Genomic DNA, 55,609 nt, shown 5'->3' on the forward strand with positions numbered 1-55,609 from the left:
ACTCCTGGTCCTCGTGCTCGATGTTGACCGCCATCTCCGGGTCGACGGCGTGCAGCGCGCGCAGGAACGGCACCCAGAAGTCCGCGACGCCGTGCCCGCGGCCGACCGCCACGAACTCCCAGGCCGGCCGGTCCGGCCACTGGTTCAGCGTGTTCCGGCCGCCCAGCCCGACCGGGTTCCGGTCGGCCGGCGTGCGGGTGAACCGGTCGTCCAGCACGCCGACCAGCCGGACGTTGTCCGGGTTGATCCGGGTGTCCTTGGCGGCGGCGTGGAACACCAGGTCGCCCAGGTGCTCGACGCAGGCCACCGGGTCCATGCCCTGCCAGAACAGGTGGCTGGGGTCCAGTTCGGCGCCGACGTGGGTGGCGTTCGTCTGCTCCACCAGGCGCTGCAGCGTGGGCGGGTTGAACACCAGGTTCTGCGGGTGCATCTCGATGCACACCTTGACGTCGGCGTCGGCCGCGCGGGCGGCGATGTCCCGCCAGAACGGGACCGCGATGTCGTGCCACTGGTGGTCCAGGATGTCCAGGTACTGGCTGTCCCACGGGTTCACCACCCAGTTCGCCACGGTGCCGCCCGGCTGGGCGGCGGGCAGGCCGGACATGGTGACCACCCGCCGTACCCCGAGCAGTGCGGCGACCTCGATCGCCCGCCGCAGGTCGGCGGCGTGCCGGGGGCCCACCTCGGGATCCGGGTTGAGCGGGTTGCCGTTGACGTTCAGGCCGGTCAGCGTGATCCCGGCCTGCGCGAACCGGCCCAGGTAGTCCTCCCGGGCGCCGGCGCTGGCCAGCAGGTCGCCGACCGGCAGGTGCGGGGCCGGGACGAACCCGCCGGCGTTGATCTCGGCGCCGGTCAGGCCCAGCTCGCCGAGGATCTTGAGGGTCTCGTCCAGGGAACGGTCGTGCAGGCAGGCGGTGTACGCGCCGAGTTTCATCGGGGGGCCTTTCTAGACGGAGTCAGAAATTTGCATGGGTTTTCCGCCGCGGGTGGGCTCAGGCTTGTCGGTGGCGGCCACGACCGCTTCGAGGACCTTGAGGTTGTGCAGGCCGTGCGCCATGTCCGGGCACGGCGGCAGCCGGTCCAGGCCGGCGATCTGGTCCAGGAACGCGCGGGCCTGGAAGACGAAGAGGTCGTTCTGCCCGTGGCCCACGGTGGGGAAGTCCATCGGCAGGCCACCGCCGAGGTACGGGTGCCACGGCCCGAGCGGCACCGTGCGGACGCCGTTGACCGGCTGGGCCGGGCCGCCGTCGACGATGCTGAACTCGGCCGGCCGGGTGAGGTCGAACGAGGCGGTGCCGTTCTCGCAGAACAGGTCCAGCTTCAGCGTGTTGGCGTGCCCGTACGCCACCCGGGACAGGGCGAACGTGCCCACCGCGCCGCCCGGGTAGCTCGCGGTGAAGGTGCAGATGTCCTCGTTCTCCACCGGCACCCGGTCGGCGCTGACCCGGACCCCGCCGGCGTGGCCGACCGCGACGCCGAGCGGCCGGGGCCGGTCGGTGACCAGCGTCGCCATCGTGGTGCCCTGCACCCCGGCGGTCGCGCCGCAGAAGAACTCGGCCAGGTCGGTCAGGTGGCTGCCGATGTCGGCGAGCACGCCGGAGCCCGGGCCGCCCCGGTAGCGCCAGCTCATCGGGCGGTCCGGGTCGACGCCGTAGTCGCACCAGTAGTTGCCGACCAGGTGCCGGACCGGCCCCAGCCCGCCCTCGGTGACCTGCTGCCGGATCGCGCTGATCGCGGGGGAGCGGCGGAACGTGAAGCCGACCGCGTTCACCACGCCCGGGGCGGACTCGGCGGCGTCCACCATGGCCTGGGCGTCCGCCACGCTGGGCGCGAGCGGCTTCTCGCAGAGCACGTGCTTGCCGGCGGCGAGCGCGGCCTCGGTGATCTCCCGGTGCAGGCCGTTGGCGACGGCCACGCTGACCGCGTCCACGTCCGGCGCATCGATCACCGCCCGCCAGTCCGTCTCGGCGCGGGCGAAGCCGTACCGCCGGGCGGCGTCGGTGGCGAACGGCGCGTGCACGTCCGCGACGGCGACCAGGCGGGCCGCCGGCGCGTCGAGGTCGTAGACGGTGGCGGCGTTGCGGTAGGCGGCGGCGTGGGCGCGGCCGACCATGCCCGCGCCGATCACGGCCACGCCGACGGGTGCAGATGCCATGGGGGTCCTCCGGGCTGCTGCGAACGCGCGTTTAAAGCGCTTTAATAGCGAGTACTATCCGAGGTGACTTCGATGGATGTCAAGGTTTCGCGGGGGGTCGATCGGTGGATCAACGTCCACGGCTGGAGGACGTCGCGGCGCGCGTGGGCGTCTCCACCGCGTCGGTGTCGCTGGTGCTGCGCGGCGCGCCCGGCCCCAGCGAGGCCACCCGGCGGCGGGTGCTGGAGGCGGCCGCCGCCCTCGGCTACCGGGCCGACCGCTCGGCCAGCATGCTCGCCCGGCGGCGCCGGCACCTGCTCGGCGTGATGCTCGACGTGCGCAGCCCGTTCCACGCCGAGCTGGCCGAGGAGATCCAGGTCGAGGCGGACCGGATCGGGTACGAGGTGGTGCTGTCCACGCTGACCCGCAGCCACGACGAGCAGCGCGCGCTGTCCACCCTGCTGGACTTCCGGTGCGAGGCGTTGCTGCTGCTCGGCCCGGAGTCACCGGACGTGGCGCTGGGCAAGCTGGCCGCCCAGGTGCCGGTGGTGTCGATCGGCCGGCGGGCCCGGGACCCCGGCGTCGACGTGGTGCGCACCGCCGACGACGCGGGCGTCGCCGCGGCGCTCGAGCACCTGATCGGTCTCGGACACCGGCGCATCGCGTTCGTGGACGGCGGTCGCGGCGCGATCGCCGCCGTCCGCCGGCGCGGCTACCGCACCGCGATGCGGCGGGCCTCGCTCGACCCGCTGGTCGTGCCCGGCGACCACACCGAGGAGGGCGGCATCCTGGCCGGCCGGCTGCTGGCCGCGGCACCGGACCGGCCGACCGCCGTGGTCGCCTCCAACGACCGCTGCGCGGTGGGCCTGCTGGACGTGTTCGGCCGGGCCGGCATCGGCGTGCCGGCGCAGGTCTCCGTCGTCGGGTACGACGACAGCACGCTCGCCCGCCTCGTCCACGTCGACCTGACCACGGTCAACCAGGACGCGCCCGCGCAGGCGCGGCGGGCCGTGGCCGCCGCGGTGTCCCGGCTCGACGAGGGGCGTACCGAACGGGTCGAGGTGGTCCTGCGCCCCCGGCTCGTGGTCCGCGGCAGCACCGGGCCCGCCTGAGCCGTCCGGTGCGGCGGGTCAGCGGCCGGGTGCGCGCAGCCCGTGGAACGCGATCGCGGTGACCGCGTCGGCCATCGCCGCGCCGTTGCCCCGGTGCGGCTGGTACCACTCGGCGAGCGAGTTGACCATGCCGAACAGCAGCCGGGCGGTGGTCGAGGGATCGATGTCCGGCCGCAGATCGCCCTCGGTCTGCGCCTGCTTCACCACCTCGGTGACCCGGGCGTCGAACTCCCGGCGCCGCAGCAGGGCCCGCTGCTCGACCTCGGTGTTGCCGCGCACCCGCAGCAGCAGCGTGACGAACTCCAGCCGCTCGGCCAGCACCAGCACGCTGCGGCGCAGCAGCACCTCCAGGCGGTGCACGGCCGGGGCGTCCAGCGCGTCCACCTCGTCGGCGGCCTCGAACAGCCCGTCCAGCGCGTGGTCGGTCGCCATCCGCAGCAGTTCCTGCTTGCCGGTCACGTGGTGGTAGATGCTGGACTTGGTGATCCCCAGGCGTTCGGCCAGGTCACCCATGCTGGTGGCCTCGTAACCGCGCTCGTTGAACAGCCGTACCGCGGCGGTCAGCACCGCATCCTGGTTGTGACCCGGGCGGCCCCGGCGCCGCGCCGCCGGACCCCCGCTCTCCTGTCGTGCCATATCCCACGTGACCCTTGATTTACCGAACGAACGGACGGTAGATATTGAGGTACAGCCAACCGCACAGGAGCGCGAATGACAACCCCGACGCAGTGGTACGAAACTCATCGCGACCTGCTCGACCGGGCCGTCCAGGCAGCCGCCGCGCGGGACTACTGGTCCGCCTACCCGGAGTCGCCCAGCCGCTCGGTCTACGGCGAGGACGCCGCCGCGGCGGGCGAGCGGGCGTTCCGGGCGCTGCTGGACACCGACTTCCCGCTGACCCTGCCGGGCACCACCGGCACGGTGGCCACCGAGCACTCGCCGTACGGTCTCGAGCTGCACGTGCGGTATCCGCGGGCGGACCCGTCCGCGCTGATCGCCGCCGCCCGCGCCGCCGTCCCGGCCTGGCGCGCGGTGGGTCCGCACGGGCGGGCCGGCGTCGCCGCCGAGATCCTGCGGCGGATCAACGCCCGGTCCTTCGAGATGGCGCACGCGGTGCAGCACACCACCGGGCAGGCGTTCGTGATGGCGTTCCAGGCCGGCGGCCCGCACGCGCAGGACCGCGGCCTCGAGGCGGTGGCCGGTGCGCTGGCCGCGTCCACCCGGCTGCCGGCCGCCGCGACCTGGACCAAACCGCAGCGCGGCGGCGACCCGCTGCGGATGGCCACCAGCACCACCGTGGTGGGCCGGGGTGTGGCGCTGGTGATCGGCTGCAACACGTTCCCCACCTGGAACAGCTATCCCGGCCTGTTCGCCAGCCTGGTCACCGGCAACGCGGTGATCGTCAAACCGCACCCGCGCGCCGTGCTGCCCCTGGCCCTGACCGTGCGGATCGCCCGCGAGGTGCTCGCCGAGGCGGGCCAGGACCCCGAGCTGGTGACGCTCGCGGCCGAGGAGCCGGGCGACGGCGTGGCCGCCACTCTCGCCACCCACCCCGACGTGCGCATCGTCGACTTCACCGGCTCCAGCGAGTTCGGCAACTGGCTCGAGGCCAACGCCCGCCAGGCCGTGGTCTACACCGAGAAGGCCGGGCTCAACACGGTCGTGCTGGACTCCACCGACGACTACCGCGGCCTGCTGCGCAACCTGGCGTTCTCGCTCTCGCTGTACAGCGGCCAGATGTGCACCACCCCGCAGAACCTGCTGGTCCCGGCGGACGGCATCGACACCGGCGCCGGGCGGCGCAGCCCGGACGAGTTCGCCGCCGACCTGTCCGAGGCGCTGGACAAGCTGCTCGGCGACCCGAAGCGCGCGGCCGGCACGCTCGGCGCCATCGTCAACGACGGGGTGCTGGCCCGGATCGCCGAGGCCGGGACCGCGCCGCACGTGGTGCACCCGTCCGCCGCGGTCACCGACCCGCAGTGGCCGGACGCCACCGTCCGTACCCCCGTGGTGGTCCGGCTGGACGCCGCCGACGAGAAGTTCTACACCCGGGAGTGGTTCGGCCCGGTCTCGTTCGTGATCGCCACCGAGTCCACCGGGCACAGCCTGCGGCTGTTCACCGAGACGGTCCGGCACCACGGCGCGCTCACCGCCGCGGTCCACTCCACCTCGCCGGAGGTGCTCGCGGCCGCCCGGGAAGCGGCGCTGGACGCCGGCGTGCACCTCTCCGAGAACCTCACCGGCGGCGTGTTCGTCAACCAGACCGCGGCGTTCAGCGACCTGCACGGCACCGCGGCGAACCCGGCCGCCACCGCCTCGCTGACCGACGACCACTTCGTCACCGGCCGGTTCTTCCTCCTGCAGTCCCGGCACCATGCCTGAGTCCGGCGCCGGGGGACCGGTGGTCCTGGTCGAGGAGGCGGCCGACCGGACGGTGGTGACACTGCACCGGCCCGACGTCCGCAACGCGATCAACGAGGCCATGGTCCGGGAGCTGCACGACGTCTGCGCCCGGCTGGAGGACCGGCCCAGGCTGCTGCTGCTCACCGGCGCCGGTGGCACGTTCGCGGCCGGAGCGGACATCGGCGAGCTGCGCGAGCGCGGGCGGGACCAGGCGTTGCAGGGCATCAACAGCCGGCTGTTCGACCGGATCGCCCGGCTGCCGCTGCCCACCGTGGCGGCGGTGGACGGATACGCCCTGGGCGGCGGCGCGGAACTCGCGTACGCCTGCGACGTCCGGCTGGCCTCGCCGTCCGCCCGGTTCGGCAATCCGGAACCGGGGCTGGGCATCCTGGCCGCCGCGGGCGCCTGCTGGCGGCTGCGGGACCTGGTCGGCGCGTCGGTGGCCAAGCAGGTGCTGCTGGCCGGGCGGCGGCTGGACGCCGAGGAGGCGCACCGGCTGGGCCTGGTGGCCGAGGTGGTGCCGTCCGCCGGCCTGCTCACCCGCGCGCACGCGCTGCTCGACCGGATGTCCCGTTCCGGCGCGCTGGCGCTGCGGCTCACCAAGCTGGTCGCGGACGCGCCCGGCGGCCACCCGGTGGTCGACGACCTGGCGCAGGCGGTGCTGTTCGAGTCCGGCGACAAGGACGCCCGGATGGACGCGTTCCTGGCCGGGGAGCGGGTCGCCACACCGGGGAGGACGTCATGACCACCGAACAGGTCTTCGCTTCGACCATCGAGAGGGACCAGCGGGTCGAGCCGCGCGACTGGATGCCCGACGGCTACCGCCGGACGATGATCCGGCAGATCGCCCAGCACGCCCACTCGGAGATCATCGGCATGCAGCCGGAGGGGGAGTGGATCACCCGGGCGCCGTCGCTGCGCCGCAAGGCGATCCTGCTCGCCAAGGTGCAGGACGAGGCCGGCCACGGGCTCTACCTGTACTCCGCCGCGGAGACGCTGGGCGCGGACCGCGGCGACCTGACCCGGCGGCTGATCGAGGGACGGCAGAAGTACTCGTCCATCTTCAACTATCCGACCCGGACGTTCGCCGACGTGGGCGTGATCGGCTGGCTGGTCGACGGCGCGGCGATCTGCAACCAGGTGCCGTTGTGCCGTAGTTCCTACGGGCCGTACGCACGGGCGATGATCCGGATCTGCAAGGAGGAGTCGTTCCACCAGCGGCAGGGCTACGAGCTGCTGATGACCATGATGCGGGGCACGCCGGAGCAGCGCGCGATGGTGCAGGACGCCACCGACCGCTGGTGGTGGCCGTCGCTGATGATGTTCGGGCCGCCGGACGCCGACTCGCCGAACACCGCGCAGTCGATGGCCTGGAAGGTCAAGCGGCACACCAACGACGAACTGCGGCAGCGGTTCGTGGACATGACGGTGCCGCAGGCCGAGGCGCTGGGCGTGACGCTGCCCGATCCGGAGCTGGCCTGGAACGCCGAGCGCGGCCACTACGACTTCGGCACCCCGGACTGGGCCGAGCTCAAGCGGGTGATCTCCGGGGACGGCCCGCTCAACGCGCAGCGGATCGCGCACCGGCGGCGGGCCGACGAGGAGGGCGCATGGGTACGCGAGGCGGCCGCGGCGCACGCGGCGAAGCGGGCGACCGGGAGGGCGGCGACGTGACCGAACAGATCCGGCACGAGTGGCCGCTGTTCGAGGTGTTCGTGCGGGCCAAGCGCGGCCTCAACCACGTGCACGTGGGTTCGCTGCGGGCCGCCGACCACCGGATGGCGCTGCACCACGCCCGGGACCTGTACACCCGGCGCAACGAGGGGGTCAGCATCTGGGTGGTGCGCTCCGACGACGTGGCGTCCTCCGGTCCCGGCGACAAGGAGGCATTCTTCGAGCCGAGCGCGGACAAGGCGTACCGGCATCCGACGTACTACGCCATCCCCGACTCCGTACCGCACATCTGAGGCCGCGATGTCCTTCGACGACGCCTACCAGGCGCTCACCGACCACGACGACGATGCGCGGTGGGCGTACGGGACCGGCTTCACCGACCCGCTCGCCGGCGTGCCCACCGACGTACCGGACGGCGCCGACCCCGGCGACCTGACCGCGTACTGCCTGATGCTCGGCGACGACGCGCTGGTGCTGTCGCACCGGCTGCAGCAGTGGGTGACCCGCGCGCCCGAGCTGGAGGACGAGCTGGCCGTCGCGAACATCGCGCTCGACCTGCTGGGCCAGGCCCGGCTGCTGCTGTCCCGGGCCGGCGCGGTGGAGGGCGCGGGCCGCGACGAGGACGCGCTCGCCTACCACCGGGACGCGGGCGACTTCCGCAACGTGCTGCTGGCCGAACGCGCCGACGCCGACTTCGCGCACCTGGTGGCGCGGCTGCTGGTGTTCGCGACGTGGCGGCTGGCGCTGCTGGACCGGCTGTCCGCGTCGGGTGATCCGGTGCTGGCCGCGGTCGCCGCGAAGGGCGTCAAGGAGGTGACCTACCACCGCGAGTACGCCGCCGGGTGGGTGGTCCGGCTCGGCGACGGCACCGAGCTGTCGCACCGGCGGATGAGCGACGCGATGGCCGCGGTGGCGCCGCTGACCGGCGAACTGTTCCGGGCGCATCCGGTGGAGGCGCGCCTGGCCGGGGCGGGGATCGCGGTCGACCCCGGTGCGCTCCGTCCCGAGTTCGACGCGGTCCTCGCCCAGGTCTGCGCGGCCGGCACGCTGACCGTGCCGGCGGCCGACCCGGCGGACCCGGCCGGCCCGGCGGGCCGCCACGGCGTGCACGGCGACGGGCTGGCCGCCGTGCTCGGCGAGCTGCAGGCGGTGGCCCGGTCCCTGCCGGGGAGCACCTGGTGAGCCGCGCCGCCGCCACGGTCGCCGCCACGGTGACCGACCCGGAGCTGCCCATGCTGACGCTGGCCGACCTCGGCATCCTGCGCGACGTCGAGGAGGACGCCGGCCGGGTGGTCGTCTCGATCACGCCCACCTACTCGGGTTGCCCGGCGATGGACGCGATCCGCGCCGACCTGGTCGCCGCGCTGCGCCGCGCCGGATATCCGCGGGTGGAGGTGCGTACCGTGCTGACCCCGGCCTGGACCACCGACTGGATCACCGAGGCCGGGCGCCGCAAGCTGGCCGCCGCCGGGATCTCGCCGCCCGGCCCGGCGCCGCGCCGGGCCCCCGGGCCGGTGCCGCTGGTGCTCGCCCCAGCGCCCGGTGCGGCCGCGTGCCCGCACTGCGGGCACGCCGCCACCGAGCCGGTGGGCGCGGGGCGGGGCCCCCCGGGGCGGGGGGGGGGGGGGGGGCGGGCCGGGGGGGGGGGGCGGCGCGGGGACGGCGGGCGGCCGGCCGCCCGGACGTGGGAACCCGGGCGGCCGGCCTGGTGGAGGGATGGTCGGTGGGGTGGTGCTCAGCCCGCTCGGCAGCTGACCGCGGGCCAGGTGGTGTTGCCGTTCGACATGATGGTGATGCCGAAGTTGTTGCCGTTGCCGTTCGGCCGGACGGTGACGGTGCCGCTGGTGCCGGTGACCGAGGCGTTCCAGCTGTTCTGGACGCTCTGGCTGCCGTTCAGCGCGAGGCTGACCACCCAGTTGCTGGCGCCGCTGACGGCGACGTTGAGGTTGAACCGGTCGTTCCAGCTCTGGCCGGCGGACAGCGTCGCGGTGCAGGAGCCTCCCGGGTTACCGGGCGGCGGGGTGGTCGGGCCGCCGGGCGGCGGGGTGGTCGGGCCACCCGGGTTGCCGCCGTCGGGTGCCACGGCGCGGCCGGTGCTGGGCGAGATCATGCCGGGGCAGAGGTTGCGGTTGGCCAGGTTGCTGACGATCTGCGGTACGGCCTGGATGGTGCTCTGGTAGCCGTCGTGCATCAGGATGACGCCGCCGTCCTGTGCCTGGCTCGCGGCCTGGACGATCTGCGCGGTGGAGGCGCCGTTCCAGTCCCGGGAGTCCACGCTCCACATGACCTCGGTGAGGCCGTACTGCGACTGGACCGAACGCAGCGTGGCGTTGGACTCGCCGTACGGGGGCCGGAACAGCCGGGGCGCGGTGCCGGTGATCTGCTGGATGGCGTTCTGGGTCTGGCTGATCTCGGAGGCCATCTGCTGCTGGCTGAGGTTGGTCATGTGCGGGTGGCTCCAGCTGTGGTTGCCGATCCACATGCCGGCGTTCTGCTGGGCCCGTACCCCGTTCGGATTCTGCTGGACCTGGTTGCCCTGGTTGAAGAAGGTTGCCCGGGCTCCGGCCGACCGTAGCGCGTTGAGCAGCTGGTCGACGGTGCCCGCCTTGGGGCCGTCGTCGTAGGTGAGGGCCACGTAGCCGTTGCATGCGGCGGCGCTGGCGGACGGTGTCACGGCTACGGCGACGGTCAGGGTCGCGGCGGCCGCGGTGGCGACGGCGGCCACGATGCTTCTGAGGCGCATCGGAACTCTCCTTGGCGGGCGGGGAGCGGGAGGGGGAGCAGGGACGGCGGGGGACCGGCCGACCGTGCTGGCAACACGGCCGAAACATTCCGGAGTATTGCCGTAACTTTCGCCCGGACACAAGCGTTCATCGATATGTTTTCTCGGAGATCGGCAAACGGGATCTTCGCCAACGGCCCGACTTACTCGGTAAAGGTCCAGCTGAGCGAGGGATTGAGCGCCGATCGGGTCTTCCGGAAGGAATCCGGAAGTTGTTGACGGCGACGCGGGTCGAACCGACAATCCTCAGGCAAGGTGCGCGTGCAGGAAGTCGCGCTCCTCGAGCCACGTCGCGGCCTCGACCCGCACCGCCCCGGGCACGTCCTGCGGGCCGACCACCATCAGGTTGGCGTCGCCCGGCTGGTCCAGCAGGCTGTGGTGTGCGTAGACCTCCGCGCTGTCCGCCGCCCGGCCCAGGTAACGCTCCGCGAACGGGGCCGGCAACCGGCCCCAGTCGACGATCGGATCACGCGCCACCGCGCAGCGGAAGAACTCCGCCCGGCGCAGCACGGTCAGCGCCGCCAGCCAGCCGCCCAGTCCGCTGCCGCGGACCGCGATCCGGCGCAGATCCAGATCGGGGTGCTTGCCGACCAGCGCCACCAGGGCGTCGATCAGGTCGGCCAGCGCGATGTCGGCCAGCCGCCGGTGCACCACCTTCTCGAAACTGGGCGCCACTCCGGGCGTACCCCGGCCGTCCACGCCGACCACCGCGAAGCCGGCATCGGCCCACCACTGCCGGTCCTGCCACCCGGCCCGGTCCAGGACCACCTGCTGGTGGCCGGGGCCGTCGCCGAGCGTGAGCAGCACCGGCAGCTCGCGCCCGATCAGGTGACGCTGCGGATAGAGCACGGAGGTCGGCAGGCGGCGGTCGGTGACCCGCTCCAGGCTGGGCTTCGGGGCGTACGGCAGCGGCTCCGCATGCGACCGCAGGGTGGCCACCCGGCCGGTGCCGCGCCACACCGTCCACTCCCGGCCGTCGCCGATCACCAGCACGTCGCCGCCGACCTCGGCGGTGTACCAGCCCGGCGCGGTGGTCACCGGGCGGGCCTCGGCGCCGCCCCCGCCCAGCGAGGTGCGTACCCGGAACACGTCCTGCACGGCCGGGTCGCCGTCGGTGCCCTCGACGATCAGGTCCGGTCCGGCGGCCGGCGCGCTGGTCCGCGGCAGCACCCCGACCACCCGGCGGACGTACAGCCCGGGCGGGGTCAGCAGGCTCCCGTCGGCGAACAGGCACCGGGCGTCGAAGCCGTCGTGGGCCAGCTCGCCGCCGACCAGCACCCGGCCGTCCGGGAGGTGCCGGGGCGTCCCGGACACCGGCTCCACCCAGCGGGCGTCGGCCAGTTCCGCGTGCACCTGCGTCTCGCCGGTCCGTGGGTCGACCGACAGCACCAGCCCGTGCTGCTGCAGCCGGCGCAGCACCGTGATCAGCGGTCCGCCCACGTCGCCCCAGTGCACGTCCACCACGTACGGATAGGTCTCCCGGTCCCAGTGCACGTCGACCCAGCCGCCGTCCAGGTCGAGCAGGTGCAGGCTGATCGATCCGGCGGCACGCTCGGCGAGGATCTGCCGGCCGTCCGGCGACCACCACCAGCCGCGGGTCCGGCCGAACTCGGCGGCGGCCGGGTCCGGCACCCCCCAGCGCACGCCGCCCGGGTCGCGCCATCCGCCGCCCGGTTCGCCGGCGAGCAGCTCGTCGGTCCCGTCCGGGCCGATCACGCGCAGGCAGTCGGTCGGTGTCACGTACCCGATGTGGTGTCCGGTCGGGTCCGGGTGCGGGCCGATCGCGGGCTCGGCGGAGTCCAGCTCGCGGACCTCCGCGGAGCGCAGGTCCACCCGGTGCAGCCGGCCGTCCAGGACGAACGCCGCCACCTCGGCGAGCCGGTCGGTGCCGTAGGCCGCGACGCCGGGCGGCGACACCGGCCGCTCCTGACCCGTCGCCACGGTCAGCACCCACAGCCGGGCCGCCGGATCGTGCCCGCCGGACGAGCGGAGGAACGCCACCCGGGCGCCGTCCGCGCCCACCGTGACGGCGTGCGGGGCGCCGTGGCGGAAGCTGCCGGTGCGCGTCACCAGTTCCGGGAAGTCCACGTCGAACAGCATCGCTGATCAAGTGGCGTCTGCGCCTGTCAACGGCCCGACAAAGCCGGTACGGGCGGCTCCGGGTGCACGCGGAGCGCGGGCACGGCGGCCCGGCGGCGAAGACGTAGAGTGGCGCGCGTGACGAACGTCCTGCCCGCACGCCGCCTGCTGCTCGTGCACGCCCACCCCGACGACGAGGTCACCGGCACCGGCGCCACCATGGCCCACTACGCGGCCGACGGTGCCCACGTCACGCTGGTGACCTGCACGCTGGGCGAGGAGGGCGAGATCCACGTGCCCGCCCTCGCGCAGCTGGAGGCGGCCCAGGCGGACCAGCTCGGCGGGTACCGCGTCGTCGAGCTGGAGCGCGCCTGCGCGGCACTGGGCGTCACCGACCACCGGTTCCTGGGCGGTGCCGGTCGCTACCGCGACTCCGGCATGATGGGTCTGCCGACCAACGACCATCCGCGGTGCTTCTGGCAGGCGGACCTGGACCAGGCCGCGGCCCACCTGGTGGAGATCATGCGGGAGGTACGCCCGCAGGTCATGGTCACCTACGACGCGAACGGCTTCTACGGCCACCCCGATCACATCCAGGCGCACCGGGTCGCGATGCGGGCGGCGGAGCTGGCCGGCCCGGACGCTCCCCGCAAGATCTATTTCACCGCGATGCCGCGCAGCGTCCTGGAGGGTGGCATGGAGGCCTTCCGCGAGCTGGACGACAACCCGTTCGCCGACGTCGAGCGCGTCGAGGACCTGCCGTTCGGCCACCCCGACGGCGAGATCGCCGCCAAGATCGACGGCACCGACCACTACGAACGCAAGGTCGCCGCGATGCGGGCGCACGCCACCCAGATCCCGGACAACTCCTGGCTGTACGGCATCGCCGGCGACTTCGGCGGCGAGTTCATGGGCATCGAGTACTTCACGCTGGCCAAGGGCGAGCGCGGCACGGTCAGTGGCCCGCACCAGTGGGAGAACGACCTGTTCAGCGGGCTCGGCCTGGAGCAGGGCGCGGCGGCGGACGCCGTGACGCCGTGACCGTGTCCGTCGAGCCGGAAACCATCGGAGAGGCGCCGGCCGAGCGGCCCCGGCCGGTCGTCGACCTGCTGTTCCGGGTGCTCGGCCTGGTGATCTCGCTGGTCGCCACCGTGGTCACCGGCGTACTCGAGCTGTTCCTCACCCCGCTGCGGATCGGTGGCGTCCCGGTCGGGGCCACCGTGCTGCTGGCCGGGGCGGCGAACGCGGCGATCGCCTGGTTCGCGGTGCACACCACGCGGCGCCGGTGGGCGGTGGGTCCGCCCTGGGCGCTCTGGACCGTCATGATGATCTTCGCGTCCGGTGTCCGTACCCGGGAAGGCGACTATCTGGTCAGCGGCAACGACTGGATCGCGCTGGTGATGATCCTGGTCGGCAGCCTGGCGTTCGCCATCTACGCGTATCGGTTGATTCTGCACCGTACGCAATCGTGATCTTCCGCGTGCCGGTTGTCACCCGGTGATCTGGGACTGCAGAATTGCGCGCACCCCCAGCGCCACCGATTGGTGACCATGTGACGTTCACATCCCCCCGGCCCGCCGACGACGCCACGGTCGTGATCCCCGTCCCGCCGGCCGGTGCCGAGCCGGAGCCGCCGGCCGGCCCGCACCTGAAGCGGGCGATCGTCGTCGGCTCGGTGGCCGCCCTGCTCCTCGGCGCCGCCGGTCTCGGCGCGTACGTGCTGACCGGCGACGTCCCGCGTGGCACCCGGGTGCTCGGCCTGGACGTCGGCAACAAGTCCCGCTCCGAGGCCGAACGGCTGCTCGCCGACGAGTTCGGCCCGCGCGCCGCCGAGCCGGTCGCGGTCGACCTGGACGGCACGCCGGTGCGGCTCACCCCGGCCGCCATCGGCCTGGTCCTGGACGTCGAGGCCACCGTCACGAAGGCCATGCGCGGCGGCGTCACCCTGCGCGGCTCCCGGACCGTCGACCCGGTCGTCCGCCTCGACCAGGCCCGGCTGGAGAAGGCGCTGCGCGCCGAACTCGACCCGAAGAAGATCACCCTGAAGAAGCCGGGGATCAGCTACGCCGGGCTCACCCCGAAGCCGAAGTACCCGGCCCCCGGCCGCACCATCGACCCGGCCCAGGCCGCCGAGGCCGTCCGCACCAGCTGGCTGACCGGCGCCGCCGCCCGGGTCCCGCTCACCGAACAGCCGCCGGCCACCAGCCGGGCCGACGTCGACGACCTCATCCGTACGCTGGCCGGACCGGCCGTGGCCGCGCCGGTCACCGTCGCGGTGGCCGACCGCACGTTCACCCTGACCCCGCGGGCGATCGCCAAGGCGCTGGTGTTCCGGGCCGACGACACCGGCAAGCTGACCCCCGCGGTCGACGGCCGGAAGCTGCGCGCCGCCGCCCGGTCCGGTTTCGCCGCGGTGGAGACCGAGCCGGAAGCGGCGTCGATCACCCTGAACGGCGGCCGGCCGAAGATCGTGGCGAGCACCGCGGGCCGCCTCGTCGACCTGGACAAGCTCGGCCCCGCGCTGCTCGCCGTGCTGCCCGAACCGGGACCCCGGCGGGTCACCGCGGAACTGGTGCGGGCCGAGGCCGACACCACCGCGGCGGACATGGCGAAACTCGGCATCAAGCAGAAGGTGTCGACGTTCACCACGTACTTCACCGGTGGCCGCCGGTCGCCGCGCAGCCAGAACATCATCACCATCGCCAAGGCGGTGGACGGCGCGGTGGTCCGGCCCGGCGAGACGTTCTCGCTGAACGGCCACACCGGCGAACGGACCTACGCGAAGGGCTACCGGGACGCACCGGTGATCCTGAACGGCAAGCTCGAACCCGGCGTGGGCGGCGGCGCGTCCCAGTTCACCACCACGCTGTTCAACGCGGCCTACTACGCCGGGCTGCAGGACGTCGAGCACAAGCCGCACTCGTTCTACTTCTCCCGCTATCCGGCGGTCATCGAGGCCACCATCTTCTATCCGACGCTGGATCTGAAATTCAAGAACACCACGCCGTACGGGATCCTCGTCGACACGTCCACCACCGGCCGCTCGGTGACCGTGGCACTGTGGAGCACCAAGGTGTACGACAGCGTCAAGACCGAACGCAGCCCCCGCCGCAACATCACCTCGCCGCCGACCGTGCACCGCGAGCCCGGCCCCAAGTGCATCGCCACGGGCGGGCTCCCAGGATTCACCCAGGATGCGTGGCGCATCATCCGCAAGGACGGAAAAGTGGTCAAGCGCGAGAAGTTCACCTGGCGCTACGATCCCGAACCGCGGTTCATCTGCGGTAAGAAACCGTCGTAGGCGAACAATCAGGGAGGACGAGTGAGGCATCAGCGGTGGTTCCCGATCGCGGCGCTGGCGCTCGCACTGTTCGGGATCAATGTGGTGGCGCGGCTGGTCATCCGGCTGGGCTTCGACGGCGACGAGACCGCGGAGAACCGTGCGTCCATCGTCATGTTCGCGGTCATCGGCCTGACCCTGGCCGGCGTGGCGTTCGTCCGGGCCCAACGGGTGCCACCGATGTCGTGGCTGCCGGACCTCACCGCCGCGGCGCTGGCCGGCCTGCTGCTGACCGTCCTGGTGGGACCGTTCATCAGCGGCGACAGCCCGTTCGCCGCCGGTGCGGGCAGCTTCTTCGCACAGATCTGGCTGTACGGCGGCTTCGCGATCGTGGGCACTCTGCTCGGGTACTGGGTGGCTACGGCGCTGGGGCGGGACTACCGGTCACGGTCGCTGAGCGCGTTCGCCCAGAACCGGGCGACCAAGCCGCGCCGCCCCGTCCGCCGCTGACGGCGTGACCGTCGGCCCGCGTCGGGCGGTGCGTTCCGCGGCGCCAGGGGTCGAGGAGTTCCGCAGAGGGCCCGGGTCGGCGTGCTGTGCGAGATGCCGCCGGCGGCGGTGAGGAAGCCTCCGGGAAGAGTAACTTCAGCGATGGTATCGAGAGCGATACTATTCTGGGCGTTGCTCCATGACATCTGTCATCGCCGGTCCGGGAACCGTGCACGAGAACCGGTGCGGAACGGCACTACGCCGGGGCGTTCCCGGTCCGCAGACTTCGGTGCATGAGAAGGTTCCTGGTCACGGCGCTCCTCGCGGTACTCGCCGCCGCACCCGCCCCGGTCCACGCGACCCCACCGGTCCCCGCGACGGACGTCCGCCTGGTGCTGCCCGAGCCGACCGGCCCGTACCGGATCGGCACCGTGTCGGTGCACCTGGTCGACCGGTCGCGGGCCGATCCGTGGGTGCCGTCCGAGCCGGCCCGCGAGCTCATGGTGCAGTTCTGGTATCCGGCGCGGGACGTGCGTGCGTACCCTCGGGCGCCGTGGGTGTCGCCGGCCGTCGCGGCCCGCCTCAACCCGCCGGGTTCGGGCCTGGTTCTGCCGGTCACGCACGGGCATGTCGGGGCGCCGGCGCGGCCGGGACGGCATCCGGTCGTGGTGTACTCGCCCGGGCTGGGACTCGAGCGCACCAGCGGCACCGCGCTGGTGGAGGACCTGGCCAGCCACGGGTACGTGGTGGTGACGATCGACCACACGCACGACGCCGGGCTGGTCGAGTTTCCCGACGGCCGGGTCGCCGAGCTGGCGATTCCGCAGCCGCCGGACCCGGCCGAGTTCGAGAAGGTGGTGGCGCGGGCGCTCGCGGTGCGGGTGGCGGACACCCGGTTCACGCTCGATCGGCTGCGGGCGATGGCCCGGGGCCGTCCGTCGTTGCCGCGAGGGCTGGCCGGGTCGCTCGATCTGGGCCGGGTCGGGATGTTCGGCGCGTCGTTGGGCGGTGCGACGGCGGCGGAGGTGATGGCCGAGGATCGCCGGGTGCGTGCGGGCGTGAACCTCGACGGTTCGATCGCCGGGCGGGTCCTCGACGCCGGGCTGGACCGGCCGTTCCTGCAGTTCGGGTCGGAGCCCACCGACGACGGGCCGGACGAGACGTGGGAGGCGTTCTGGGAGCGGCTGCGCGGGCCGCGCCGGGAGTTGGCGCTGACCGGGGCGGCGCATCTGAGCTTCACCGATCTGCACACGCTGGTGCAGCAGGGCGGGTTGCCGCCGGCGCAGGTTGCGGAGCTGTTCGGGCCGATCGACGGGGAGCGGTCGATCGCGGTGCAGCGGGCGTACGTCGGTGCGTTCTTCGACCGGCATCTGCGCCATCGCGCCGGCGGGCTTCTGCGGGGGCCGTCGCCGCGGTTCCGGGAAGTCGTGTTCGTACGATGATCGGGGGGTGGCAGGGATGAACCCGGTCCGGTGGTGGCGATCGCGTGGCCGGGCGGCCCGGATCGACCTGTACGTGCGGATCTCGCTGTACTTCAACCTGGTGGCCGCGCCGGCGCTCATCGTGGTCACGCTGCCCACCGTGGTCGACGGTCCCCGGGTCGGGCTGCTGATCGCCCTGGTCGCCGCGCACGCCGTGGTGTGCCTGCTGCTGCTGCATTCCGGCATCGCCCACCACCTGGGCCGTCGCGCCCGGCCGGTGGGATGGGCGGTGGCCGGCGGCGGGCTGACCGCCGCGGTCGGCGCCGTGATGGTGGCGGTGCTCGGTACCGACGCGGCGGGCGGGATCGCGCTGGTGATCCTGGTGCTGTCGTACGGTGCGGCGCTGGCCACCGCGGTGCGCCCGGCGGTGACCGGGCTGGCCGGGCTCGCCTGTCTGGCCCTGGTGTTCGGCCTGACCAGCCGGGCCGGCGTGCCGGGCGCGGCCGGCATGACCGGGCTGGGCGCGGTGATGCTGGTGTTCCTCGGCGGCACGTACGGCGTCTCGGTGTGGGTGCTGGCCATGGTGTGGGAGCTGGACCGGTCCCGCCGGGTGCAGGCCGGGCTGGCCGTCGCCGAGGAGCGGCTGCGGTTCGCCCGGGACCTGCACGACGTGCTGGGCCGTACCCTGTCGGTGGTCGGCCTGAAGGCGGAACTGGCGGCGCAGCTCGCCCGGCGGGGGCGGGACCAGGCGGTGGACGAGATGCTGGAGGTACGCCGGATCGCCCAGGAGTCGGTGGCCGAGCTGCGCACCGTGGTCGGCGGGTACCGGTCGGCCGATCTGGACGTGGAGCTGGCCGGCGCCCGGTCGCTGCTCGCCTCGGCGGGCGTCGCGTGCGCCGTGGTGGGCGACGGGGCCACGTTGCCCGAGCCGGTGCAGGGCACGCTCGGCTGGGTGGTCCGGGAGGGCACCACGAACGTGCTGCGGCACAGCAACGCCCGTGGGTGCACGATCACGCTGGCCTCACCGTCGGCCGGGATGGTCGCCCTGACCATGGACAACGACGGGGTGCCGCCGGACGAGGGGCGGGTGCGGTTCGGCGGTGGCCTGGTCGGGCTGGCCGAGCGGATCGCCGGTCTGGGCGGGACGGTCGCCGCGGACCGGCCGGCGCCGGACCGGTTCCGGCTGGTGGCGTCGCTGCCGGTGCCGTCGGGGACGGTGACCGGGTGACCGCGGAGCCGGTACGGATTCTGCTGGCGGACGACGAACATCTGGTCCGCGGTGCGCTGGCGGCCCTGCTGGGGCTGGAGGACGACCTGGTGGTGGTGGCGCAGGCGGCCACCGGCGGGCAGGCGCTGGCGATGGCCCGGGCGCTGCGTCCCGAGGTGGCGATCGTCGACCTGCAGCTGCCGGACATCGACGGGGTGGCGGTCGCCGCGGCCCTGCGAACCGACCTGCCGGACTGCCGGACGATGGTGGTGACCAGCCACGGCCTGCCCGGTCATCTCAAGCGGGCCCTGGCCGCCGGGGTGCGCGGGTTCCTGCCCAAGACCGTGTCCGCGGAGGTGCTGGCCACGGTCGTCCGGATCGTGCACGGCGGGGGCCGGTACGTCGATCCGCAGCTCGCCGCGGAGGCGATCAGCGCCGGGGACAGCCCGCTGACCGTCCGCGAGGCGGAGGTGCTCGACCTGGCGGCGGGCGGCGCGCCGGTGGAGGACATCGCGCGGCTGGCGGCGCTGTCGCCGGGCACGGTGCGCAACTACCTGTCGTCGGCGGTGGGCAAGCTGGGTGCGGCCAACCGGCACGACGCGGTACGCATCGCCCGGGGTTACGGCTGGATCTGAAGCTGCAGCGGCACGGTGTCGTCGGGGGACTGGGCCGGGATCAGGGCGACGTCGCACAGCCGGGCCAGCTCGGCGGTCAGCGCGCCGGGATCCGCGTACGGGTTGAGCAGCCGGACTCGGTCCGGGTCGAGCGGCGGCACCGGCACGTGCGAGATCGCGGGGTGCAGCGGCCGGACGTCCCGTTCCCCGGCGCCGAACAGGTCCTCGTGCAGCTTCTCGCCGGGCCGGAGCCGGCTGTACTCGATGGCCACCGGTTCGGGGGCGAGGTCGGCCATCTGCCGGGCCAGTTCGGCGATCCGGACCGGCTTGCCCATCTCCAGGACCAGCGCCTCGCCGTCGCGTCCGATGGCGGCGGCCTGGATCACCAGCTGCACGGCCTCCTGGACGGTCATCAGGTACCGGGTGACGTCGGGGTGGGTGACGGTGATCGGCCCGCCCGCGCTGATCTGGGCGCTGAACGCGGTCAGGACCGAGCCCCGGCTGCCCAGTACGTTGCCGAACCGGACACTGAGGAACGTGCCGGGGCTGACCCGGGCGGTGTGCGCGGTGAGCCGCTCGGTGATCCGCTTGGAGTAGCCGAGCACGCTGATCGGGTCGGCGGCCTTGTCGGTGGAGATGTTGACGAACTTCTCCACGGCGCGGGCCGCCTCCAGCACGTCGAGCGTGCCCCACACGTTGGTGCGCAGCGCCTCGGACGGGTAGCGCTCCAGCAGCGGCAGGTGTTTCAGCGCGGCGGCGTGGAAGACGACCTGCGGCCGCCGGGTCTCGAAGATCTGGTGAATGGTCTCGGCGTCGCGCAGGTCGGCCAGGATGATCGAGGCGTCGTCGAGCAGGGCGCGCCCGTGCAGGGAGAGCTGGACGGCGTGCAGGGCGGACTCGTCCCGGTCGAGCATCAGCAGCTCGGCCGGCCGCAGCCGGTGGATCTGCCGGCACAGCTCGGAACCGATCGAGCCGCCGGCGCCGAGGACGAGCACCCGCTTGCCGGTGAGGTAGCCGGCGATGGCGTCCATGTCGGTGTCGATCTCGTGGCGTCCGAGCAGGTCGCTGATCTGGACGTCGCGTACGTCGGCGACGTCGGCCGGGCGGCTGATCAGCTCGCTGACCGACGGCACCATCTTGAACTCGGCGCCGGCCCGCAGGGTGCGGTCGCGGATGTCGCGGATCAGTGCCGCTTCCGCGTTGGCGACGCAGAAGACCACCGTGGTGGCCCCGGTCGACTGGAGGCCGGCGGGCAGGTCGTGCCGGCCGCCCAGCACGGGTACGCCGTAGGCCCGCAGGTGTCGCTTGTCCGGGTCGTCGTCGATGAGCCCGACCGGCAGGTAGGCGCTCTGCGGGTGGGTCAGCATCGAGCGGAGCACGCTGACGCCGGCCGCTCCGGCCCCGTACAGCAGGACGGGCGTGGCGGTGCTCGGGTCGGGGCGGCGGGTCCGCTCCCGGTAGGCCCGGCGCAGGTAGCGCGCGCTGAGCATGAGGACGAGCGCGATGACGCCGCCGAGGACGGGGGTGCTGGCGGGCACCAGCCGTTCCGGCGCCACGAGGTCGACGGCGAGCAGCGCGGCGGCGGCCAGCAGCACGGTGCCGGTGACCGCGCGGACCTCGTCGAAGCTGCCGTACCGGTACCGGCCGCGGTAGAGGTATTCGAGGTGGCCGAGGACGCCGTGCAGTCCGACCACGAGGCCGGCGGCCACGGCGGCGGCGGCCAGCTGGTCGCCGGTGAGGGTCAGCTCGTAGCGGGTGAGCACGGCGAGCAGGATTCCGGCCGTCCAGGCGGCCGCGTCGGTCACCAGGGGTACGAGGCGTCGCCACCGAGGCACCCGGGCCGGTGTGGACGTCGTGTCGTTGGCCGGCACATGTACTCCTCTGCGGTCGAACGGTCGCGGCAGCCCCTTTCAGGTGCGACGTTATAGAACTACCGATTTATTGGTTATGAAATGGAGAAAGTATCCCGAGGACTGTTCGTCCGCTTATATGTTCGGTGCGAAGATTCGCCCCATCCGCGGAGGTCACATGGAACTCAAGAACTACCTACGTGTGGCGCGGAAGCGATGGTGGATGCTGCTGCTCGGGGTGGTGGCGAGCTGCTCCCTGGTCGGCGTCGTCACCGCGCAGATGTCCCCGCAGTACGCGACGTCCGTGACGTTCTTCATCACCACCCCCAATTCCGGCGTGACCGATGCGTACCAGGGCGGGCTGTTCTCGCAGCAGCGGGTGAAGTCGTACGCCACGCTGCTCACCGGCGACCGGCTGGCCATCGCGGTCGCCGCCGAACCGGCGGTCGGGCTCACCGCGGCGGAGGTCCGGGACCGGGTCTCGGCCCGGGCGCTGCCCGAGACCGTGCTGCTGGAGGCCACCGTAACCGACGGTTCGGCCGCCCGGGCGGACCTCGTCGCCGCGGTGCTCGCCCGCCAGTTCACCACCATGGTGGAGTCGCTGGAGACCCCGCGCGGCAAGGCCGACTCGCCGGTCAAGGTGGAGGTGGTAGCCGGGCCGCAGAGCAGCGGCGGGCCGGTCTCGCCGCAGCCGGTCCGCAACCTGGTGCTGGCCGCGCTGTTCGGCCTGCTGGCCGGGGCGGCCGCCGCGACGCTGCGCGAGGTGCTCGACACCACGGTGAAGTCGCCCGAGGCGCTGCACGACCTGGCCACCGCGCCGGTGCTGGCCCGGGTGCCGTTCGACGCGGACGCCCGGTCGCGGTCGCTGACGTTCGGCACCGGTGGGCACTCCGCCCGCGCCGAGGCGCTGCGTCAGCTGCGCACCAATCTCCAGTTCGTGGACGTGGACCGGCCGGTGAAGACGCTGGTGGTGACCAGCGCCGTCCCGGGCGAGGGCAAGTCCTCGACGGCCTGCGGCCTGGCCATCCTGTTCGCCGAGGCCGGACAGCGGGTCCTGATCATCGACGCCGACCTGCGCCGCCCGCGGATCGCCGAGTACCTCGACCTGGAGGGCGCGGTCGGGCTGACCACCGTGCTCGCCGGCCGGGCCTCCGCCGAGGACGTGCTGCAGCGCTGGGGCGACGGCCTGTGGGTGCTGCCCAGCGGCTCGCTGCCGCCGAACCCGAGCGAGCTGCTCGGCTCGAGGCACATGGGCGAGCTGCTGGACGCCTTCCGCGAGCAGTTCGACATGGTGATCGTGGACTGCCCGCCGCTGCTGCCGGTGACCGACGGCGCGGTCGTCGCGGCCCGCGCGGACGGTGCGTTGCTGCTCGCCCGGTCGCACAAGACGACCAGTTCGCAGGTGCAGACCGCGGTGCGGGCCCTGCAGTCCGTCGACGCCCGGCTGCTGGGCTGCGTCTTCAACATGGTCTCCACCAAGGGCCCCGAGGGCTACTACTACGAGCAGTACTCGGTGAAGACCCCGGCGGCCCGCCGCGGCGCGCACAGCCGGACCACCGACGACACCGCGCTGCGTGACCTGATGGCGGTCGCCGGCCGGCCCCCGGCCCAGCCGGCGGACACCGTCATCGGCGCGGGACGATGATCGCCGCGAGGTCGGTGACCAGCCGGTCGATCTCCGTGCCGCAGCGCCGGAAGCCCTCGATCGGCTGGCGTACCGGGTCCGCGATCTCGTCCTGTCCGGCCGGCGGCGCCGGCAGCTGGCCGCGCATCATCGGGATCCGCTCGACCAGCTCGCGCAGCCGCCCGGCCGGGTCGGTGGCGGCCAGCGGGCCGACCGCCACCACCTGCCCGGCGAGCCGGGCGAACTGGGGCAGCGTGAACGTCCGCTTCACCGCGGCCGGCTGCATCAGCACGGCTGCCGCGCGCTGCTCGCGGGCCGCGGTGAGCACCACGTCGGCGCGGGTGACCGCCGCGGGGTTCAGCCGCCGGGTCCGGAAGTCGCTGACGTCGGCGCCGCGCTCCCGGAGGATGCCGATCGCGAACGGGTGCATCGGCTGGTCCGCCCACGCATCGGTGCCGGCGCTCTGCACCTCGACGGCTCCGGCGCCGTCGTCCAGCCGGGCATCGACGGCGCGCCGGAACAGGTGTTCCGCCATGGGTGACCGGCACAGGTTGGCGTGGCAGACGAACAGGACGGTGAGGCTGGCAGTCACGGGTGGCTCTCCTCTTGCCGCGGGGCTATGGGCCGACCATAGCGTTTTGTCCGGGTTGCGACGGGTCGTACCGCGATGACCGACCTGGTGTATCTCTCCGCTCCGGACGTGGGCGCGCTGGAGGAGGAGTACGTCCTCGAGGCGCTGCGCTCCGGTTGGGTCGCGCCGCTGGGCCCGGCCGTCGACGCGTTCGAGGCCGAGGTCGCCGCGCGGGTGGACGTGCCGTACGCGGTGGCGCTGGGCTCCGGCACGGCGGCCCTGCACCTCGCGCTGCTCGGCCTCGGCGTCGGGCCGGGCGACGTCGTGCTGGTGCCCACGCTGACGTTCGCCGCCACCGCCAACGCGGTGGTGTACACCGGCGCGGAGCCGTACTTCGTGGACAGCGAGCCGGAGACCGGCAACGTCGACCCGGACCTGGTCGACGTGGCACTGCGCAGGTTGCGCCGGGCCGGCCGCCGGGTCGCCGCCGTGCTCACCGTGGACCTGTTCGGGCGGTGTGCCGACCACGCCCGGATCGAGGCCGCGGCGGCCCGGCACGGGGTGGCCGTGGTCGAGGACGCGGCCGAGTCGTTCGGGTCGGTCCGGGACGGCCGCGCGGCGGGCTCCTTCGGCCGCGCGGCCGTGCTGTCGTTCAACGGCAACAAGGTGATGACCACGTCCGGCGGCGGGATGCTGCTGACCGGCGACGCCACGCTCGCCGCCCGGGTGCGCTACCTCGCCACCCAGGCCCGGCAGCCGGTGGCGCACTACGAGCACACCGAGATCGGCTACAACTACCGGCTCAGCAACCTGCTCGCCGCGCTCGGGCGGGCCCAGCTCCGCCGCCTGGACGAGATGATCGCCCGCCGCCGGTCGCTGCGCGACCGGTACGCGAAGCTGTTCGCCGGGATTCCCGGGGTGCGCCTGCTGAGCGAGGACTCGACGGAGGACAACTGCTGGCTCACCGCCGTCCTGGTCGACCCGGGCGAGACCGGCTGGTCGGCCGCCGATCTGGGCGCGCACCTGGCGGCCCGGCGGGTGGAGAGCCGTCCGATGTGGAAACCCATGCATCTGCAGCCGGTCTTCGCCGGCAGCGCCGGGGTGGTGACCGGGGTGGCCGAGCGGTTGTTCGCCACCGGCCTGGTGCTGCCCAGCGGTTCCGCGCTGACCGAGGCTCAGGTGAGCCGGGTGCTGGACGAGATCGCCGGACTCCGGTGAGCGGCCGCCGTCACGACCGGGCCAAGCGGGTCGTCGACGTCGCCGGGGCGACCGCCGGGCTGCTGCTCGGCGCGCCGCTGCTGGCCGCCGTGGCGCTGACCGTCGCCGTCACCATGGGCCGCCCGGTGCTGTTCCGGCAGCCGCGGGCCGGACTGGGCGGGCGTACGTTCCGGTTGATGAAGTTCCGCACCATGCGGCTCGCCGCCGCGGGCGAGGGCGTGGCGGCCGACGCGGACCGGCTGACCGCGGTCGGGCGGTTCCTGCGGTCCACCAGCCTGGACGAGCTGCCGACGCTGTGGAACGTGCTCCGCGGCGAGATGAGCCTGGTCGGTCCCCGGCCGCTGTTCGTCGACTACCTCGATCGGTACTCGCCCGAGCAGGCCCGGCGGCACGAGGTTCGTCCCGGCGTGACCGGCCTGGCCCAGGTCCGCGGCCGCAACGAGCTGTCCTGGCCGGAACGCTTCATGCTCGACGTCTGGTACGTCGACCACCGCACCCCGGCCCTGGACCTGTGGATCCTGCTGCGCACGGTCGGCGTGGTGCTGCGCCGCGAGGGCATCTCCGCCGCCGGGGCCGCCACCGCGCCCGAGTTCACCGGCGACCGCTGACGTGGACGGCGCCCTGGTGGTGGTCGGCTGTGGTGGGCACGGCCGGGAGATCGCCGGTCTGGTCCGCGCCGAGGGCCGGTGGGAGCCCGCCGGGTTCGTCGACGACGGCCCGGCCCCGGACAACCTGGCCCGTCTCGCCCGGCTCGGCATCCCCTTCCTGGGCGGACTGGACCGTCTGGCCCGGACCGGTCCGGACACCCGGTACGTGCTCGGCATCGGGGACCCGCGGGTGCGGCGCGCGGTGGCCGCCCGGGTGGACGCCCACGGCCTGCGCCCGGCCACGGTCGTGCATCCGGCCGCCACCGTCGGCGCGGAGGTGGACCTGGCCGAGGGTGTGGTGCTGTTCGCCGGTGCGCGGGTGACCACGAACGTGACGCTCGGCCGGCACACCCACCTCAACCAGAACGCCACCGTGGGGCACGACAGCGTGCTCGGCGCCTACGTGACCGTCGGCCCGCTGGCGGCCGTGTCCGGCACCTGCCGGATCGGCGACGGAGTGCTGATCGGCACCACGGCGGCGGTGTTGCAGGGGCTGACCGTCGGCGCGGACGCCACGGTGGGCGCGGGCGCCTGCGTCACCCGGGACGTACCGCCCGGGGTCGTGGTGAAGGGCGTGCCGGCGCGCTGAGCGGCGGTCCGCTCGATGTTCGCGGCCAGCCGGTCCGCCGCCCGGCGGCTGTCGAACAGCTCGACCGTGCGCCGCCGGACGCGGTGTCCCCGGGCGGCCAGGGTGCCCGCCGTGAACTCGGCGTGGGCCGCCTCCAGCGCGTCCACCAACGGGCCGGGGTCGCCCCGCGGCACCACCCAGCCGGTGTCGGAGTCCACGGTCTCGGGCAGGCCGCCGGCGTCGCTGACGATGCTCGGCAGGCCCATCGAACCGGCCTCGACGGCGGCGCCGTGCCCCTCCGACAGCGACGGGCTCACGCTGACGTCGGCGGCCGTGTACGGCAACCGGACGTCGGTGGTGGAGTCGAGCCAGACCACGTCGGTCCGGTGGTCGATGCCGAACCGCGCGATCAGCTCGGCCCGGTGTGCCTGGCCGGCCGGTCCCCATCCGCCGCCGACGAGCAGCAGCTGCGCCTCCGGATGCCGGGCGGCGAACGTGTCCCACGCGGTCAGCAGCACGTCGTGACCCTTGATGCCCCGGCCCCGGTGCACCAGTCCCCGGGGCGGATAGACGAACGCGACCAGGATGGCGACGAACGCGTCGGCGCGCAGGCCCAGTTCGGCGCGGGCGGCCCGGCGGGTGGTGGGCGGTCCGGCCGGGTCGAAGTGGTCGGTGTCCACGCCGTAGGTGATGACCGTCCGCTGGGCGGGCGGGCAGCCGATCTCCTGGTACAGCCGGGAGGTGGCCGCGGTGCCGCAGACGGTCAGGTCGTCGAGCCGCCAGAGGTGGCGCTCGACGGACCGGATCAGCGGGGACTCCAGGAAGAGCGGGCCGGCGATCATGTGGACCCGGGCGGCGGGCAGGCCGAGCGTGGTGATCCGGGTGGCCAGCGCGGAGGCGTACAGGTGGTAGAGCACGGCGTCCGGGCGCAGCTCGCGGAGCAGCCGGCGCAGCCGCCACAGGCCGGTGACGGTGGACGGGGCGGGCCGGAAGGAGAAGCCGAACGGCGACTCGGCGATTGCCACGTCACGTTCGCGCAGCGCCCGGGTGAGCCGGCCGGGTCCGGGCGGCAGCACGACGGTGACGTCGTGCCCGCGGGCGCGCAGCGATTCGACCTGCGGGACGACCCACATGCCGCCGACATTGGTCTTGAGCACCACGGCAACTCGCACTCCAGCACGGTAGGCCGGAAAACGGATCAAAGTTCCTGAAACGGCTGATACCGCTACGGTGGGCTGATGGGGAACAATTCACGAGCGGTCGGGGTCGTTCATGTGATCGGTTCCCTCGACCGCGGCGGCGCCGAGACCGCCACGCTGGATCTCTGCCGGGCGATTCCGCCGCGGCAGGCCGCGCAGACCTTCCTGACCCTGGCCGGGCGGGAGGGCGTGCTCGCCGAGGAGTTCCGGGCGACCGGCGCCGAGGTACGCGGCTGCCCGTTGCGGCCGCTGCCGTCGTTCCCCTGGCGGCTCTGGCGTGCCCTGCGCTCGGCGCGGCCCCGCGTGGTGGTCTCGCACGTGAGCCTGAGCAGCGCGGGGGTGCTGGCGGTGGCCCGGTCCGCGGGCGTGCCGATCCGGGTGGCCCGGATGTGGAGCGAGGCCGACGAGCGGTCCGACCGGTGGCCGCTGCGGGCCCGCCGCGCGGTGCTGCGCCGGGTGTTGCGCTGGGCCGCCACCGACGTGGTGGGCGTGACCGCGGCGGCGCTCGCCTTCGCCGGCCCGCGCCCGGGTGACGGCCGGTACCGTCCGCTGTACAACGCCGTGGACGTCGACCGAGCCACCGGCGGCGACCGGCACGCCGCCCGCCGGCACCTGGGGATCGCCGGGACCGGGCCGGTGCTGGTGCACCTCGGGCGGGCGCATCCGGTGAAGAACCGTCCGTACCTGCTCGACGTGCACCGGGCGCTGCGCCGCGGCCGGCCGGACGCGGTGCTGCTGTTCGCCGGGCCGGGCGGGACGGCCGACCTGACCGCCGCCGATCCGCACCTGGCCGCCGATCCGTCGGTGCTGCTGGCCGGCGAGGTCCCGGCGATCGCCCCGGTGCTGGCCGCCGCGGACGTGCTGGTCCTGCCGTCGCGGCGGGAAGGGCTGCCGGGGGTGGTGCTGGAGGCGCTCGCCGCGGGCGTACCGGTGGTGGCGACCGACCTGCCCTGCCTGGTCGAGGTGGCCGCGCTGGTGGACGGACTGCGGCTGCTGCCGCTGGCGGCCGGGCCGGAGCGGTGGGCCGACGCGGTGGCGGAGGCCGCGGCGGTCCCGGCGGCGCGCCGGGCGGACATCGCGGCGGCCCTGCGGGACTCGCCGTTCCGGCTGGACCGGGCGGCGGCACAGTGGACGGCGCTGTGGGCGCGCTGATCGCCGGAAGCCGGTCGGCGCTGGTCGGCCTGGCCGGCACGGGCGGGCTCCGCGCCGTACTGATCGCCACCGGTGCGGTGCTGGCCACCCGCCTGCTGGGACCGCACGAGCGGGGTCTCATGGTGATCGGCTCGGTGACCGCCGGAGTGGCCGCGCTGCTGGCGGGCCTCGGCACCGGCTCGGCGCTGCGGGCCCGGCTGCCCGGGGCGCAGGGCGCGGCCCGGCGCGACCTGATCGCCGCCTTCTCCTGGTGGACCGTGGTCGCGGCCGGGGCCGCGGGACTCCTGTCGATGCTGGTCTCGGTGCTCACCGCGGTGCTGATCGACCCGGCCCTGGCGGCGCCCGCCTTCCTGCTGGCCGCGTTCGTCAACGCCGCCGGGGCGGTGGCCCTCACCCAGCTGCCCGACGTCTGGTACGCGGGCGGCCGGTTCGCCGCCGGCGGTGGCTGGGCCGTCGTGGTGGCCGCGGCCGGTACCGCGGGCGTGCTGGCCGGCGTCCTGCTCGGCGGCACGGCCTGGGCGGCGCTGCTGGCCCAGGGTGCGGCGATGGCGGTGGCCGGCGTGGCGCAGTCGGCCCGGCTGCGCGCGTCCGGCCTCGGTGCGCTGCGCCGCCTCCCCGGGCGGCGGGTCCTCGCGCTGCCCCGGGCGGGTGCCCGGGCGCTGGGTCTCACGCTCGGTCTGGTGCTGGCGTTGCGGGTGGACCGGTACGCCGTCGGCGCGCTCACCGATCCGGCCACGGTGGCGGTGTACGCGCTGGCGGTCACGGTGGCCGGCCTGCCGGGACTGGTGCCGATCGCGGTCGGGCAGGTCGCGTTGCGGGAGATCGCCGCGGGCGCCGGCGTCGGGTACCTGCGCCGGGCCGTGCGCCGGGCGGTGCTCTGGTCGGCCGCGTCGGCCCTGCCGGTCGCGGCGGCGGGCTGGCTGCTCGTGGTGCCGGTGTTCGGCCCCGCCTTCGCCGGCGCCCGGCCGTTGCTGCTGGCGTTGCTGCTGGCCGGGGTGGCGTTCGCGCCGTTCGAGGTGGCCAGCCGGGCGCTGCTGGGCCGGGGCCGGCTGGGCACGGCCGGTGCGCTGGGACTGGCCGGGTGCGTGGCCGCCCTGGTGCTGTACCCGTTGCTGGTCGCGCTGTGCGGGGTGCCGGGCGCGGTGCTGGCCGGGTTGGTGGTGGCGGCCGGGTTGTCGGGCGCGGCGTGGCGGCTCGCGTGCCGGCACGTGGCGGTCCCGGCCGGAACAGCCGATCCAGCTAATAAAAACCATAAAAAGGACGCCAAGGTGCAAAGCGTGTAGCGTCCGGAACATGCGACTGCTGGTCACCGGTGGTGCCGGTTTCATCGGATCCAACCTGGTTCGCGCCGCAACCGCCGACGCGGCGATCAGCGACGTCCGGATCATCGACGACTTCTCCACCGGGCTCGCGGCCAACCTGACCGGCCTCGACGCCGAACTGGTCACCGGGTCCATTCTGGACGATGCCGCACTGGACCGCGCGATGGCCGGATGCGACGCCGTCGTCCACCTCGCCGCCCTGCCGAGCGTGCCCCGGTCGGTGCGCGATCCGCTCGCCTCGCACGCCGCGAACGCCACCGGCACGCTGCGGGTGCTGGAGGCCGCCCGCCGGCACGACGCCGGCCACGTCGTGGTCGCCTCCTCGTCCTCGGTGTACGGCGCCAACCCGGTGCTGCCCAAGCCGGAACTGGCCTGGACCCGGCCGCTCAGCCCGTACTCGGTGAGCAAGCAGGCCACCGAGGCGTACGCGCTGGCGTACCAGAGCACATACGGTCTGGCCACGCTCGCGTTCCGGTTCTTCAACGTGTACGGCCCGGGCCAACGGCACGACCACCCGTACGCCGCCGTCATCCCGCGGTTCGTCCACGCGGCACTCACCGGCGCCCCGGCGACCGTGCAGGGCGACGGACTCCAGTCCCGCGACTTCACCTACATCGACACGGTCTGCGCCGTGCTCTGCGACGCGGTCCGCCGCCGGGTCAGCGCACCGCACCCGGTGAACCTGGCGTTCGGCGTCCGGACCGACCTGATCACCGTGCTGGCCGAGCTGGAGACCATCCTCGGCCGGCCGATCGCCCGCGAGTCCGCGCCGGTGCGCCCCGGCGACGTGCGGCACTCGCAGGCCGACAACGCGGCCCTGCGCGGGCTGTTCCCGGCGGCCGCCCCGCATCCGCTGGACGCCGGCCTGCGCGCCACCGTCGCCTGGTTCGAGGCCAACGTCGCGGTGGGCGCTCTCGCCGGCTAGACCGCGTTCCACACACGACAACGGGAGGCCCGATGCACGTGGTCATCATGGCCGGCGGCAAGGGAGTGCGGCTGCGGCCGTACACCACCACGCTACCCAAGCCGCTGGTTCCGATCGGCGACAACCACGCGATCCTGGAGATCGTCCTGCACCAGCTGGCGTCCCGCGGCTTCACCCACGTGACCCTGGCGATCAACCACATGGGCTCGCTGATCCGGGCCTTCGTCGGCGACGGTTCCCGGTTCGGGCTGCGGGTGGCGTACCTGGAGGAGCAGGCCGACCTGTCCACCGCCGGACCGCTCTTCTACGCCCGGGACCACCTGCCGGAGCACTTCCTGGTGATGCACGGCGACATCCTCACCGATCTGGACTACGGCGACGTGCTGCGGACCCACCAGGCGGGTACCGCCCCGCTCACGGTCGCCACGTTCCGGCGCAGCGTGCAGATCGACTTCGGGGTGCTGGAGATCGAGGGCGGCCGGGTCGTCGAGTTCCACGAGAAGCCGACCCTCGACTACCGGGTCAACATGGGCGTCTACGGCATCTCCCGGAGCACCATCGCGGGCTACCCGGCGGGACGGCGGTACGGCTTCGACGAACTCGTGCTGGACCTCATCGCCCGCGGCCGGATGCCCGCCGACTACCCGTACGACGGCTACTGGCTCGACATCGGCCGGCCCGAGGACTACGACGAGGCGAACCGCTCGTTCCACCGGCTGGAGCCGTTGCTGCTGCCCACCGCGCCGCGCCCGCGCCCGGCCGGCGCGCAGCCGTCGGTGCCGGAGCCGGTGTGAGGCGGGTCCTGCTGTTCGGCGCGTCCGGCTTCCTCGGTGCCCGGGTCCGGGCCGCGCTCGCCCCGCACGCCGAACTGACCTGTCCCGGCCGGGCCGCGTGCGACCTGCTCACCGCCGGGCCGGACGAGGTGGCCGGACTGATCCGGGCCGCCGCCCCCGACGCGGTGGTCAGCTGTGCCGGGGCGCTCGGCGGCACCCCCACCCATCTGGTGCGGGCGAACACGCTGGCCACCGCGACCCTGCTGGAGGCGATCGGCCAGGCCGCGCCGGGCGCCCGGTTCGTGCGCATCGGATCGGCCGGCGAGTACGGCCCGGTCCCGCGCGGCGCGGCGGTGTCCGAGGACGACGACACCCGGCCGGTCGGCCCGTACGGCGTCAGCCACCTGGCCGCGACCCGGCTGGTCGCCCTGGCCGCCGCGGCCGGTCAGGTGGACGGTGTGGCGCTGCGCGTGTTCAACCCGATCGGGCCGGGCCTGTCCGCGGAGAACGTGCTGGGCCGCGCGGCGCAGCTGCTGCGCCGGGCGCTGGCGGCCGGCGACGACCACATCGCACTCGGCCCGCTGGACGCGTACCGCGACTTCGTGGACGTGCGCGACGTGGCCGCCGCGGTCGCGGCCGCGGTGCTCGTCCCGGCCGTGCCCCGGGCGGTCTACAACGTCGGCAGTGGGTCGGCGGTGTGCACCCGCGACGCGGTACGGCAGCTGTCCGTGATCGCCGGTTTCCCGGGCGCGGTCCGCGAGGCGGCGCCGGTGGCGGCGGCCGCGCGGTCCGCGGGCGTGCCGTGGATCCGGGCCGACGTGTCCGCGGCGGCGCGCGACCTCGGCTGGCGGCCCCGGCACGTGCTGGCCGACACCCTGGCGGCGCTGTGGGCGGCCGCCGACCCCGGACCCGAGCAGGCCGTGCCACGGCCCGCCGCTGCAGGATTCGAAGAGAAGGAGCCGGCGTGCATTCGAGAATCGGCGTCGTGGGGCTCGGCTACGTCGGCCTGACCCTGGCCGCGGTCCTGGCCGACCGGGGGTACCGGGTGCACGGCGTGGACGCCGACCCGGCCGTGCTGGACGCGCTCCGGCGCGGCCGCGCCCACAAGTTCGAACCGGGCGTCGAACAGGTCCTGGCGGCGAGCCTGGGCCGGAACTTCACGCTGGGCAGCAGCCTCTCCGCGGACCTGGACGCGGTGGTGCTCTGCGTCTCCACGCCGGTGGACCCGGTCACCCGTACCGCCGATCTGGGCAATCTGGCCGCGGCCGCCGCTGAGGTGGCGCGGTCCTGCGTGCCCGGCACCCTGGTGGTGGTGCGCAGCACGGTCCCGGTGGGCACCAGCCGCGCCGTGGTGCTGCCGCCGCTGGCCGCGGCCTGGGGGACGGTGCGCCTGGTGATGGCGCCCGAGCGCACCATCCAGGGGCAGGCGCTGCGCGAGCTGGTCGAGCTGCCGCAGGTCGTCGGCGGGCTGGACGAGGAGAGCCGGGCCGCCGGGCTGGAGCTGTTCGGCGGCGTGGCCCGCTCGGTCGTGCCGGTGTCCAGCCTGGAGACCGCCGAGCTGATCAAGCTGTCGAACAACTGCCACACCGACCTGATCTACTCGTTCGGCAACGAGGTCGCGCTGATCGCGGAGCGGCACGGGCTGGATCCGCTGGAGGTCATCCGCGGCGCCAACCTGGACTATCCGCGGCCGGACCTGGCCCGGCCCGGGTACGTCGGCGGCGGCTGCCTGTCCAAGGACCCGTACCTGATGATCGAGAGCGCGGGCGAGCGGGCGCCGTTCCTGGTGGGCGCGGCCCGCCGGCTCAACGAGTACCTGCCCGGGCACGTCGCCGACCGGGTGGTGGACCTGGTCCGGCAGGAGCGCGGGGACGCGGCCGGCGCCCGGCTCGCCGTCCTCGGCTGGGCCTACAAGGGCTGGCCGCCCACCGACGACACCCGCGGCGCCCCGGCACCGGCGATGCTGCCGGTCTTCCGGCACGCCGGGATGACCGTGCTGGGCCACGACCCGATGGTGCCGGACGAGGTGCTGCTCGCCCAGGGCGTCCAGCCGGTCGGCCTGGACCGGGCGTTCCGCGACGCGGACGCGGTGCTGATCGTCAACGACCACCCCGACTACCGGGCCCTGCGGGTGGAGTCCTGGGTCGGCGGGGACCGGCCCGCGGTGGTCTTCGACTCGTGGCGCGTCCTCGACGAGGCGGCCGTCACCGCGGCCGGCATCCGCTACGCGGGTCTGGGGTACGCCGCCCCGCGGACCGCCGCGCGGGTGGTGGCGTGATGCGGGTGCTCGTGCTCGGCGGCGCCGGGTTCATCGGCCTGCACCTGTGCCGGCGGCTGGTCGCCGACGGGCACGCGGTGACCGTGGTGGACGACTTCTCCCGGGGCGCCGACGACCGGGACGTGGCCGCGTTGCGGGCGGCGCCGGGCGTGCGGATCGTGTCCGCCGACCTGACCGATCCGGCCGCCTGGTCCGCCCTGTCGCCCGGCCACGACCAGGTGTACCTGCTCGCCGCGGTGGTCGGGGTGCGCAACGTCGAGGCCGACCCGGCCCGGGTGATCCGGGTCAACACGCTCACCGCGCTGCACCTGCTCGACTGGCTCCCGCCGGGCCGGCGGGTGTTCTTCAGTTCGACCAGTGAGGTGTACGCCGGCGGCGTCTCCGCCGGGGTGGTACCGGTGCCGACCGACGAGCGGGTGCCGATGCTGGTGCGCGACGTGGCCGAGCCGCGGTTCGCGTACGGGATCAGCAAGCTGCTCGGCGAGGCCGCCCTGCTGCACGGGGTGGCGGCGGCCGGCGGCACCGCGGTCGTCGGCCGGTTCCACAACGTGTACGGCCCGCGGATGGGCGCGGACCACGTGATCCCGGAGATGTCGCTGCGCGCGCTGGCCGGGGAGGATCCGTTCCGAGTGTGGGGCGCCGACCAGTCCCGCGCGTTCTGCTACGTCGACGACGCGGTGGAGGCGATGCTGCGGCTGATGGCGAACCCGGCCGCTCAGGGCGTGGTGAACATCGGCGACGACACCGCGGAGACCAACATCGGTGACCTGGCCAAGCTGGTGCTGCGGGTGGCCGGTGCGCACGCGGACCTGGTCACCCGCCCGGCGCCGGCCGGTTCGGTGACGCGCCGCTGCCCGGACCTGACCCGGCTGCGCGAGCTGACCGGCTTCGAGCCGGCGGTACCGCTGGAGGACGGCCTGGCCCGCACGTTCGCCTGGTACCGCGACCGATGAGCACGCGGCAGCGGGCGGCGCGGGCGCTGCAGCGCCGGGCCGGGCCGCGGGTGGTCGCCGGACTGGGGTCGCTGGTGCTGTCCGTGCGGGGCGGCGCGTGGTGCGCGGTGCGGCACGACGACGGCCTCTGGATCCACCGGTACCGCGACGGCGTGCTGGTCGACACCCGGCTGGGCGGGCCCACGCCGGCCCGGCAGGACCGCTATGCCCGGGACGTCTTCCTGTGGGACTACGTGCCCCGGGTGGGCGACACGGTGGTCGACGTGGGCGCCGGGGTGGGCGGCGAGGTGCGCCTGTTCTCCCGGCTGGTCGGCCCGCTCGGACGGGTGATCAGCGTCGAGGCGCACCCGCGTACGGCCCGCGCCCTGGCCCGGACCGTCGCGGAGAACGGCCTGCGCAACGTGGCGGTGGTCGCCTGCGCCGTGGTGGAGCGATCCGGCCCGGTGCACCTGGAGGACGGTGCCGACCACATCCGCAACGGGGTGTCGGCCACCGGCGTCGCGGTGCCCGGCCGGACGCTGGACGACCTGGTGGCGGAGTTCCGGCTGGAGCGCATCGACCTGTTGAAGATGAACATCGAGGGCGCCGAGCGGGCCGTGCTGTCGGCCGCGCCGGAGACGCTGGCCCGGGTGCGCCACCTGACCGTGTCGTGTCACGACTTCCTCGCCGGCCCGTCCGGCCGCCCCGGGCAGCGCACCTTCGACGCGGTCGCCGAGCTGCTGCGCGGCGCCGGGTTCGCGGTACGCACCCGGCCGGACGACGCGCGGCCGTGGATCCCGTACTACGTGTACGCGGCGGCGCGCGGCGGAACCGCGTGAGCACCGTGGCCGGGCCGGCCACCCGCGACGGTTCCGGCGACATGCTGGTGTCCGCCTGCCTGGTGGGGGCGGGCACGCTCGCGGCGGTGACGCTGGACGCCCGGCTGTGGCACTGGTTCGTGGTCCCGGTGGCGGCGTGCGGCGTGCTGATCGGCGCGGACGTGGTGGCGTGGCTGCGCGGCCGGCTGGACACCTTCGACCCGCGTGGCGTGCTGGCGGTGCTGGGCTTCCACTTCTTCTACCTGGCCCCCCTGCTGCACGTCCTGCTCGACTACTGGCCCACGCGGATCGTCCCGTCGGTGAGCTGGCCGGACGCGCTGGGCACGATGGCCGTGCTGAACGTCGCCGGCCTGATCCTCTACCGCTGGGTGGTCGCGCTGCCCGGACGTTCCGCGCCGCCGCGGGCGCGTTTCCGGGTCCGGCTGGACGAGCGCCGGTTCGTCCGGATCGTCGGCGCCGGCGTGGCGATCGGGATGCTGGCCTTCGTCGTCGTGGTGCTCCGGTTCGGCGGCGTGCTCGGGTTCCTGGCCACGGTGACCAGCGACCGGGAGGCGCTGACCGGGCTGGGCTGGCTGCTGATGACCGCCGAGATGTTCCCGATGCTGATCTTCGTGCTGATCGTGGTGCACCGGCGGCGGGCGCTGGCCGGCCGCCCGGAACTGGTGCTCCTGCTGCTGGCCGGCTTCGCGCTGGTGCAGTTCCTGGTGGGTGGCCTGCGCGGCAGCCGCAGCAACACGGTCTGGCCGGTGCTGCTCGGGCTGATGCTGGTCCACCTGCTGGTGGCCCGGGTGTCCCGCAAGGCGCTGGTGATCTTCGCGCTGGTGTTCGGGTCGTTCATGTACATCTACGGCCTGTACAAGAGCGCCGGCACGGACGTGCTGGACATCGCCCGGGGCACCCGCACGGTGGCCGAGGTCTCCGCGGAGACCGGCCGGGACGTGCCCACGATGCTGCTCGGCGACCTGGGCCGGTCGGACATCCAGGCGATCGTCCTGGATCGCAAGCGGCAGGGGCAGGGCGATCTCGGGTACGGCCGCTCGTACGTGGGCGACGTGCTGGTGCTGGTGCCGAACCGGCTCCTGCCGGAGCGCCCGCCGAGCAAGGCGGTGTACGGCACCGAGGTCCTGATGGGCGTGGGCGCGTACGACCACCAGGCCAGCGTCGGGGCGAGCCGCATCTACGGCATCGCCGGCGAGGCCATGCTGAACTTCGGGCCGCTCGGTGCGGTGCTGTCGTTCGGCGTGCTGGGCCTGGTGATCCGCGGCGCGCAGAGGCTCTACCGCCGGGCCCGGTACGGCGACGAGCTGGGCCCGAAGATCCTCGCGCCCGCGCTGTGCCTGGCGTCGGTGCTGACGCTGACCAGCGACCTGGACAACGTGGTGGTGATGCTGGTGACCCGGTTCCTGCCGGTCGGCCTGGCGGCGTTGCTGGCCTGCGCCGTGGTGCGTCAGCCCCCGGCGGCCACCGTGGTCCGGCCGCGGGCGGCGGCGTCCCCGGTCGCCCGGCGCAACGCCCGGTAGAACGCGTCCCGGCGGGCGGTCAGCACGTGGTCCGCGAAGTCCCGGGCCCGGGCCAGGTTGCGGGCCGACGCGGCGGCGGCCCGCCGGGGACTGGTCAGGTGGCCGGCGACCACCCAGGCGAGGGCGGCGTCGTCGCCGGGCGGCACCAGGTCGCCGGGCGGCAGGAGTTCCGGGATGCCGCCGGCGGTGGTGCCGACGGCGGGCAGGCCGCGGGCCATCGCCTCGATCAGCGCCCGCGGCAGGCCCTCGGTGCGGGACGGCATGACGAACAGGTCGGCCGCGTCCAGGTGACGGCGGACCGGCTCGCCCGCCGGAAGCATCCCGGCGAAGTGCACCTGACCGCCGAGGCCGAGGTCGGCGGCGAGCCGCTCCAGCCCGGGACGGCAGCGTCCGTCGCCGACGTGCACCAGCCGCGCGGGCGTCCCGGTGGCGTGCAGCCGGGCCAGTGCGCGCAGCAGCGTGTCGACGCCCTTGTACGGCTGCTCCAGGCTGCCGACCGAGACCAGCGTCGGCGGGCCGGGCACGGTGCGGGCGCCGCGCGGCCGGCGGACGTAGGCGTCCGGGGCGAGGTCGACGCTGGAGTACACGGCGGTGCGGGCGCCCGGCGCGGCCGGGTAGCGGCGCTGCAGGTACCCCTCGGTGACGTAGGCGACGGCGGCGGCGTCGCGGCACTGCCGCCGCAGCGCCGCGGTGAGGTGCCGCCGCAGCACCGGGCGCAGCGGGTGCCGGACGACGCCGGGCGCGAACACGTCGTACGGGTCGCCGGTGACCTCGACCGCGTACGGCCGGCCGGTGGCGTGCCGGGCACCGGCGAGCAGGGCGCCGAGCGGGGACGGGGCGCGTACCACCACGGCGTCGCCGGGGGCGGCCGCGGCCCGGGCCGCCCGGACCACGGCCGGACGCCGCCGCAGGTACTGCCGGGGTCCCAGGTAGTGGGGCACCGGCCAGACCGCGACGGCGGGGCCGTCCACCCGCCGGGCGCCGGGGTCCGGGATGGCGGTGTCGGCGACCCGGGCCACGACCCGCACCTCGTCGAACGCGGCGAGGTAGCGGGCGAAGAACGATGCGGCCGGCCCTTCCCGGGTCCACACCGCACCGTCCGGCGTTCGGGTGAACCGGGATTCAGTGGCGACGACGACTCTCACAATCATGGACATTAAGGACCGGGGTGCCCGGCTTCCCGGGAACCGCGATTGTTCATCGTCACGAGGGGCGGGGCCGACGTGCCGGAGACCGAAGCTGTCCAGACGCCGGCCCGGCCGGTGCGGCGCCGCCGCCGCTGGTTCGTCGTGCTCGCCGCCGGTCTGGTGCTGGTGCTGTTCGCCGCGGGCACGCTGTGGGTCGGCGTGCGCGCCCGCAACGCCCGGGACCACCTGGTGCGGGCGGCCGCGCTGGTGCAGCAGTTGCGGGGTCAGCTGGTGACCGGTGATCCGGCGGCGACCGGCACCCTGGCCGCGCTGCAGCGGTCCACCGCGGCGGCCCGCGCCGAGACCGCGGACCCCGGCTGGTCGATCGGCGGCCGGCTGCCGGTGGTGGGCGACGAGTTCACGGCCGTGCGGACCGTCGCGGCCGCTCTCGACGATCTCGCCCGGGACGGGCTTCCGCCGCTGGTGGCGACGGCCGCGACGACGAACCCGGCCGCGCTCACCCCGCGGAACGGCCGGATCGATCTGGCGCCGTTGCAGGCGGCGGCGCCCCGGCTGCGCGCGGCCGACACGGCGGTGCGGGCGGCCCTGGACCGGGTCACCGCGATCCCGGCCGGCGGGTTGAGCGAGCCGGTCCGGTCGGCGGTGGCCGAACTGACCGCCAAACTCGGCGAGGCGGCGGCGGTGACCACGACCGCGAACCGCAGCGCCGCGGCGCTGCCCACCATGCTCGGTGCGTACGGTGCCCGGACCTATCTGGTGCTGTTCCAGAATCCGGCCGAGATCCGCGCCACCGGCGGGCTGTCCGGCGCGTACGTCGTGGTCCGCGCGGACCGCGGCGCGGTGGCGATCGTGGACCAGGGCGCGCCGTCGGAATGGGTGAGCTGGAAACGGCCGGTGCTGCCGCTGACCGCGTCCGACCGGACCCTGTGGACCGACCGGCTCGGCACGTTCTTCGGCAACGTGAACCTCACCCCGCACTTCCCGACGGCGGCCGCGCTGGCCCGGGAGATGTACCGGCGGCGCTCGGGGCGGGCGGTCGACGGTGTGCTCACCACCGATCCGGTCGCCCTGTCCTACCTGCTGGGCGCGGTCGGCACGGTGCCGGTGCCGGGCGGGCCGGCGCTGACCGCCGAGGCCGCCGTGCCGATCCTGCTGTCCCGGATGTACCGCCGCGACGTCACGCTCGAGCAGCAGGACGCGTTCTTCGCCCGGGCGGCGCGGGCCGCGTTCGAGGCGGTGACGAGCCGCCGGTGGGACGCCGCACAGCTGCTGGCGGCGCTGGCCCGGGCGGCCGGGGAGCGCCGGCTGCTGGTGTGGAGTGCCCGGCCGGCGGAGAACCGCTGGGTGGCCGGCACGGTGCTGTCCGGGGTGCTGCCGGCCGACGACGGCGAGCGCCCGACCGTGGGGGTGTTCCTGAACGACGGCAGCGGCGCGAAGCTCGGCTACTACCTGCGGCAGGCGGCGCGGGTGACGGCCGGCCGGTGCCGCGGGGACGGGCGTCGCGAGCTGACCGTCCGCGTCGAGCTGCGGTCGACGGCGCCCCGCTCGGGGCTGTCCCGGGCGGTGACCGGGCTCGGGCTGGCGGGCGACCCGTACACGGTGCGGACGGTGGTGGCGGTGTACAGCCCGGCCGGTGGCTCGCTGGAGCGGATGCACCTGGACGGCGAGCAGCACCCGTTCGGATCCGGGCTGGACCGGGGGCGCGCGGTGGGCCAGGTGGTGGTGGACGTGCCGCCCGGCGGCCACCGCACGCTCGACGTCACGCTGGTGACCGGCGTCTACCCGGCCGGGCGGCAGAGCGCGCTGGTGCCGCGCCTGTGGACCACACCGGCGGTCGCTCCCTGGGAGCAATCGGTCGAAACGCCGGACGGATGCAAATCAGGACGATAGCTTCACATCAGAACCTATTAGACCTTCCCGTTGATCCCTCTCCGAAGGGGCGGTTGTGCGCGTATCTCGTAATCTCGTTTTGATCCTTGCGACTCTGGCAGCAATCTTCGTCGGTCCGGCCGCGGCCCACGCCGCGCCGTACCCGATCGGTGAGCCGGCCTCGTCCGTCTCCGACGGTGTCGTCCCCGACGGCGGCACCCTCACCTTCTCCGGCAGCGGCTTCGGCGCGGGCGAACTCGTCCAGATCACCGCGGTCTACGGCGGCAAGGTCTACGTGCTCAAGACCGTCCGGGCGTCGGCCGACGGCAGTTTCCGGACCGTCGTGGCGCTGTCCATCGTCGGCTCCGCGGTGCTCACCGCGACCGGTCAGGAGTCCGGCGTGGTCGTCGTCCAGAACGTCCGGGTGACGGCCGACGGCGACGGCGGCGGCGACGGCGACGGCGGGGAGGCCCTGCCGACCACCGGCCCGTCGATCGGTGACATGGCCGGGATGCTCTACGGCGGTGTCGGCGCCGTGCTGCTCGGCTCGGGGGCGCTGTGGTTCACCCGCCGCCGGCGGGCCGGCTCCGCGTCCTGAAAGACCCTTCGTACGACCACGGCGCTGCCCGGCGATCCGATCGCCGGGCAGCGCTTTGCCACGTCGTCGATGCGGCCCGGGACCGTGAACCGCCCGCGGTCGGTGTTCGTTGTGGTGGGCACCAGGAAGGGGTGGACATGGCCGAGGACAGGCACTTCTCCGTGCCGTACGACGACACGCGGGACGTCCAGATCAGGTATCAGGTGATCCAGCACAATCTGAAGGTCTTCATCCCGGCGAGTCTCCCTGAGGCAAGCAGGATGTGGATTCCCAACCGGCTCCAGGAGGCGGAGCCCACCGTCAGCGGACCGAACGTCGTCTACACCAACGAGATCTCCAACACGTTGAACTTCACCGACGGCACCAGTTGGACGCCCGACCACCAGGACAAGGTGGGGTATGCGAAACAGGCGGTCCAGTCATATCTGGACACGCACCACGTCAACACGCCCGAGCTTCAGTCGACCTTGTCCTCCGCGTCGATCAGCGGTGATCCGATGCAGTTCGCGGCGCAGTACACGCAGGGCCAGAGGCCGGGCAACATGGGGCAGATGGCCGCCACGGAGGGCATCACCACTCCGGGGGACCGAGGTGCGCGGCAGGTGCTGATGAACGGATTCGACCAGCCCGCACCCGCTTACGTCCACGAATCCTGGCACACCCTGGAGAGCAACGTCTTCCAAGGTGCGCTGCGGTCGCCGCTGAGCAAGGACGCCATCGAGGGAATGACGGAGTACCTCACTCAGCAGACGACCGGCCTGGATTTCCGACGTGCCCTGGACTCCGAGCACAAGCCGTCCACGCTGTACTCGAGGGAGACGTCCGCCCTGGAGCTGGCGATGAAGAACGGCGAACTCAGCCAGAACGACGTCCATCGTTCCTATCTGCGAGGCAGCGAGAGCCCGACCGGGCGGGTCGAAGCGGCTCATCGGCACTACTTCCCGGACACCACCCGGAAGGACGTCGGCGCCGGCGTGCCGCTGACCCAGGCGCCCGGATACGACTCGAACCCGTTCAGTTTCTCGGCGTCACAGGGCCACGACACGTCATCACCGGGCCAGTACGTTCCGCCACAGAGTCAGTACACGCCATACCCGCAGCGGCCGTCGACCCCGAGGGCCAAGTCGCCGGGCAGGTCGGCCGGCGGGTGATCGGCGGATGCCGGCTCACGTCGCGGGCTGCGGCTGCTCGCGGGTCAGATAGGTGTGGTGGGTGGTGAAGCCGAGCCGCCCGTACAGCGTGACCGCCGCCGTGTTCCGCTCCTCGACCTGCAGATAGGCCCGGCCCGCGCCGTGCTGCCGCGCCCAGTGGGCCAGCGCCCGGGTGACGTGTGCGCCCAGCCCTTGCCGGCGCGCGGCCGGGGTGGTCTGCAGCAGTGCCACGCCGAGCCAGCGGTCGGGCCCGGTCACCGCGCCCCGGGCGACCGCGAGCAGGCCGCCGTCGGCGTCGCGGACGTGGGCGAACACCGCGGTGGGTACGCCGGTCAGCACCCGCACCGCGGCGTCCGGCAGGGTGCCCTTGTGCTCGGCGACCATGGCGTACCAGTCGTCGGCGGGGGAGTCGGCCAACTCGACCGGCGGCAGGTCGGCCCGGGCCGGGACGGCGGCCAGCAGGGTGGCCAGCGGCGCGGTCTGCATCAGGGTCAGCGGCCGGGCGGTCCAGCCGCGCTCGTCGAGGGCGGAGTTCACCGGTGCGGCCAACGGCATCGGCGCATTGATCAGCGCGGTCTGGCCGTGGTCGGCATACCACCTGGTCACCGCGTCGATGGCGGCCTCGAGCGGACGGTCCGGGTCGCCCGCCGCCAGGGCCGAGTTGGCCCGGCCGGTCCAGTTCTGCGCGGCCCGCAGGATCCAGTGGCCCAGCCGGGCCTGGACCGGCGCCGGCCAGCCGTCGTTCGCGGCGAGTTCCAGCGCGATCACGTCGGCGGCGCGCGGGCGGCGCGCAGGCGGCACCCGTTTGGCCCGGTGCACCTCCCGCAGGGGTACGCGCAGCGTGCCGTTCGCGGTCGCGATAGTGAGGTCCGTCTCGGTGAGGTCGACCAGCTCACCCAGCGCGTCCGAGAAGAGCGGGCGATCGGCGGAAACGCCTACAATTCGGCGTACCACCACCCGGTGTCCCACATCCTGCCGTCGGAGCACGTGTGACCTCCCTCCGGCTGGGATACTAGGCTCTGCCCGTGCCGTCGCGGTTGCCGCGGCGTGGCTTGCCGGAAGGGAAAGACCCGTGACTTACATCATCGCTGAGCCCTGCGTCGATGTGCTTGACAAGGCATGCATCGAGGAATGCCCGGTCGACTGCATCTATGAGGGCAACCGGATGCTCTACATCCACCCCGATGAGTGTGTCGACTGCGGGGCCTGTGAACCGGTCTGCCCGGTCGAGGCGATCTTCTACGAGGACGACGTCCCGGAGCAGTGGAAGGACTACACGAACGCGAACTACGAGTTCTTCGAGGATCTGGGCTCACCGGGCGGCGCCTCCAAGGTCGGCAAGATCGAGAAGGACGCGACGTTCGTGGCCGCCCAGCCGCCCGGTCTGAACGAGCACTGACCGGTGCGCGCACCGCTCTCATCGGGTCTGCCGGACTTCGCGTGGGACGTGATCGCACCGATCAAGGCCACCGCGGCGACGCATCCTGACGGGCTGGTGGATCTCTCCATCGGGTCGCCGGTGGACCCGGTCCCGTCCGCGGTGCGCGCCGCGCTGGACTCGGCGGCGGACCAGCCGGGCTATCCGCTGACCGCCGGCTCGGCCGCGCTGCGCGCGGCCATGTCCGCCTGGGTGGCCGCCGCGTGCGGCGCCGGCGGGCCGGTCGGCGTGCTCCCCACCATCGGTTCCAAGGAACTGGTGGCGTGGCTGCCCACGCTGCTCGGCATCGGCCCCGGCGACGTGGTGGCGATCCCCGCGGTCTGCTACCCGACCTACGAGGTGGGCGTGCGGCTGGCCGGCGCGACCGCGGTGCGCGCCGACTCGCTGACCGCGCTGGGCCCGGACCGGCGGGTCCGGATGATCTGGGTCAACTCGCCGTCGAACCCGACCGGCCGGGTGCTGCCGGTCGACCATCTCCGCAAGGTGGTGACCTGGGCGCGGGAACGCGGCGTCCTGGTGGTCAGCGACGAGTGCTACCTGTCGTTCGGCTGGGCGGAGAACCCGGTCTCAGTGCTCTCCGACGCGGTCTGCGGCGGCGACTACACCGGAATCCTGGCGCTGCACTCGTTGTCCAAGCGCTCCAATCTGGCCGGCTACCGGGCCGGCCTGGTCAGCGGCGACCCCGCCCTGGTGGCCGAGCTGCTCGCGGTACGCAAGCACGCCGGCATGATCGTGCCGGCCCCGGTGCAGGCCGCGATGGTCGCCGCGCTGACCGACGAGGAGCACGTCGAAGAGCAGCGGGCGCGATACCGCAGGCGCCGCGCCACCCTGCGTGCCGCGCTGGAGAAGGCGGAGTTCACGGTCGACCACTCGGAGGCCGGGATCTACCTCTGGGCCACCCGCGACGAGGACTGCTGGGACACCATGAACTGGCTGGCCGCCCGCGGGATGCTCGGGTCGGCCGGAGCGTTCTACGGTCCGGCCGGCGGCCGGCACGTGCGCCTGGCGCTGACCGCGACCGATGAGCGGATCGACGCGGCGGCCGATCGGCTGACGAGCTGAGCCTGCCGATGACGAACCGGGCGATCGGTCGGGCGGTCGGTGTGGTCGGCACCGGCCTGATCGGCGGTTCGGTCCTGATGCGGCTGCACGAGTCCGGCGCCGACGTGGTGGGCTGGGACCCGGACCCGGCGACCCGGGAGTTCGGCCGGTCCGCCGGACTGTCGTTCGCCGAGCGGCTGTCCGACGCGGTGGCCGGCCGGGATCTGGTCTTCCTCTGCGGTCCGCTGGTGTCCCTGCCGGACGCGCTGAGCGAGGTGGTCAAGCACACCTCCGACGAGTGCGTCGTCACCGACGTCGGCAGCACCAAGGCGGCGGTCGCGGCGGTCGCGGAGCACGACCGGCTGCGGCGGTTCGTGCCGGGCCACCCGATGGCCGGAACGGAGCACGCCGGCCTGACCGCGGCCAGCGCCACGCTGTTCCAGGGGGCGCCGTGGGTGCTGTGCCCGGATCAGCCGGTGGCGTTGCCGCACTTCCGGGCACTGGTGGCCACGGTGAGCACGGTGTTCGAGGCGCGGGTGGTGCCGATGCCGGCGGTGTGGCACGACGACGTGGTGGCGCTCTCCTCGCACCTGCCGCACGTGGTGGCCGGCGCTCTCGCCGGTGCGGTGGCGCGTTCGTCCGTGCGCGACGGGGTCCTCGCGCTGGCGGCCGGCAGCTTCCGGGACGGCACCCGGGTGGCCGGCGCGCCGAGCCGGCGGACCGCCGACATGGTCACCGAGAACCGCGCCGCGGTCCTGCGCCAGGTCCGGCTGCTGCGGGACAGCCTGGACGGCATCGTCGACCGGCTGGAACGCGCGGACGACCCGGCGCTGCGGCAGGAGTTCGAGATCGGCCGGCAGCTCCGCGCCGAGCTGCTGCACCGCCGGTTGGAGCCGGCCGAGCGGCGCTTCGCGGCGGATGACGAGGCGGAGCGGGCCTTCCTGCTCGACCTGGGCCGCGCCGGCGGGCATCTGACGGGCTGCGAGGTGGGGCCGGACGCGGTCGTCTACCGGGCGCTGGTGCCGGCCGGCGTGGCGTGAACGGCGGCCGGGCCGCGTCGACCGGGGTGTCGACGCGGCCCACGGTCCGGACCGTCAGCAGCGGGTCCGCACGTCGACCGTGAGGGGTATGGTCTGCCGCACCGAACCATCCGCGGCGTAGATCGCCCCCTGGTACGTCCCCGGCGGGCTCGGCGGGATGTCCCACAGCATGCCGGTGGCGCGGCTGCCTTCGCTTGGTTGGGGTGCCACCGGGGTGACCGTGCTCGTCGAACCGGGCGGGAGGTCCTCGACCCCGACCTCCAGGGTCGTGTGCCAGGTCCCGTCGATCCACACAATGAAGTAGCCCCCGCGGCCGACCTCCGCGTCGACGCAGATGCGGGTGTGGAATTCCGCAAGCTTCCAGGTGGTCGGGGCCGGGGGCGTGCTGGTGGCGGCCGCGGCGGGCGGGCTGCCGAGCAGGGACAGCGTCAGGACGCCGGACAGGATGCTGAGACTCCAGGTGACGGCTCGGGGGGTCGATCTCACACTGGCCTCCAAAACTGGTCATTGGACGAAAGTGGACCCTCCGTCCTATCCGGACAGTATTGTTGAGCCTTCAACGGATTGCTAGCCCTTCTATGCCCGAGGTTGGAGACGACGATCCCTCGGCGGACCGAAGCGCCGGCCGGGCGCCGGCACCTACCTTGACTCGCATGCCTGTTGAATTCGCCGGAGACACCGAGACCGCCAACGCGGTCCACTACGCGCGCTGCATGGGCCGGGAGGAGATCGGCACCGATCTTCTCCTGGCCGGCCTGGTCATGGCCGCTCCCCGGGTCGCCCGCCTGCTCGACGCCTTCGACATCACCGGACCGGTCCTGCGCGCCGTGATCCGGGACCATCACCACCACGGACGCTGGGCGGTGCCGGACGGCCCGGCACATCCGGACACCGACGTCACCGTCGCGGGCCTGACCGGGCCTACCCCGTTCACCGGCGGAGCGGCGGCGGCGCTGATCCGCTGCCGGGAGCTGCCCGGCGCGAATCCCCGCCGGCCGGAGGACCTGCTCGCCGCGCTCCTGCAGGACCACGATTGCCGGGCCGCGGCGGTGCTGCGCGACTGCGGCGCCGACGTCGACGAGGTGGCACGGGCCGCCCGCACCCGGGAACGACCGCACCGCGAGGAGCGGGTCGCTCCGGCCCTGCGCGTCACCCGGGACATGCTGATCGGCCGGCAACGGTACCGGGGGCGGGGCCTGCGGGACCGGCTGCTCTCCTTCGCCGTCCGAGTGCAGATCAACTATGCGGTGACCCCGGTGATGTGGGTGTCGCTGGAGGTGGACGAGATCGCCAAGCGCCGGGGCGGCAGGCCGCGTACCGACGACATCCTGCTCGCCATGCTGGCCACCTACGAGGTCGGCCTCGCCTACCCGCACCTGTCCGCCGGCGCGGCCGACAAGTACCACGGCAGCCGGCTGCTCGCCGCCACCGGCTTCGACCACCAACGGCTCGCCGCCGCGGTCGACGTCTACGACCTGGGCACCGACGGTGTGTCCCCGAAGGCCATCCTCCGGCGCGGCGACGAGCAGTGGCCCCAGGACACCGCCGAGTTGCTGAGCCGGCTGCTGGCCCACGACAACACCCGGGCCGCACGCCTGCTGGACAAGCTCGGCGTCGATCTGCGGGAGCTGGCGCGCTGAGCGCACCGGCCGGACGGTCAGATTCCGGTTGCGGGCCGGATCCACGCTCAACCGGGACCGGGCGCTTCCGATCCCTTGCGCATGACGTCTCGACGCAATCGGATGGCCCGCCTCGCCGGTGGCATGTCGGCGGTCCTGGCGGTGCTGGCCGGCGTCGTCTGCACCGTCTCGCCGGCCGCCGTGGACGCGTCCGGTGACGGGCCGGCCCAGGCCGGCGCACCACTGCGGATCATGCCGCTGGGCGACTCGATCACCTTCGGCTCAGGGTCGCGGACGAAAAGCTCGTACCGGGTCGACCTGTACCGCCGGCTGGTCCGCGCGGGGATGGCGGTGGACTTCGTGGGATCGGTCCGGTCCGGTCCGGCCGGCGCCGGTGCGGACCTGGACCACGAGGGCCACCCGGGGTGGCGCATCGGCCAGATCGCCGAGCGGCTCGACGGCTGGCTGGCCATCTATCGGCCGGACGTGGTGCTGCTGCACATCGGCACCAACGACATGCACACCGATGCGCGGGCGGCCGGCGCCGCCGACCGGCTGTCGGCGCTGATCGGCCAGATCACCGCGGCCCGCCCGGAGGCCCACGTCTTCGTCGGCCGGATCGTCGGTGCGCAGGACGCCCCGGACCACGGCGCGCAGCAGCGGCGCGTCAACGCCTTCAACGCCGCCGTCCCGGGCATCGTCGCCGCCCGGGGCCCGCGGGTGCACCTGGTCGACCACAGCCTGGTCGACGAGGCGGACCTCGCCGACAAGCTGCACCCCGACGACGGCGGCTACGCCAAGATGTCCGCGCTGTGGTGCCGGGCGCTGCTCCGGGTCCGGCCCGGCGCAGAGCCGTCACCGGCAACTTCTTAGGCCGGCGGGCCGGTTGCCGATCGGAGCCATATGGGCCAGGTATCCCGGTTGCGCGGCCGGCTGCGCGGGTGGATCCCCACCGGCGGCGGCGTACGCCCGGAGGACTGGGCGCGGCGGCACCGGCTGCTGACGTTGCTGCTGGCCTCGACGGTCGTCGGGCTGACCGGGCTGGGCGCGGCGCTCGGCGGGCTGGACCTGGTCTGGCTGGTGACCGTCCTGCTGATCCTGCCGTGTGTGCTGGGCGCGGTGCGGCTGCGCGGGCGCCGGCTCGCCTCGATCCTGGTGGCGCTCGGCTTCACCGTGGCGTGCGGCGGCTTCGTCGCCATGCTGGACGGGCTCACCGAGGCGCACTTCAGCTTCTTCATCGCGGTCGCCGCGCTGGCCCTGTACCGGGACTGGGCCCCGTTCGGCGCCTTCCTCGTCGCCACTACGCTGCACCACGCCGCGTTCGGCGCGGTCGCCAGCGAGCAGACGTACGGCCACCACGGCGCGGTCACGAACCCGCTGATGTGGGCGGTGCTGCACGGCGTGGCGGTACTGATGGCGGCCGGCCTGCAGACCGTCGCGTGGCGGCTCACCGAGTCCGAGGAACAGCGTGCCCAGGCCGATCTGGACGAGAGCGAAGCCCACCTGAGCATCGCGTTCGACCAGACGCCGGTGCCGATGGCGATCCTCACGCCGGACGGCGCGATCCGGCGGGTCAACCCCGCGTACCGTCGCTGGTTGGATCTGCCCGAGACGCTGCCGGACGGATTCAACGTGCGGGACCTGCCGCTGGTACCGACCGACCCGAACTCGCTCTCGCTCCTGGAGGAACAGGCCCGGACCGGGAGCGCGGTCGCGTTCACCCGGGAGTACCACCGGCCCGACGGCTCGTCGGTCTGGGTGGAGGTGCACAGCAACGGCCTGCGAGACCGGCAGGACCGGCTGCGACTGATCTTCGTGCACTGCCTGGACGTCACCGAGGTGCAGCGTCAGGTACGGCAGGACGCGCTGACCGGTCTGCTGTCGCGGGCCGGCTTCGAGGAGGAACTGGCCCGGACCGCGGCGGGCGGCGAGCCGGTCAGCGTGCTCTACCTGGACGTGGACCGGTTCAAGGCGGTCAACGACGGATCCGGGCACAGTGCCGGCGACGAGGCGCTGCGGGTCCTGGCCGGCCGCCTGACCCGGTGTGTGCCGGCCGGATCGCTGATCGCGCGGTTCGGCGGCGACGAGTTCGTGGCCGCGCTGCCCGGTCCGACGGAGGTGGCCGTACGGGCCGGCCGGGCCGTGGTGGCGGCGTTCGCCGAGCCGGTGCCGGTGGCCGGCGGCCGGCTGCAACTGGCCGCCAGCGTCGGCGTCGCCACGGTGTCGGACCCGGGCCAGGCGGAACAGGCGGTGCTGGCGGCGGACACCGCCATGTACGCGGCGAAGCGGGCCGGCGGCAACCGGCTGGAGATCTTCAGCGAGCAGATGCGGGTCGCCGTGCGGCAGCGGATCGTGGCCGAGGCCCGGCTGCGGGAGGCCCTGGCCGGGGACCGCGACGTCACGCTGCCGGTGGTCTTCCAGCCGATCGTCTCGGTCAGCACCGGACACATCGTCGGGGCGGAGGCACTGGTCCGGATGCGCGCCGCGGACGGGCTGCTGCGCGGGCCCGGCGAGTTCATCGGCCCGGCCGAGGAGACCGGCCTGATCGTGCCGCTCGGCGAGCACGTGCTCTGCTCGGCGCTGCGCCAGCTGCGGCGCTGGGGGCAGGATCTGGACTACGTCTCGGTCAACGTGAGCCCGCGCCAGCTGTCCGAGGCGGACTTCGTGCCGACGCTGGCCCGGCTGCTGGCGGAGACCGGCCTGGACGACCCGGCCCGGCTGGTCCTGGAGATCACCGAGACCGCGCTGCTGTCCACGATCGCCGACCTGCCGGCCCGGCTGGACGCGATCAAGGCCCTCGGGGTACGCCTGGCGCTGGACGACTTCGGCACCGGGTACAGCTCGCTGACGTGGCTGCAGTCCGTACCCGCGGATGTGGTGAAGCTGGACCGGTCGTTCGTGGCCGGCCTGGCCCGCGACGCCCGCAAGGCGTCGATCATCTCGGCGGTGCTCTGGCTGGCCCGGTCGCTGGGGATGACCGTGGTGGCCGAGGGTGTCGAGGAGGCGGAGGACTGGGACGCGCTGCGGGCGGTGGACTGCCCGGCGATCCAGGGCTACTACTTCAGCCCGCCGGTGCCGGTGGCCGACTTCGAGGCGCTGCTGCGGACATCCGCGTTCGTCCATCGCTGACCCGGAGTAGCGTCGGGGCATGGTGGATCAACCGATGGTCGTGGTCCGTGGCGAGGCGCTCCGGGAGTTGCCGCCCGACCTCGCCGTGTTCTCGGTGACCGTGTCCGCCGGCGGCAGGGACCGGCAGGCCACGCTGACCCGGCTCACCGACCGGGCGGCGGGGCTGCGGTCCGCGCTGGACGACTACCCGGACGCGGTGGAACGCCGGGAGACCGGCGCGGTCCAGATCTATCCGGAGATCAAGCGGGGCGAGCGGGTGACGGGGTACGTCGGCACCGTGACCACCCTGGTGACCGTGACCGACTTCGCGGTCCTCGGCGACCTGCTGCTGCGCCTGGGCAATCAGGACCAGACCACGGTGTCCGGCCCGTGGTGGCAGCTGCGGCCGGGCAGCCGGGCCGGTGCGGACGTGCGCCGGGAGGCGGTGACCGACGCGCTGCGCCGGGCCCGGGAGTACGCCGAGGCGGTCGGTGCCGAGGTGGACCGGCTCGTCGAGATCGTCGACGAGGGCGCGGGGCAGTCGCTGATGCGGGCCTCGTTCGGCGCGGCCGAGGCGGCGTCCGCGCCGATGCACCTGGAGATCGACCCGCAGCGGCAGACCGTGCACGCCGCGGTGACCGTCCGGGTGGCGATCACCGAGCCCACCAGGCTGCGGTCGGACTGAACCCGCGCCCGACCGCCACCTGGGTGTTCCAGGACAGGTCGGCGGTGCGGGTGCGCAACGCGGTGTCCGAGTTGATGTGCCGGTTGGTGTCGGCCGCGACGGCGTCCACGGCCGGATGCCCGAGGAGGATCCGGCGGTGCAGCTCGCGCAGCCGGGTGCCGGGCTCGACGCCCAGCTCGTCGACGAGCCGGCGCCGGGCCCACTGGTAGTGGGCGAGCGCGTCGGCCTGGCGGCCGCTGCGGTACAGCGCCGTCATGAACAGTTCGTGCAGCGGTTCCCACAGCGGGTGTTCGGCGACCTTGGCCGCCAGGTCCGCCAGGATCGCCCGGTGCGAGCCCATCGCCAGCTCCGCGGTGAGCAGGTCCAGCTCGGTGGTGCGGATCAGTTCGTGCAGGCGGCTGCGCTGCGCCTCGGCGTACGGTCCGGCCGCCCCGGCCAGCGGCGGGCCGTGCCGCAGCGCGAGCGCCGCGGACAGGTGGGTGGCGGCACCGGCGAAGTCGCCGCGCCCGGAGGCCTCCGCGCCCCGGGCGGCGTACCGCCGGAAGCGCGTGACGTCCAGCGCGTCCTCCGGTACGGCCAGCGCGTAGCCGCCGCCCGCGGACCGGATCCGTGCGCCGGGCACCAGCCGGGGCTCGGCCAGCACCTGCCGCAGCCGGGACACGTAGGTGCGGGCCACGGTCGCGGCCGTCGAGGGCCGGTTCTCGCCCCAGATGGCGCGGAGCAGCGCGCCGCTCTCCACCACCGCACCCTCGTGCAGCAGCAGGACGGCGAGCAGCGTGCGTTGCTGCGGTGACCCGAGGTCGATCTCGGCGCCGGCCCGCCAGGCGCGGATCGGGCCCAGTACGGAATAGCGGACGGTGTCCGTCGGCATGGTCGCTCCTTCGCGGTCGGTTGCCCTGGGTGACGGCCGACCGTGACGGGACCCTACGGACGCGGGACCGGAGATTCTCTGAACAAAGACTGGACGTGCACCGATGCTGCCCCCGAATCCTTGCGAATCACCTTCATGTCCCGCTGGGATGGGAGAGACTCGGCTGCATGCCGAGGCGTCGCGATCTGCTGCTCCGGGTAGCAAACGTCAACCCGGCGAGCGTGACCACCCACTCCGACCGGGTGCTGTACAGCGCCATCGGCGTGTTCATCCTCCTCTACTTCGTGTACGCGACGGTCGGCGGCGCGGCGTTCGTGGACGCCAGCGCCAACTACACGCACCCGTGGTACCAGTGGCTGGTCGGTCCGCTGGTCGCCACCGGCGTGGTGGCCTACGACCGGGCGGTGGTGGGCCGGGTGTCGATCAGCTACGAACGCCTGGACTCCGCGGACCCGCACCACCTGCTGCGCCGGCCCACGTTCTCGCTGTACGCCGGCCGGATCGGGCTGGCGCTGCTGTTCGCGGTGATCATCACCGAGCCGCTGATGCTGGCCCGCTACCAGGGCGAGATCGACGCCCGGCTCAACCAGGTGCACAACGAGCAGATCGGCACGATGGCGTCGGGCGGGGCGATCGCGGCGTACGACGCGCGGCTGGCGGACCTGAAGAAGGCGACCGCCGACGAGGACCGGGCGGTGGCGGCGCTCAACGCGCGGGCCGCGGACAAGCGCCGGGACGCCCGCACGCTGTACCGCCAGGCCATCTCCGACTCGGTCGGCTCCGGGGTGTCCCGGCGGCCCGGCTGCCCGGACGGCGGGTACTGCGACACGCTGGTGCGGCGGTCCCGGGCGCTGGACGACCAGGCCGCGGCGCTGGACACGCAGGCCGGGAACCTGCTCCAGACGCAGCGGCCGGGCCGGGTCGCGCGGGCCGCGGAGGAAGCCGACCTGACCCGCATGATCGCCGAGCAGCGCGTGCTGAACGCCGAGGCGATCCGGGCCGATGCCGGCTTCGGCGCCCGGACCAAGGCGATGGCCTACCTGATCGCCTCGGACTTCTGGGGCATCGGCCTGTTCTATCTGGGCATCGCGCTGCTGCTGGTGGCGCTGGACTGCGCCGCGGTGGGACTGAAGTTCGTCTCGCACGGCAATGCCTACGAGCGGACCGAGGCGCGGATCGCGCGCAGCCGGGAACATGCCGCGGCGATCGCGTACGAGCGCGGGATGGAGGACGCGCGCACGTACGGCGAGGCCACGGCGCGGGTGATCGCGGACGGCATCGACGCGGCCACGCACGACGACCAGCTGGCCCGGGCGGCGGCGGCACGGGCCCGGGTGGTCCTGCACACCGCGGTCATCGGGGAACCGGAGGACGAGCCCGAGGGTGAAACCGGTCCGCGGATAGTGCAACTTGCACATTCGGAGTTACCATGACAGCGGCGCACCGCGTGCCCACGCTCTGTTGATGCGGTCGCGCCGGATCGCGGAACGGGCCTCTCCTTCGGGGGAGGCCCGTTCCGCGTTCGGGCGGTCCCGGCCCGGCGCCGCCGCGCCCGCCGGGTCAGCCGGCCGGATACGGCCGTTCCGCCAGCAGGTGCGCCAGGTGGGCGGCGTTGGCGGCGAGGGTCCTGGTGGCGCTGCCGGTGGTGTCCGGCTTGGGCCCGGCGTCGCGGTAGTCGACCTTGCCCATCGCCTCGCCGACCCAGTAGGTCGACCCGTTGGCGGCGACCGTGAAGCCGACGTCGTTGAGCGCCTGCAGGACCTCCGCGGTGACGTGGTGGGCGCCGTCCTCGTTGCCGACCACCGCCACGGCCGCGACCTTGCCGAACGTCCGCAGCCGGCCTTCGTCGTCGGTCTCGGACAACTCCGCGTCGAGGCGTTCCAGCACCATCTTGCACACGCTCGACGGCTGTCCCATCCAGATGGGCGTCGCGATGACCAGCAGGTGTGCCGCCATCAGCCTGGTCCGGATGGACGGCCAGGCGTCGCCGTCGCCCTCGTCGACGGAGACGCCGAACCGGACGTCGTGGTCGACGACGCGGATCACCTCGCCATCGACGTCGTGGTCGGCCAGCGCGGCGAGGACCTCACGGCCGAGCAGTTCCGCACTGGACTCGGCGGGCGACGGCTTGAGCGTGCAACACAACACGACGGCGCGCAGGGTGCTCACGGGTCCGGCTCCTGACTGATCGGCGATACGGTATCGGGGGGCATACCCGCATGATCGCGGTACAACCACGGGCGACCGGCACTCGCTGATCCGGTCGCTTTGACACACTGCCTGGCCTTTGTCACGCAGCCCGTACCGGACAAAGAGCTTAAAAGTTGGCGTACATACGCAGCAAAGCCGTACCGATACAGACAGTATGGTTGCCGCATTACAACCTTTAAGCTTCGAACATGTCCACTGCCATCCAGGTCGCGCTGGCCGTCGCCATCGTGATCTTCACCGCGTACGCCGCGGGCCGCGTGCACCAGTGGTACCGGCACGGCTTCGAGCGCGAGGTGGCCTACCGCGAGGGGTACAACGAGGCGTCCCACGCCCTGTTCCACCTGGCGATCCGCACGCTCCCCGGCACGTCCTCGCCGGAGCCCGCCGCGGCAACCACCCGCCTGGACCACACCGGCGTGCTCTGACGCCGCATCCGCCTCCCCACGCACGACGACAGTCAGGAACGACGAGAAGCATGACGGCACCGGGTAACAACCTGCTCCAGATCGCCTTGGCGCTTGCCTTCGTCATCGCCAGTGGCTACGCCTCCGGTCGCATCCACCAGTGGTACCGGCACGGCCTGGAACGCGACCACGCCTACCGCGAGGGGTACAACCACGCCTCGCACTCGATGTTCACGATGGCCCTGCAGGCCCGGAGCACCCCGGCGGCGGCCGACCTGGCCCCGGCCGAGGCGGAGACCGGCCCGCCGCTCGCGGTCGGGACCGGCTCCGCGTCCCGTACGGTCGGCGTGTCCCGACGCCGCATTCTGGCGGCGAACCAGCGTCCCACCCCGGAGGCGGTGGTGGGCCGCAGCCGCCACGCGGCCTGACCGCTCAGGCCCGCCGCCCGAAGCGCCAGGCGGCGCCGGCTGCCACCAGCCCGCCGCCGACCGCCGCCAGCACGCCGTGGTGCTGCGACGCCCACAGCTGCCAGCTCCGCGCCTTGGCCTGATCGTCGAAGTCGCCGTGCGCGCCCCGGTCCGCGCCCTCGCCGTCGGCCGGCTCCCACAGGTTCGCCGGCTGGTCCGGTTCCCGGGGCTCGTCGGTCTGCTGACCGTCGTACCCGGTCCGGGCCAGGTAGCGGTCCAGCAGGCCGGGCACCACCGCGTTGGCGAGCAGCGTGCCGGCCGTCGAACCGCCCACCCAGTACTCCCGCCGGCGCGGATGGTCGGCCGCGTACAGCACCGCGGACGCGGCCAGCTCGGGCTGGTAGATCGGGGCGACCGGCTGCGCCTTGCGCGGCAGCCGGGACAGCACCCAGGAGAACTGCGGCGTGTTCACCGCCGGCATCTGCACCATGGTCACCCGGACGTTGCTCCGCTCGTGCAGCAACTCGGCGCGCAACGATTCGTGGAAGCCCTGGATCGCGTGTTTGGCGCCGCAGTACGCGGTCTGCAACGGCACCCCGCGGTACGCCAGCGCGGAACCGATCTGCACGATCGTCCCCCGGTCACGCGGCAGCATCCGGTCCAGCGCGGCCCGGGTGCCGTGCACGAACCCGAGATACGTGACCTCGGTGGTGCGCTTGAACTCGTCCATGGTCATCTCGATGAACGGCGCGAACACCGAACTGAACGCGTTGTTGATCCACAGGTCGATCGGGCCGAGTTCCTTCTCCACCCGGGCGGCCGCGTCGTCCACCGCGGCATAGTCGGCCACGTCCACCACGATCGGCAGCGGCGTGCCGCCCCGCCGCCGCACGTCCTCGGCCGCCGCGTCCAGCCCCTCTTCGCCGCGGGCCAGCAGCGCCACCGCGTCGCCGCGGTCGGCCAGCTTGCGTGCCACGGCCCGGCCGATGCCGCCACTGGCGCCGGTGACCACCGAGATCCTCGTCATGCCCCCTTTCTTCACCGATCGCCGCCGCGGGAAACCTCGTAGCCTCGCGGTATGCGCACCGTCGAGCTGCTGTTGGACGACGAGCTGGAGGGTGCCGTGCGCGCGGTGTGGAGCCGGCTCATTCAGGCGGGCCTGCCGAGCCTGGCCACCCATCCGCATCCGACGAACCGTCCGCACGTCACACTGGCGGGCGCGGCGGCCGTACCCGAGCTGGATTTCTCCGTGCTGCCCCTGCCGGTCACGCTGGACGGCCTGATCTTCTTCGACGGCCGGCTGGGCATGCTGGTCTGGCGGGTGGTGCCGGACGCGGCCCTGCTCGCCCTGCAGTCCGCGGTCTGGCGGGTGCTGGACGATCCGAACCCGCTGCACGCCCCGGACG

53 protein-coding genes and 2 pseudogenes (2 of these 55 only partly in view) are annotated in these 55,609 nt (G+C 73.8%); 41 read left to right on the top strand and 14 right to left on the bottom strand.

Annotated features, from left to right (window positions below):
- Together LDL48_RS14405 and LDL48_RS14410 are read right to left on the bottom strand one after the other, a co-directional pair.
- Positions 1-934 carry the 5' portion of a sugar phosphate isomerase/epimerase family protein gene (locus tag LDL48_RS14405; protein WP_225255604.1) on the bottom strand. The gene continues 71 nt to the left of window position 1, outside the view, so only the first 934 of its 1,005 coding nucleotides appear in the window; it begins with the start codon at positions 932-934; its stop codon lies off the left edge, out of view.
- A gap of 12 nt (positions 935-946) precedes the next feature.
- A complete protein-coding gene (locus LDL48_RS14410; protein WP_225255605.1) occupies positions 947-2,155 on the bottom strand; it encodes a Gfo/Idh/MocA family protein in 1,209 nt (402 codons plus the stop codon).
- 104 nt (positions 2,156-2,259) lie between these two features.
- Here LDL48_RS14410 and LDL48_RS14415 point away from each other — a divergent pair, with 104 nt between their 5' ends.
- On the top strand, positions 2,260-3,246 hold the full coding sequence (locus LDL48_RS14415; protein WP_225255606.1) for a LacI family DNA-binding transcriptional regulator: 987 nt from the start codon (positions 2,260-2,262) through the stop codon (positions 3,244-3,246).
- A gap of 18 nt (positions 3,247-3,264) precedes the next feature.
- On the opposite strand, the gene LDL48_RS14420 is transcribed toward LDL48_RS14415, so the two are convergent.
- Positions 3,265-3,882, bottom strand: coding sequence for a TetR/AcrR family transcriptional regulator (locus LDL48_RS14420; protein WP_225255607.1), 618 nt, complete (start codon positions 3,880-3,882; stop codon positions 3,265-3,267).
- A gap of 75 nt (positions 3,883-3,957) precedes the next feature.
- Between LDL48_RS14420 and paaN the strand changes: the two genes are divergently transcribed.
- The 6 genes and pseudogenes from paaN to paaD all read left to right on the top strand — a co-directional run.
- On the top strand, positions 3,958-5,628 hold the full coding sequence (gene paaN / locus LDL48_RS14425; protein WP_225255608.1) for a phenylacetic acid degradation protein PaaN: 1,671 nt from the start codon (positions 3,958-3,960) through the stop codon (positions 5,626-5,628).
- Complete coding sequence (locus LDL48_RS14430; RefSeq protein ID WP_225255609.1) at positions 5,621-6,394, top strand: enoyl-CoA hydratase/isomerase family protein; 774 nt, start codon at positions 5,621-5,623, stop codon at positions 6,392-6,394. Before paaN ends, LDL48_RS14430 begins: the two co-directional genes overlap by 8 nt.
- Positions 6,391-7,323: a 1,2-phenylacetyl-CoA epoxidase subunit PaaA gene (gene paaA, locus LDL48_RS14435; RefSeq protein ID WP_225255610.1), complete on the top strand. Its 933-nt coding sequence runs from the start codon at positions 6,391-6,393 to the stop codon at positions 7,321-7,323. Before LDL48_RS14430 ends, paaA begins: the two co-directional genes overlap by 4 nt.
- The gene (paaB, locus tag LDL48_RS14440; RefSeq protein WP_225255611.1) at positions 7,320-7,616 is read left to right on the top strand and encodes a 1,2-phenylacetyl-CoA epoxidase subunit PaaB; all 297 of its coding nucleotides are present in this window, start codon (positions 7,320-7,322) and stop codon (positions 7,614-7,616) included. The genes paaA and paaB overlap by 4 nt, the downstream gene beginning before the upstream one ends.
- A gap of 7 nt (positions 7,617-7,623) precedes the next feature.
- Positions 7,624-8,505, top strand: coding sequence for a 1,2-phenylacetyl-CoA epoxidase subunit PaaC (gene paaC / locus LDL48_RS14445; RefSeq protein ID WP_225255612.1), 882 nt, complete (start codon positions 7,624-7,626; stop codon positions 8,503-8,505).
- Positions 8,502-8,912: pseudogene (gene paaD, locus LDL48_RS14450) on the top strand (1,2-phenylacetyl-CoA epoxidase subunit PaaD); the annotation flags it as partial. The gene paaC and the pseudogene paaD, both read left to right, overlap by 4 nt.
- Before the next feature lie 146 nt (positions 8,913-9,058).
- On the opposite strand, the gene LDL48_RS14455 reads toward paaD, so the two are convergent.
- Together LDL48_RS14455 and LDL48_RS14460 are read right to left on the bottom strand one after the other, a co-directional pair.
- The gene (locus tag LDL48_RS14455) at positions 9,059-10,066 is read right to left on the bottom strand and encodes a polysaccharide deacetylase family protein (protein WP_225255613.1); all 1,008 of its coding nucleotides are present in this window, start codon (positions 10,064-10,066) and stop codon (positions 9,059-9,061) included.
- 285 nt (positions 10,067-10,351) lie between these two features.
- Positions 10,352-12,205 (bottom strand): prolyl oligopeptidase family serine peptidase, encoded by a 1,854-nt coding sequence (locus LDL48_RS14460; RefSeq protein WP_225255614.1) that lies wholly within the window; start codon positions 12,203-12,205, stop codon positions 10,352-10,354.
- Between the two features lie 117 nt (positions 12,206-12,322).
- Here LDL48_RS14460 and mshB point away from each other — a divergent pair, with 117 nt between their 5' ends.
- From mshB to LDL48_RS14495, 7 genes are all read left to right on the top strand, one after another.
- Positions 12,323-13,225 (top strand): N-acetyl-1-D-myo-inositol-2-amino-2-deoxy-alpha-D-glucopyranoside deacetylase, encoded by a 903-nt coding sequence (mshB, locus tag LDL48_RS14465; RefSeq protein WP_225255615.1) that lies wholly within the window; start codon positions 12,323-12,325, stop codon positions 13,223-13,225.
- Positions 13,222-13,656, top strand: a complete 435-nt coding sequence (locus tag LDL48_RS14470) for a hypothetical protein (RefSeq protein WP_225255616.1) — start codon at positions 13,222-13,224, stop codon at positions 13,654-13,656. Before mshB ends, LDL48_RS14470 begins: the two co-directional genes overlap by 4 nt.
- Before the next feature lie 80 nt (positions 13,657-13,736).
- Positions 13,737-15,485 carry a VanW family protein gene (locus tag LDL48_RS14475; protein WP_225255617.1) on the top strand — a complete coding sequence of 583 codons (1,749 nt, stop codon included), beginning with the start codon at positions 13,737-13,739 and terminating at the stop codon, positions 15,483-15,485.
- A gap of 21 nt (positions 15,486-15,506) precedes the next feature.
- Positions 15,507-15,974: a hypothetical protein gene (locus LDL48_RS14480; RefSeq protein ID WP_225255618.1), complete on the top strand. Its 468-nt coding sequence runs from the start codon at positions 15,507-15,509 to the stop codon at positions 15,972-15,974.
- Positions 15,975-16,246: 272 nt separating this feature from the next.
- Entirely contained in the window at positions 16,247-17,395 is a 1,149-nt protein-coding gene (locus tag LDL48_RS14485; protein ID WP_225255619.1) for an alpha/beta hydrolase family protein, read from the top strand.
- 16 nt (positions 17,396-17,411) lie between these two features.
- A complete protein-coding gene (locus LDL48_RS14490; protein ID WP_225255620.1) occupies positions 17,412-18,602 on the top strand; it encodes a sensor histidine kinase in 1,191 nt (396 codons plus the stop codon).
- Complete coding sequence (locus LDL48_RS14495; RefSeq protein ID WP_225255621.1) at positions 18,599-19,216, top strand: response regulator transcription factor; 618 nt, start codon at positions 18,599-18,601, stop codon at positions 19,214-19,216. The genes LDL48_RS14490 and LDL48_RS14495 overlap by 4 nt, the downstream gene beginning before the upstream one ends.
- Here LDL48_RS14495 and LDL48_RS14500 read toward each other — a convergent pair.
- Entirely contained in the window at positions 19,201-21,066 is a 1,866-nt protein-coding gene (locus LDL48_RS14500) for a nucleoside-diphosphate sugar epimerase/dehydratase (protein ID WP_225255622.1), read from the bottom strand. The two genes, LDL48_RS14495 and LDL48_RS14500, sit on opposite strands and share 16 nt — an antisense overlap.
- 157 nt (positions 21,067-21,223) lie before the next feature.
- Between LDL48_RS14500 and LDL48_RS14505 the strand changes: the two genes are divergently transcribed.
- A complete protein-coding gene (locus tag LDL48_RS14505) occupies positions 21,224-22,690 on the top strand; it encodes a tyrosine-protein kinase domain-containing protein (RefSeq protein ID WP_225255623.1) in 1,467 nt (488 codons plus the stop codon).
- Here the strand turns inward: LDL48_RS14505 and LDL48_RS14510 are convergent.
- Entirely contained in the window at positions 22,671-23,261 is a 591-nt protein-coding gene (locus LDL48_RS14510; RefSeq protein ID WP_225255624.1) for an arsenate reductase/protein-tyrosine-phosphatase family protein, read from the bottom strand. The two genes, LDL48_RS14505 and LDL48_RS14510, sit on opposite strands and share 20 nt — an antisense overlap.
- Positions 23,262-23,336: 75 nt before the next feature.
- Here LDL48_RS14510 and LDL48_RS14515 point away from each other — a divergent pair, with 75 nt between their 5' ends.
- Genes LDL48_RS14515 through LDL48_RS14525 form a run of 3 tightly spaced genes read left to right on the top strand, consistent with a single transcriptional unit; the run spans position 23,337 to position 25,694 of the window.
- A complete protein-coding gene (locus LDL48_RS14515) occupies positions 23,337-24,458 on the top strand; it encodes a DegT/DnrJ/EryC1/StrS family aminotransferase (RefSeq protein WP_225255625.1) in 1,122 nt (373 codons plus the stop codon).
- A complete protein-coding gene (locus tag LDL48_RS14520; RefSeq protein ID WP_225255626.1) occupies positions 24,455-25,066 on the top strand; it encodes a sugar transferase in 612 nt (203 codons plus the stop codon). Before LDL48_RS14515 ends, LDL48_RS14520 begins: the two co-directional genes overlap by 4 nt.
- 1 nt (position 25,067) lies before the next feature.
- Positions 25,068-25,694 carry an acetyltransferase gene (locus LDL48_RS14525; protein WP_225255627.1) on the top strand — a complete coding sequence of 209 codons (627 nt, stop codon included), beginning with the start codon at positions 25,068-25,070 and terminating at the stop codon, positions 25,692-25,694.
- A 53-nt stretch (positions 25,695-25,747) separates the two neighbouring features.
- Here LDL48_RS14525 and LDL48_RS14530 read toward each other — a convergent pair.
- Positions 25,748-26,806 (bottom strand): annotated as a pseudogene (locus tag LDL48_RS14530) (glycosyltransferase); the annotation flags it as partial.
- Positions 26,807-26,911: 105 nt separating this feature from the next.
- Between LDL48_RS14530 and LDL48_RS14535 the strand changes: the two are divergent.
- From LDL48_RS14535 to LDL48_RS14580, 9 genes are read left to right on the top strand one after another with little or no spacing between them, the layout of a single operon-like run.
- Positions 26,912-28,024: a glycosyltransferase gene (locus tag LDL48_RS14535; protein WP_272493050.1), complete on the top strand. Its 1,113-nt coding sequence runs from the start codon at positions 26,912-26,914 to the stop codon at positions 28,022-28,024.
- Complete coding sequence (locus LDL48_RS14545; RefSeq protein ID WP_225255628.1) at positions 28,012-29,307, top strand: lipopolysaccharide biosynthesis protein; 1,296 nt, start codon at positions 28,012-28,014, stop codon at positions 29,305-29,307. Before LDL48_RS14535 ends, LDL48_RS14545 begins: the two co-directional genes overlap by 13 nt.
- A gap of 10 nt (positions 29,308-29,317) precedes the next feature.
- On the top strand, positions 29,318-30,271 hold the full coding sequence (locus LDL48_RS14550) for an NAD-dependent epimerase/dehydratase family protein (protein ID WP_225255629.1): 954 nt from the start codon (positions 29,318-29,320) through the stop codon (positions 30,269-30,271).
- Between the two features lie 32 nt (positions 30,272-30,303).
- Entirely contained in the window at positions 30,304-31,065 is a 762-nt protein-coding gene (locus LDL48_RS14555) for a nucleotidyltransferase family protein (RefSeq protein ID WP_225255630.1), read from the top strand.
- Entirely contained in the window at positions 31,062-32,054 is a 993-nt protein-coding gene (locus tag LDL48_RS14560; protein ID WP_225255631.1) for an NAD-dependent epimerase/dehydratase family protein, read from the top strand. The genes LDL48_RS14555 and LDL48_RS14560 overlap by 4 nt, the downstream gene beginning before the upstream one ends.
- A complete protein-coding gene (locus tag LDL48_RS14565; protein ID WP_225255632.1) occupies positions 32,009-33,322 on the top strand; it encodes a nucleotide sugar dehydrogenase in 1,314 nt (437 codons plus the stop codon). The genes LDL48_RS14560 and LDL48_RS14565 overlap by 46 nt, the downstream gene beginning before the upstream one ends.
- Entirely contained in the window at positions 33,322-34,275 is a 954-nt protein-coding gene (locus LDL48_RS14570; protein WP_225255633.1) for an NAD-dependent epimerase/dehydratase family protein, read from the top strand. The genes LDL48_RS14565 and LDL48_RS14570 overlap by 1 nt, the downstream gene beginning before the upstream one ends.
- Positions 34,272-35,093 (top strand): FkbM family methyltransferase, encoded by an 822-nt coding sequence (locus LDL48_RS14575; RefSeq protein WP_225255634.1) that lies wholly within the window; start codon positions 34,272-34,274, stop codon positions 35,091-35,093. Before LDL48_RS14570 ends, LDL48_RS14575 begins: the two co-directional genes overlap by 4 nt.
- A complete protein-coding gene (locus tag LDL48_RS14580) occupies positions 35,090-36,613 on the top strand; it encodes a hypothetical protein (RefSeq protein ID WP_225255635.1) in 1,524 nt (507 codons plus the stop codon). The genes LDL48_RS14575 and LDL48_RS14580 overlap by 4 nt, the downstream gene beginning before the upstream one ends.
- On the opposite strand, the gene LDL48_RS14585 is transcribed toward LDL48_RS14580, so the two are convergent.
- Positions 36,541-37,758 (bottom strand): glycosyltransferase, encoded by a 1,218-nt coding sequence (locus LDL48_RS14585; protein WP_225255636.1) that lies wholly within the window; start codon positions 37,756-37,758, stop codon positions 36,541-36,543. The two genes, LDL48_RS14580 and LDL48_RS14585, sit on opposite strands and share 73 nt — an antisense overlap.
- Positions 37,759-37,836: 78 nt before the next feature.
- On the opposite strand from LDL48_RS14585, the gene LDL48_RS44505 reads away from it, so the two are divergent.
- The 3 genes from LDL48_RS44505 (at position 37,837) to LDL48_RS14600 (ending at position 41,379) form a co-directional block, all read left to right on the top strand.
- Complete coding sequence (locus LDL48_RS44505) at positions 37,837-39,651, top strand: DUF4012 domain-containing protein (protein ID WP_225255637.1); 1,815 nt, start codon at positions 37,837-37,839, stop codon at positions 39,649-39,651.
- Positions 39,652-39,730: 79 nt separating this feature from the next.
- Positions 39,731-40,228 (top strand): LPXTG cell wall anchor domain-containing protein, encoded by a 498-nt coding sequence (locus LDL48_RS14595; protein ID WP_225255638.1) that lies wholly within the window; start codon positions 39,731-39,733, stop codon positions 40,226-40,228.
- Between the two features lie 137 nt (positions 40,229-40,365).
- On the top strand, positions 40,366-41,379 hold the full coding sequence (locus tag LDL48_RS14600) for a hypothetical protein (protein ID WP_225255639.1): 1,014 nt from the start codon (positions 40,366-40,368) through the stop codon (positions 41,377-41,379).
- Positions 41,380-41,394: 15 nt separating this feature from the next.
- On the opposite strand, the gene LDL48_RS14605 is transcribed toward LDL48_RS14600, so the two are convergent.
- Positions 41,395-42,366 (bottom strand): GNAT family N-acetyltransferase, encoded by a 972-nt coding sequence (locus LDL48_RS14605; RefSeq protein WP_225255640.1) that lies wholly within the window; start codon positions 42,364-42,366, stop codon positions 41,395-41,397.
- Positions 42,367-42,451: 85 nt separating this feature from the next.
- Between LDL48_RS14605 and fdxA the strand changes: the two genes are divergently transcribed.
- Genes fdxA through LDL48_RS14620 form a run of 3 tightly spaced genes read left to right on the top strand, consistent with a single transcriptional unit; the run spans position 42,452 to position 44,898 of the window.
- Complete coding sequence (fdxA, locus tag LDL48_RS14610) at positions 42,452-42,778, top strand: ferredoxin (protein ID WP_225255641.1); 327 nt, start codon at positions 42,452-42,454, stop codon at positions 42,776-42,778.
- A gap of 3 nt (positions 42,779-42,781) precedes the next feature.
- A complete protein-coding gene (gene dapC / locus LDL48_RS14615; RefSeq protein WP_225255642.1) occupies positions 42,782-43,879 on the top strand; it encodes a succinyldiaminopimelate transaminase in 1,098 nt (365 codons plus the stop codon).
- 8 nt (positions 43,880-43,887) lie between these two features.
- A complete protein-coding gene (locus LDL48_RS14620) occupies positions 43,888-44,898 on the top strand; it encodes a prephenate dehydrogenase (protein ID WP_225255643.1) in 1,011 nt (336 codons plus the stop codon).
- A gap of 54 nt (positions 44,899-44,952) precedes the next feature.
- Here LDL48_RS14620 and LDL48_RS14625 read toward each other — a convergent pair whose 3' ends face one another.
- Positions 44,953-45,384, bottom strand: a complete 432-nt coding sequence (locus LDL48_RS14625; RefSeq protein ID WP_225255644.1) for a DUF5980 family protein — start codon at positions 45,382-45,384, stop codon at positions 44,953-44,955.
- A 167-nt stretch (positions 45,385-45,551) separates the two neighbouring features.
- Here LDL48_RS14625 and LDL48_RS14630 point away from each other — a divergent pair, with 167 nt between their 5' ends.
- The 4 genes from LDL48_RS14630 (at position 45,552) to LDL48_RS14645 (ending at position 50,310) form a co-directional block, all read left to right on the top strand.
- Positions 45,552-46,538 (top strand): Clp protease N-terminal domain-containing protein, encoded by a 987-nt coding sequence (locus tag LDL48_RS14630; protein WP_225255645.1) that lies wholly within the window; start codon positions 45,552-45,554, stop codon positions 46,536-46,538.
- An 81-nt stretch (positions 46,539-46,619) separates the two neighbouring features.
- Positions 46,620-47,390 carry an SGNH/GDSL hydrolase family protein gene (locus tag LDL48_RS14635; RefSeq protein ID WP_225255646.1) on the top strand — a complete coding sequence of 257 codons (771 nt, stop codon included), beginning with the start codon at positions 46,620-46,622 and terminating at the stop codon, positions 47,388-47,390.
- A gap of 30 nt (positions 47,391-47,420) precedes the next feature.
- Positions 47,421-49,646: a putative bifunctional diguanylate cyclase/phosphodiesterase gene (locus tag LDL48_RS14640; protein ID WP_225255647.1), complete on the top strand. Its 2,226-nt coding sequence runs from the start codon at positions 47,421-47,423 to the stop codon at positions 49,644-49,646.
- A gap of 19 nt (positions 49,647-49,665) precedes the next feature.
- Complete coding sequence (locus tag LDL48_RS14645) at positions 49,666-50,310, top strand: SIMPL domain-containing protein (protein ID WP_225255648.1); 645 nt, start codon at positions 49,666-49,668, stop codon at positions 50,308-50,310.
- On the opposite strand, the gene LDL48_RS14650 is transcribed toward LDL48_RS14645, so the two are convergent.
- Entirely contained in the window at positions 50,279-51,181 is a 903-nt protein-coding gene (locus LDL48_RS14650; RefSeq protein WP_225255649.1) for an AfsR/SARP family transcriptional regulator, read from the bottom strand. The two genes, LDL48_RS14645 and LDL48_RS14650, sit on opposite strands and share 32 nt — an antisense overlap.
- Before the next feature lie 167 nt (positions 51,182-51,348).
- Between LDL48_RS14650 and LDL48_RS14655 the strand changes: the two genes are divergently transcribed.
- A complete protein-coding gene (locus LDL48_RS14655) occupies positions 51,349-52,614 on the top strand; it encodes a DUF4407 domain-containing protein (protein WP_225255650.1) in 1,266 nt (421 codons plus the stop codon).
- Between the two features lie 127 nt (positions 52,615-52,741).
- Here the strand turns inward: LDL48_RS14655 and LDL48_RS14660 are convergent, their stop codons facing one another.
- Positions 52,742-53,350: a flavodoxin family protein gene (locus tag LDL48_RS14660; protein ID WP_225255651.1), complete on the bottom strand. Its 609-nt coding sequence runs from the start codon at positions 53,348-53,350 to the stop codon at positions 52,742-52,744.
- A 230-nt stretch (positions 53,351-53,580) separates the two neighbouring features.
- Between LDL48_RS14660 and LDL48_RS14665 the strand changes: the two genes are divergently transcribed.
- Both LDL48_RS14665 and LDL48_RS14670 read left to right on the top strand, forming a co-directional pair.
- Positions 53,581-53,817: a hypothetical protein gene (locus tag LDL48_RS14665; protein ID WP_225255652.1), complete on the top strand. Its 237-nt coding sequence runs from the start codon at positions 53,581-53,583 to the stop codon at positions 53,815-53,817.
- Positions 53,818-53,867: 50 nt separating this feature from the next.
- Positions 53,868-54,224 (top strand): hypothetical protein, encoded by a 357-nt coding sequence (locus LDL48_RS14670; protein ID WP_225255653.1) that lies wholly within the window; start codon positions 53,868-53,870, stop codon positions 54,222-54,224.
- A 4-nt stretch (positions 54,225-54,228) separates the two neighbouring features.
- Here LDL48_RS14670 and LDL48_RS14675 read toward each other — a convergent pair whose 3' ends face one another.
- Positions 54,229-55,230: an SDR family oxidoreductase gene (locus LDL48_RS14675; protein ID WP_225255654.1), complete on the bottom strand. Its 1,002-nt coding sequence runs from the start codon at positions 55,228-55,230 to the stop codon at positions 54,229-54,231.
- Positions 55,231-55,281: 51 nt separating this feature from the next.
- Between LDL48_RS14675 and LDL48_RS14680 the strand changes: the two genes are divergently transcribed.
- On the top strand, positions 55,282-55,609 hold the 5' portion of the coding sequence (locus tag LDL48_RS14680) for a 2'-5' RNA ligase family protein (protein ID WP_225255655.1). Its footprint extends 152 nt past the window's final position; only the first 328 of its 480 coding nucleotides appear in the window; its start codon is at positions 55,282-55,284; the stop codon falls past the right edge of the window.

The sequence above is a fragment of the Jidongwangia harbinensis genome, assembly GCF_020216025.1.
GTDB classification, from domain to species: Bacteria; Actinomycetota; Actinomycetes; order Mycobacteriales; family Micromonosporaceae; genus Actinoplanes; species Actinoplanes harbinensis.

What these genes read in the sequence shown, in the direction of transcription:
- LDL48_RS14550 (WP_225255629.1), top strand. Translation starts at nt 29,318, where the DNA reads ATGCGACTGCTGGTCACCGGTGGTGCCGGTTTCATCGGATCCAACCTG.
- LDL48_RS14455 (WP_225255613.1), bottom strand. Translation starts at nt 10,066, where the DNA reads ATGCGCCTCAGAAGCATCGTGGCCGCCGTCGCCACCGCGGCCGCCGCG.
- LDL48_RS14655 (WP_225255650.1), top strand. Translation starts at nt 51,349, where the DNA reads ATGCCGAGGCGTCGCGATCTGCTGCTCCGGGTAGCAAACGTCAACCCG.
- LDL48_RS14460 (WP_225255614.1), bottom strand. Translation starts at nt 12,205, where the DNA reads ATGCTGTTCGACGTGGACTTCCCGGAACTGGTGACGCGCACCGGCAGC.
- LDL48_RS14620 (WP_225255643.1), top strand. Translation starts at nt 43,888, where the DNA reads ATGACGAACCGGGCGATCGGTCGGGCGGTCGGTGTGGTCGGCACCGGC.
- LDL48_RS14645 (WP_225255648.1), top strand. Translation starts at nt 49,666, where the DNA reads ATGGTGGATCAACCGATGGTCGTGGTCCGTGGCGAGGCGCTCCGGGAG.
- LDL48_RS14485 (WP_225255619.1), top strand. Translation starts at nt 16,247, where the DNA reads ATGAGAAGGTTCCTGGTCACGGCGCTCCTCGCGGTACTCGCCGCCGCA.
- LDL48_RS14600 (WP_225255639.1), top strand. Translation starts at nt 40,366, where the DNA reads ATGGCCGAGGACAGGCACTTCTCCGTGCCGTACGACGACACGCGGGAC.
- LDL48_RS14490 (WP_225255620.1), top strand. Translation starts at nt 17,412, where the DNA reads ATGAACCCGGTCCGGTGGTGGCGATCGCGTGGCCGGGCGGCCCGGATC.
- LDL48_RS14555 (WP_225255630.1), top strand. Translation starts at nt 30,304, where the DNA reads ATGCACGTGGTCATCATGGCCGGCGGCAAGGGAGTGCGGCTGCGGCCG.
- paaN (WP_225255608.1), top strand. Translation starts at nt 3,958, where the DNA reads ATGACAACCCCGACGCAGTGGTACGAAACTCATCGCGACCTGCTCGAC.
- paaC (WP_225255612.1), top strand. Translation starts at nt 7,624, where the DNA reads ATGTCCTTCGACGACGCCTACCAGGCGCTCACCGACCACGACGACGAT.
- LDL48_RS14505 (WP_225255623.1), top strand. Translation starts at nt 21,224, where the DNA reads ATGGAACTCAAGAACTACCTACGTGTGGCGCGGAAGCGATGGTGGATG.
- LDL48_RS14575 (WP_225255634.1), top strand. Translation starts at nt 34,272, where the DNA reads ATGAGCACGCGGCAGCGGGCGGCGCGGGCGCTGCAGCGCCGGGCCGGG.
- LDL48_RS14675 (WP_225255654.1), bottom strand. Translation starts at nt 55,230, where the DNA reads ATGACGAGGATCTCGGTGGTCACCGGCGCCAGTGGCGGCATCGGCCGG.
- LDL48_RS14640 (WP_225255647.1), top strand. Translation starts at nt 47,421, where the DNA reads ATGGGCCAGGTATCCCGGTTGCGCGGCCGGCTGCGCGGGTGGATCCCC.
- LDL48_RS14570 (WP_225255633.1), top strand. Translation starts at nt 33,322, where the DNA reads ATGCGGGTGCTCGTGCTCGGCGGCGCCGGGTTCATCGGCCTGCACCTG.
- LDL48_RS14535 (WP_272493050.1), top strand. Translation starts at nt 26,912, where the DNA reads ATGGGGAACAATTCACGAGCGGTCGGGGTCGTTCATGTGATCGGTTCC.
- LDL48_RS14665 (WP_225255652.1), top strand. Translation starts at nt 53,581, where the DNA reads ATGTCCACTGCCATCCAGGTCGCGCTGGCCGTCGCCATCGTGATCTTC.
- paaA (WP_225255610.1), top strand. Translation starts at nt 6,391, where the DNA reads ATGACCACCGAACAGGTCTTCGCTTCGACCATCGAGAGGGACCAGCGG.
- LDL48_RS14650 (WP_225255649.1), bottom strand. Translation starts at nt 51,181, where the DNA reads ATGCCGACGGACACCGTCCGCTATTCCGTACTGGGCCCGATCCGCGCC.
- LDL48_RS14515 (WP_225255625.1), top strand. Translation starts at nt 23,337, where the DNA reads ATGACCGACCTGGTGTATCTCTCCGCTCCGGACGTGGGCGCGCTGGAG.
- LDL48_RS14410 (WP_225255605.1), bottom strand. Translation starts at nt 2,155, where the DNA reads ATGGCATCTGCACCCGTCGGCGTGGCCGTGATCGGCGCGGGCATGGTC.
- LDL48_RS14420 (WP_225255607.1), bottom strand. Translation starts at nt 3,882, where the DNA reads ATGGCACGACAGGAGAGCGGGGGTCCGGCGGCGCGGCGCCGGGGCCGC.
- LDL48_RS14670 (WP_225255653.1), top strand. Translation starts at nt 53,868, where the DNA reads ATGACGGCACCGGGTAACAACCTGCTCCAGATCGCCTTGGCGCTTGCC.
- LDL48_RS14635 (WP_225255646.1), top strand. Translation starts at nt 46,620, where the DNA reads ATGACGTCTCGACGCAATCGGATGGCCCGCCTCGCCGGTGGCATGTCG.
- LDL48_RS14630 (WP_225255645.1), top strand. Translation starts at nt 45,552, where the DNA reads ATGCCTGTTGAATTCGCCGGAGACACCGAGACCGCCAACGCGGTCCAC.
- LDL48_RS14430 (WP_225255609.1), top strand. Translation starts at nt 5,621, where the DNA reads ATGCCTGAGTCCGGCGCCGGGGGACCGGTGGTCCTGGTCGAGGAGGCG.